Source organism: Streptomyces sp. NPDC086077 (assembly GCF_040686175.1).
GTDB lineage: Bacteria > Actinomycetota > Actinomycetes > Streptomycetales > Streptomycetaceae > Streptomyces.
The window spans coordinates 1-41,445 of record NZ_JBFBJT010000062.1; the positions used below are offsets into that span (position 1 = coordinate 1).

General features: G+C 72.3%; 37 protein-coding genes and 2 pseudogenes. 16 read left to right on the forward strand and 23 right to left on the reverse strand.

Features of this window, described 5'->3' with window-relative positions; genetic code table 11:
- Positions 1-95: pseudogene (locus AB0O67_RS19295) on the reverse strand (permease); the annotation flags it as partial.
- 82 nt (positions 96-177) lie between these two features.
- Between AB0O67_RS19295 and cobM the strand changes: the two are divergent.
- The 6 genes from cobM to cobC are packed head-to-tail and all read left to right on the forward strand — an operon-like array spanning position 178 to position 6,483.
- The gene (cobM, locus tag AB0O67_RS19300; protein ID WP_365451557.1) at positions 178-996 is read left to right on the forward strand and encodes a precorrin-4 C(11)-methyltransferase; all 819 of its coding nucleotides are present in this window, start codon (positions 178-180) and stop codon (positions 994-996) included.
- On the forward strand, positions 993-2,228 hold the full coding sequence (gene cbiE, locus AB0O67_RS19305) for a precorrin-6y C5,15-methyltransferase (decarboxylating) subunit CbiE (protein WP_365451559.1): 1,236 nt from the start codon (positions 993-995) through the stop codon (positions 2,226-2,228). Before cobM ends, cbiE begins: the two co-directional genes overlap by 4 nt.
- Complete coding sequence (cobJ, locus tag AB0O67_RS19310) at positions 2,225-3,934, forward strand: precorrin-3B C(17)-methyltransferase (protein WP_365451561.1); 1,710 nt, start codon at positions 2,225-2,227, stop codon at positions 3,932-3,934. Before cbiE ends, cobJ begins: the two co-directional genes overlap by 4 nt.
- The gene (locus tag AB0O67_RS19315) at positions 3,931-4,518 is read left to right on the forward strand and encodes a precorrin-8X methylmutase (protein WP_365451563.1); all 588 of its coding nucleotides are present in this window, start codon (positions 3,931-3,933) and stop codon (positions 4,516-4,518) included. Before cobJ ends, AB0O67_RS19315 begins: the two co-directional genes overlap by 4 nt.
- Entirely contained in the window at positions 4,515-5,438 is a 924-nt protein-coding gene (locus tag AB0O67_RS19320; RefSeq protein WP_365451565.1) for a sirohydrochlorin chelatase, read from the forward strand. Before AB0O67_RS19315 ends, AB0O67_RS19320 begins: the two co-directional genes overlap by 4 nt.
- Positions 5,428-6,483, forward strand: a complete 1,056-nt coding sequence (cobC, locus tag AB0O67_RS19325; protein ID WP_365451567.1) for an Rv2231c family pyridoxal phosphate-dependent protein CobC — start codon at positions 5,428-5,430, stop codon at positions 6,481-6,483. The genes AB0O67_RS19320 and cobC overlap by 11 nt, the downstream gene beginning before the upstream one ends.
- 206 nt (positions 6,484-6,689) lie before the next feature.
- On the opposite strand, the gene AB0O67_RS19330 is transcribed toward cobC, so the two are convergent.
- Positions 6,690-7,619: an SCO1860 family LAETG-anchored protein gene (locus AB0O67_RS19330; protein WP_365451569.1), complete on the reverse strand. Its 930-nt coding sequence runs from the start codon at positions 7,617-7,619 to the stop codon at positions 6,690-6,692.
- Positions 7,620-7,902: 283 nt separating this feature from the next.
- Between AB0O67_RS19330 and AB0O67_RS19335 the strand changes: the two genes are divergently transcribed.
- Positions 7,903-9,156 carry a serine hydrolase domain-containing protein gene (locus AB0O67_RS19335; protein WP_365451571.1) on the forward strand — a complete coding sequence of 418 codons (1,254 nt, stop codon included), beginning with the start codon at positions 7,903-7,905 and terminating at the stop codon, positions 9,154-9,156.
- Between the two features lie 46 nt (positions 9,157-9,202).
- Here the strand turns inward: AB0O67_RS19335 and AB0O67_RS19340 are convergent, their stop codons facing one another.
- The 4 genes from AB0O67_RS19340 to AB0O67_RS19355 form a co-directional block, all read right to left on the reverse strand.
- Positions 9,203-10,288 (reverse strand): amidohydrolase family protein, encoded by a 1,086-nt coding sequence (locus AB0O67_RS19340; protein WP_365451573.1) that lies wholly within the window; start codon positions 10,286-10,288, stop codon positions 9,203-9,205.
- Positions 10,289-10,369: 81 nt separating this feature from the next.
- On the reverse strand, positions 10,370-11,188 hold the full coding sequence (locus tag AB0O67_RS19345) for an amino acid ABC transporter ATP-binding protein (RefSeq protein ID WP_365451575.1): 819 nt from the start codon (positions 11,186-11,188) through the stop codon (positions 10,370-10,372).
- The gene (locus AB0O67_RS19350; protein WP_365451577.1) at positions 11,185-12,021 is read right to left on the reverse strand and encodes an amino acid ABC transporter permease; all 837 of its coding nucleotides are present in this window, start codon (positions 12,019-12,021) and stop codon (positions 11,185-11,187) included. Before AB0O67_RS19350 ends, AB0O67_RS19345 begins: the two co-directional genes overlap by 4 nt.
- Positions 12,018-12,863, reverse strand: a complete 846-nt coding sequence (locus AB0O67_RS19355; protein WP_365451579.1) for a transporter substrate-binding domain-containing protein — start codon at positions 12,861-12,863, stop codon at positions 12,018-12,020. The genes AB0O67_RS19350 and AB0O67_RS19355 overlap by 4 nt, the downstream gene beginning before the upstream one ends.
- 176 nt (positions 12,864-13,039) lie before the next feature.
- On the opposite strand from AB0O67_RS19355, the gene AB0O67_RS19360 reads away from it, so the two are divergent.
- The 6 genes from AB0O67_RS19360 to thpD all read left to right on the forward strand — a co-directional run bounded on the left by AB0O67_RS19360 (position 13,040) and on the right by thpD (position 18,802).
- The gene (locus AB0O67_RS19360) at positions 13,040-14,140 is read left to right on the forward strand and encodes an aminotransferase class V-fold PLP-dependent enzyme (RefSeq protein WP_365451625.1); all 1,101 of its coding nucleotides are present in this window, start codon (positions 13,040-13,042) and stop codon (positions 14,138-14,140) included.
- A gap of 462 nt (positions 14,141-14,602) precedes the next feature.
- On the forward strand, positions 14,603-15,139 hold the full coding sequence (locus AB0O67_RS19365) for a DinB family protein (protein WP_365451581.1): 537 nt from the start codon (positions 14,603-14,605) through the stop codon (positions 15,137-15,139).
- Positions 15,140-15,468: 329 nt separating this feature from the next.
- Positions 15,469-15,993, forward strand: a complete 525-nt coding sequence (gene ectA / locus AB0O67_RS19370; RefSeq protein WP_365451583.1) for a diaminobutyrate acetyltransferase — start codon at positions 15,469-15,471, stop codon at positions 15,991-15,993.
- A 175-nt stretch (positions 15,994-16,168) separates the two neighbouring features.
- Positions 16,169-17,452, forward strand: coding sequence for a diaminobutyrate--2-oxoglutarate transaminase (ectB, locus tag AB0O67_RS19375; protein WP_365451585.1), 1,284 nt, complete (start codon positions 16,169-16,171; stop codon positions 17,450-17,452).
- Positions 17,453-17,497: 45 nt separating this feature from the next.
- Positions 17,498-17,902: an ectoine synthase gene (locus AB0O67_RS19380; protein WP_365451587.1), complete on the forward strand. Its 405-nt coding sequence runs from the start codon at positions 17,498-17,500 to the stop codon at positions 17,900-17,902.
- Positions 17,903-17,908: 6 nt separating this feature from the next.
- A complete protein-coding gene (gene thpD, locus AB0O67_RS19385) occupies positions 17,909-18,802 on the forward strand; it encodes an ectoine hydroxylase (protein ID WP_365451589.1) in 894 nt (297 codons plus the stop codon).
- Positions 18,803-18,876: 74 nt separating this feature from the next.
- Here the strand turns inward: thpD and AB0O67_RS19390 are convergent, their stop codons facing one another.
- From AB0O67_RS19390 to AB0O67_RS19405, 4 genes are all read right to left on the reverse strand, one after another.
- Entirely contained in the window at positions 18,877-19,929 is a 1,053-nt protein-coding gene (locus AB0O67_RS19390; RefSeq protein ID WP_365451591.1) for an aminotransferase class V-fold PLP-dependent enzyme, read from the reverse strand.
- Positions 19,930-20,024: 95 nt separating this feature from the next.
- Positions 20,025-20,741: a DsbA family oxidoreductase gene (locus AB0O67_RS19395; RefSeq protein WP_365451627.1), complete on the reverse strand. Its 717-nt coding sequence runs from the start codon at positions 20,739-20,741 to the stop codon at positions 20,025-20,027.
- Between the two features lie 108 nt (positions 20,742-20,849).
- Positions 20,850-21,458, reverse strand: coding sequence for a DUF1349 domain-containing protein (locus AB0O67_RS19400; protein WP_365451593.1), 609 nt, complete (start codon positions 21,456-21,458; stop codon positions 20,850-20,852).
- A gap of 134 nt (positions 21,459-21,592) precedes the next feature.
- The gene (locus AB0O67_RS19405) at positions 21,593-23,122 is read right to left on the reverse strand and encodes an aldehyde dehydrogenase (NADP(+)) (protein WP_365451595.1); all 1,530 of its coding nucleotides are present in this window, start codon (positions 23,120-23,122) and stop codon (positions 21,593-21,595) included.
- Between the two features lie 150 nt (positions 23,123-23,272).
- On the opposite strand from AB0O67_RS19405, the gene AB0O67_RS19410 reads away from it, so the two are divergent.
- The gene (locus AB0O67_RS19410; protein ID WP_365451597.1) at positions 23,273-24,046 is read left to right on the forward strand and encodes an IclR family transcriptional regulator; all 774 of its coding nucleotides are present in this window, start codon (positions 23,273-23,275) and stop codon (positions 24,044-24,046) included.
- Positions 24,047-24,193: 147 nt separating this feature from the next.
- Positions 24,194-25,644 (forward strand): annotated as a pseudogene (locus AB0O67_RS19415) (penicillin-binding transpeptidase domain-containing protein).
- A gap of 42 nt (positions 25,645-25,686) precedes the next feature.
- On the opposite strand, the gene AB0O67_RS19420 reads toward AB0O67_RS19415, so the two are convergent.
- The 11 genes from AB0O67_RS19420 to AB0O67_RS19470 all read right to left on the reverse strand — a co-directional run bounded on the left by AB0O67_RS19420 (position 25,687) and on the right by AB0O67_RS19470 (position 38,398).
- Complete coding sequence (locus AB0O67_RS19420; RefSeq protein WP_365451599.1) at positions 25,687-27,144, reverse strand: NCS2 family permease; 1,458 nt, start codon at positions 27,142-27,144, stop codon at positions 25,687-25,689.
- A gap of 295 nt (positions 27,145-27,439) precedes the next feature.
- The gene (locus AB0O67_RS19425; RefSeq protein ID WP_365451629.1) at positions 27,440-28,801 is read right to left on the reverse strand and encodes a sugar ABC transporter substrate-binding protein; all 1,362 of its coding nucleotides are present in this window, start codon (positions 28,799-28,801) and stop codon (positions 27,440-27,442) included.
- Positions 28,802-28,834: 33 nt separating this feature from the next.
- The gene (locus AB0O67_RS19430) at positions 28,835-30,358 is read right to left on the reverse strand and encodes a family 43 glycosylhydrolase (protein WP_365451601.1); all 1,524 of its coding nucleotides are present in this window, start codon (positions 30,356-30,358) and stop codon (positions 28,835-28,837) included.
- Positions 30,355-31,233: a PmoA family protein gene (locus tag AB0O67_RS19435; RefSeq protein ID WP_365451603.1), complete on the reverse strand. Its 879-nt coding sequence runs from the start codon at positions 31,231-31,233 to the stop codon at positions 30,355-30,357. Before AB0O67_RS19435 ends, AB0O67_RS19430 begins: the two co-directional genes overlap by 4 nt.
- Entirely contained in the window at positions 31,230-32,399 is a 1,170-nt protein-coding gene (locus AB0O67_RS19440) for a Gfo/Idh/MocA family oxidoreductase (protein WP_365451605.1), read from the reverse strand. The genes AB0O67_RS19435 and AB0O67_RS19440 overlap by 4 nt, the downstream gene beginning before the upstream one ends.
- 5 nt (positions 32,400-32,404) lie before the next feature.
- Complete coding sequence (locus AB0O67_RS19445) at positions 32,405-33,307, reverse strand: carbohydrate ABC transporter permease (protein ID WP_365451607.1); 903 nt, start codon at positions 33,305-33,307, stop codon at positions 32,405-32,407.
- Complete coding sequence (locus AB0O67_RS19450; RefSeq protein ID WP_365451609.1) at positions 33,304-34,239, reverse strand: sugar ABC transporter permease; 936 nt, start codon at positions 34,237-34,239, stop codon at positions 33,304-33,306. The genes AB0O67_RS19445 and AB0O67_RS19450 overlap by 4 nt, the downstream gene beginning before the upstream one ends.
- A 93-nt stretch (positions 34,240-34,332) precedes the next feature.
- Positions 34,333-36,063 (reverse strand): L-arabinonate dehydratase, encoded by a 1,731-nt coding sequence (araD, locus tag AB0O67_RS19455; protein WP_365451611.1) that lies wholly within the window; start codon positions 36,061-36,063, stop codon positions 34,333-34,335.
- On the reverse strand, positions 36,060-36,968 hold the full coding sequence (locus AB0O67_RS19460) for a dihydrodipicolinate synthase family protein (RefSeq protein WP_365451613.1): 909 nt from the start codon (positions 36,966-36,968) through the stop codon (positions 36,060-36,062). Before AB0O67_RS19460 ends, araD begins: the two co-directional genes overlap by 4 nt.
- On the reverse strand, positions 36,965-37,633 hold the full coding sequence (locus AB0O67_RS19465) for a GntR family transcriptional regulator (protein WP_365451615.1): 669 nt from the start codon (positions 37,631-37,633) through the stop codon (positions 36,965-36,967). Before AB0O67_RS19465 ends, AB0O67_RS19460 begins: the two co-directional genes overlap by 4 nt.
- A gap of 168 nt (positions 37,634-37,801) precedes the next feature.
- Positions 37,802-38,398 (reverse strand): TIGR03086 family metal-binding protein, encoded by a 597-nt coding sequence (locus AB0O67_RS19470; RefSeq protein WP_365451617.1) that lies wholly within the window; start codon positions 38,396-38,398, stop codon positions 37,802-37,804.
- Positions 38,399-38,529: 131 nt separating this feature from the next.
- Here AB0O67_RS19470 and AB0O67_RS19475 point away from each other — a divergent pair, with 131 nt between their 5' ends.
- Positions 38,530-39,765 (forward strand): MFS transporter, encoded by a 1,236-nt coding sequence (locus AB0O67_RS19475; RefSeq protein WP_365451619.1) that lies wholly within the window; start codon positions 38,530-38,532, stop codon positions 39,763-39,765.
- Here AB0O67_RS19475 and AB0O67_RS19480 read toward each other — a convergent pair.
- Together AB0O67_RS19480 and AB0O67_RS19485 are read right to left on the reverse strand one after the other, a co-directional pair.
- Positions 39,702-40,865, reverse strand: a complete 1,164-nt coding sequence (locus tag AB0O67_RS19480) for a hypothetical protein (RefSeq protein ID WP_365451621.1) — start codon at positions 40,863-40,865, stop codon at positions 39,702-39,704. The genes AB0O67_RS19475 and AB0O67_RS19480 overlap by 64 nt on opposite strands.
- Positions 40,862-41,445 (reverse strand): dihydrodipicolinate synthase family protein (locus AB0O67_RS19485; RefSeq protein WP_365451623.1); only part of this gene is annotated, 584 nt, incomplete at its 5' end. The genes AB0O67_RS19480 and AB0O67_RS19485, both read right to left, overlap by 4 nt.

Genomic DNA, 41,445 nt, shown 5'->3' on the forward strand with positions numbered 1-41,445 from the left:
CCCAGCACGAGGTGACGGCGGTCCGTGACGCGCTGCGCCGTCCAGCCACCCGCCAGCGTCATCAGGAACGCGCCCAGCGCGACGAACACCGCCATGCGCCCTTGCTATCCGATCTGCTCGCGGTCGTGCACATCGGACCGCACGCGCGTTGACTTCCGTACGAGAGGACTCGAACCCATGGCCGAAGCCCCCACCGGCAAGGTGACCTTCGTCGGTGCCGGCCCCGGCGCCGCCGATCTGCTGACGTTCCGTGCCGCGCGCGCCATCGCGGAGGCCGACGTCGTGATCTGGGCCGCGAGCCTGGTCCAGGCGGAGGTCCTCGAACACGCCCGCGAGGGCGCGGAGATCCTCGACTCGGCGGCGATGTCGCTGGAGGACGTCGTGGCCGTGTACGAGCGGGCGCGCACCGAGGGTCTGCGGGTCGCCCGCATCCACTCCGGCGACCCGGCCCTGTGGGGCGGTACGCAGGAGCAGGTGGACCGGTGTGCCGCGCTCGGCATCGCGACCGAGATCGTGCCGGGCGTCTCCTCGTTCTCCGCCGTCGCCGCGATCGCCGGGCGGGAGCTGACGATCCCCGAGGTCGCGCAGTCCGTCGTGCTCACCCGGCTCGGTGGCGGCAAGACGCCTATGCCGCCCGGTGAGGAGGTGCGGGAGTTCGCCCGGCACGGCACCACCATGGCGATCTTCCTGTCGGCGGCCCGCAGCGGGCAGTTGGTGCGCGAGCTGCTGGAGGGCGGCTATCCGACGGCCACCCCGGTCGTCGTCGCGTACCAGGCGACTTGGCCGGAGGAGCTGGTCGTCAAGTGCACGATCGGGACGCTGGAGGAGACGGTGAAGGAGTACAAGCTCTGGAAGCACACCCTCTTCCTGGTCGGCCCGGCCCTCGACGCGCAGGGCACCCGCTCGCACCTCTACCACCCGGGCCACTTCCACGGCTTCCGCAAGGCCGACCCCGAGGCCCGCCGGGCCCTGCGCGAACGGGGTGCGAGCACGTGATCAGGGTCGTCGGCACGGGCACCGGGACGCCGTTGCCCGACGACGTGGCCGCCGGCGCCGAACTGGTCGTCGGCGGGCGGCGCCATCTGGAGGCCGTGCGCCTGCCCGAGGCGGCCGAGCGGGTCGTGCTCGGCCCGCTGGCACCGGCCCTCGACACCATCGAGGAGTACGTCGCGAAGGACCGGCCGGTCGTGGTGCTGGCGTCGGGGGATCCCGGGTTCTTCGGGATCGTGCGGGCGCTCGCCGAGCGGTTCGGGACGGAGCGGCTCCAGGTGCGGGCGGGTGTCTCCTCCGTGGCCGCCGCGTTCGCGCGGGCCGGGCTCCCCTGGGACGACGCCGTGGTGGTCTCCGCGCACGGGCGGGAGATGCGCACGGCGGTGAACGTGTGCCGGGCGCGGCCGAAGGTCGCCGTGCTGACCGGGCCGGGGTCCGGTCCGGCGGAGCTGGGTGCGGCGCTGCTGGACAGCGACCGTGTGCTCGTGGTCGCCTCCGCGCTGGGTGACCCGGCGCGCGAACGGGTGGAGCGGGTGACGCCCGCCGAGGCGGCGGACCGGGACTGGGGATCGGCGGTGAGCGTCGTGCTGTGCCTGGACGAGCGGCGGGCGCTCGGCACCGTGCGTACCGTCGCGGGCCCGGCCGGGGGACCTGCCGGATGGGCGCTGGACGAGGGCGAGTTCACGCACCGGGACTCGATGATCACCAAGTTCGAGGTGCGGGCGCTGGCGCTGGCCCGGCTCGGGCCGCGCCTCGGTGATCTGGTCTGGGACGTCGGGGCGGGGTCCGGGTCCGTGGCCGTCGAGTGCGCGCGGCTGGGCGCCGCCGTCGTCGCCGTCGAGAAGGCGGCGGACGGTGGGCGCCGGATCCGGGCCAACGCCGCGGCGCACGGCGTCGACGTACGCGTGGTGCACGGTGCCGCGCCCGGGGTGCTGGCCGGGCTGGACGACCCCGACGCGGTGTTCGTCGGGGGCGGAGGCCGTGAGCTGCCCGCCCTGGTCGCGGAGTGCGCGCGACGGGCGCGCCGGACGGTGGTCGTCGCCCTGGCCGCGCTGGACCGGGTGCCGGGGGTGCGCGAGGCGCTCACCGGGGCGGGGTTCACCTGTGACGGGGTGCTGTTGCAGTCGTCGCGGCTCGCGCCGCTGCCGGGTGAGGTGAGCCGTCTCGCGGCCACCAACCCGGTCTTCCTGCTGTGGGGCGTCCGGCCTCCGGCTCGTACCGAAGGAGTTGCTCAGTGATCGGCCTCATCTCCGCCACGGCGGCGGGAGCGGCGGCGCGGGACCGGCTGGCCGCGGCGTGGCCGGACCGGACACGGGTGTACGGGGGTCCCGTGGGGGACGCCGTGCGGGCCGCGTTCGTGGAGTGCGACCAGCTGGTCTGCTTCCTGGCCACGGGCGCCGTGGTGCGGCTCGTCGCTCCGCTGCTGGGTGACAAAACGTCCGACCCCGGGGTGGTGTGCGTCGACGAGGGCGGCCGGTTCGCGGTGTCCCTGGTGGGCGGGCACGGCGGCGGCGCCAACGAACTCGCCCGCGGGGTGGGCGGGTTGCTGGGCGCCGAACCGGTGATCACCACGGCGACGGACTCCGTCGGGCTGGCGGGCCTGGACACCCTGGGCCTGCCCGTGGAGGGTGCCGTGGCCACGGTGTCCCGGGCGCTCCTCGACGGCGAACCGGTGGCCTTGCGAGCCGAGTTGGCGTGGCCGCTGCCCGCGCTGCCGGTGTCGGCGGACGACACGGGCGCGGCAAGCGGGGCGGACGGGACCGGCGTGGTGTGTTCCGTCCGGGTCACCGACCGTGTCGTGGAGCCCGCGGTGGACGAGGTCGTCCTGCGTCCGCCGTCCCTCGTCGTCGGTGTCGGCGCGTCGAAGGGAGCCCATGTCGACGAGGTGCTCACGCTGGTCGAGGGTGCCCTGCGGGAGGCCCGCCTGTCCCCTCTCAGCATCGCCGAACTCGCCACCGTCGACGCCAAGGCCGGGGAGCCCGGGATCGTCGCCGCCGCCGAGCGGCTGGGCGTCCCCCTCGTGACCTACTCCGCGGAGCGGCTGGCGGCCGTGGAGGTCCCCAACCCGTCCGACGCCCCCCTGGCCGCCGTCGGCACCCCGTCCGTCGCGGAGGCCTCGGCGCTGCTCGGCGGGGGTGAACTCCTCGTCCCCAAGCGGAAGTCGGCGATGGCGACCTGCGCGGTCGTACGGCGGCCCGGGCGCGGCCGGCTCGCGGTGGTCGGGCTCGGGCCCGGGGCCCGCGATCTGCTCACCCCGCGCGCCGAGGCGGAGCTGCGCCGCGCGTCCGTGCTCGTCGGCCTCGACCAGTACGTCGACCAGATCCGCGATCTGCTGCGCCCCGGCACCCGGGTCCTGGAATCGGGGCTGGGCGCGGAGGAGGAGCGGGCCCGGACGGCGGTCGCGGAGGCGCGCAAGGGGCACGCCGTCGCGCTGATCGGCAGCGGGGACGCGGGCGTGTACGCCATGGCGTCCCCGGCGCTGGCCGAGGCCTCGGACGACATCGACGTGGTCGGCGTCCCCGGAGTGACCGCCGCGCTCGCGGCCGGCGCGATCCTCGGGGCGCCGCTCGGGCACGACCACGTCTCGATCAGTCTGTCCGACCTGCACACTCCGTGGGAGGTCATCGAGCGGCGGGTGCGGGCGGCCGCCGAGGCGGACATCGTCGTGACGTTCTACAACCCCCGTAGCCGGGGCCGCGACTGGCAGCTGCCCAAGGCGCTGGCGATCCTCGCGGGGCACCGCGCGCCCACGACGCCCGTCGGCGTCGTACGCAACGCCTCCCGGCCGGACGAGTCCAGCCGACTGACCACCCTCGCCGCACTCGATCCGGCGACGGTCGACATGATGACGGTCGTGACCGTGGGCAACACGGCCACCCGGGAGATCGCGGGGCGTATGGTGACGCCGCGCGGCTACCGCTGGCAGCAGGAGGAGGCGCGGTGAACCGTGTGGTGCACCCCATCGAACAGGAGTCGTTCCGGCGGCTGCGCACCCGGCTGGACACCTCGCACTTCCCGCCGCTCACACGGGCGGTGGTGGAGCGGGTGATCCACTCCGCCGCCGACCTCGACTACGCGGCCGACCTCGTCATGGCCGAGCGGGACCTTCAGGGGGCGTACCACGCGCTGCACTCCGGTGCCCCCGTCGTCGTGGACGTCGAGATGGTCGCCGCCGGCATCACCCGGCGCGACACCGTCTGCCGGCTCAAGGACGCCCGATCCGGGCCGGGGCTGACGCGTTCGGCGCACGCCGTGCGGCTGGCGTACGAGGACGTCGGCCCCGGCGCGATCTGGGTGGTCGGCTGTGCCCCGACCGCGCTGGAGGAACTGCTGACGCTGAACGCGGACCCGGCGCTGGTGATCGGGCTGCCGGTCGGTTTCGTCGGCGCCGCCGAGTCCAAGGCGGCGCTGCGGGAGAGCGGACTGCCCGCCGTGAGCAACGTGTCCGAGAAGGGCGGTTCGGCGGTCGCCGCGGCCGCCCTCAACGCCCTGCTGTATCACCCCACTTCGTACGAGGAGAAACCGTGACCACCCCGCCGCCCGCCCTGCTCATCGCCGGCCATGGCACCCGGGACGACGCCGGAGCCGAGGCGTTCCGCGACTTCGTACGGGAGCTGGGGCGCCGCCACCCCGAACTGCCCGTCGCGGGCGGCTTCATCGAGTTGTCCCCGCCGCCGCTGGGCGAGGCCGTCACCGAGCTGGTGGAGCGGGGCGCACGCCGTTTCGCCGCCGTCCCGCTGATGCTGGTGTCCGCCGGGCACGCCAAGGGTGACATCCCCGCCGCGCTGGCCCGCGAGAAGGAGCGGCATCCCGGGATCTCCTACACCTACGGCCGCCCGCTGGGCCCGCACCCGGGGCTGCTGTCGGTGCTGGAGCGGCGGCTGGACGAGGCGCTGGGCACCGAGGGGCGTACGCCCGGCGACCGTGCCGACGTGACCGTGCTGCTGGTCGGGCGCGGATCGACCGACCCGGACGCCAACGCCGAAGTGCACAAGGCGGCGCGGCTGCTGTGGGAGGGGCGCGGATACGCGGGGGTGGAGACGGCGTTCGTTTCGCTGGCCGCGCCGGACGTGCCGAGCGGCCTTGACCGGTGCGTGCGGCTCGGGGCGCGGCGGGTCGTCGTACTGCCCTACTTCCTGTTCACCGGCGTCCTCCCCGACCGGGTGCGGTCGCAGACGGAGGGCTGGGCGGCCGCCCACCCGGAGGTCGAGGTGCGCTCGGCGGACGTCATCGGCCCGGAGCCGGAACTGCTCGACCTGGTGATGGAGCGGTACGAGGAGGCCGTCAAGGGCGATCTGCGGATGAACTGCGACACCTGCGTGTACCGGATCGCGCTGCCCGGATTCGAGGACAAGGTGGGCCTGCCGCAGCAGCCGCACTTCCACCCCGACGACGACGGCCACCACCACGGGCACCATCACCACGGCGCGCACTCCCATGCCCGCTGAGGGACACGACCTGCGGCATCACGGCGACGCCGAGGTCCGCGACGACGGCGAGGCACTCGTCGACCTCGCCGTCAACGTCCGCGCGGACACGCCCCCGACCTGGCTGCGGGAGGTGATCGCCGGCTCGCTGGCCGGGCTCGCCGCCTATCCGGACGGGCGCCGCGCGCGGTCCGCGGTGGCGGCGCGGCACGGGGTCGGGGTGGAACGGGTGCTGCTGACGGCGGGGGCCGCCGAGGCGTTCGTGCTGCTGGCGCGGGCGCTGAAGGTACGCCACCCGGTCGTGGTGCACCCTCAGTTCACCGAGCCGGAGGCGGCGCTGCGGGACGCGGGGCACACCGTCGACCGGGTGCTGCTGCGCGAGGCGGACGGCTTCCGGCTGGATCCGGCGGCCGTTCCGGAGGACGCCGACCTGGTGGTGATCGGCAACCCGACCAACCCGACGTCGGTGCTGCACCCGGCCGAGGCCGTCGTCCGGCTGGCGCGTCCGGGGCGGACGCTGGTCGTGGACGAGGCGTTCATGGACGCGGTGCCCGGCGAGCGGGAGGCGCTGGCCGGCCGGACGGACGTCCCCGGGCTCGTCGTGCTGCGGAGCCTGACGAAGACGTGGGGCCTGGCCGGGCTGCGCATCGGGTACGTCCTGGCGTCCCCGGAGACCGTCGCGGACCTCGAACGCGCCCAGCCGCTGTGGCCCGTCTCCACCCCCGCGCTGGCCGCCGCGGAGGCGTGCGTGGCGCCCCAGGCCCTGGCGGAGGCGGCCCACGCCGCCCACCGTGTCGCCGCCGACCGGGCCCACCTCATGGCGGGGCTGTCGCGCATCCCCGGCCTCCGGGTCGTGACACCGGCCGAGGGCCCCTTCGTCCTCGTCCGGCTGCCCGGGGCCGCCGCCGTACGCCGACGGCTGCGCGACGTGGGCTTCGCGGTCCGGCGCGGGGACACCTTCCCCGGACTCGGCGAGGAGTGGCTGCGGCTGGCGGTACGGGACCGGGCGACGGCGGATGCGTTCCTCCGCGCCCTGGAACGGGCGGTACCGGCAGCGGACCGCTGACCGCCCGCCGACGACCGCAGGGGCGCGCACGGGCCCAACGGCGCCTTCAGCTACGTACGGCGGCGTACGCCCGTCCGCACCCTCGGATGCCGCCCGTGGGAAACGGACCGCCACGGCTCCCGCGGCGACATCCGCACGTCCCGCCTCGCGGACGCGAGGGCCTCCGGGAGCCGCCCGCCGCACGCCCCGCCCCTGGTCGCGACGTCTCAGCCGCGGTTGCGGCGGGCCAGGACGACCGCTCCCCCGCCGGCCACCAGCAGCGCGAAGGCGCCGCCCGCGATGTACGGAGTCATCGAGTTGCCGCCGGTCTCCGCGAGGCCGGCCTCCGCGGCGCCGCCCTGGGGCTCGACCTCGGCGGCGGGGTCGGTGCCCGTCTCGGCGCTCGGCGCGGGGGCCTCCTCCTCCGGCTCGGCGGGCGCCGGGGGCGTCTCGCAGGTCGCCTTGGCCAGGGTCACGGTGCCCCGCACATCGGCCACGTTGAGCTCCAGCGGATTGACGGACACGTTCAGTTCGAGGGCGGTGGCGGCCGCCGTACGGGAGGTCGTCTCACGCCGGGACAGGTCCAGGCGCACCTCGCCCACGCCCGGCACCGTCACGTTCGTCGTCCCACCGGCGGTGAGCGTCACCTTCTTGCCCAGCACGGTCACGCCGGCCACGTCGGACTCGGCGACCGGCGCCTGCCCCGCGGCGCAGGTCGCGGTCGACGTGACGGTCTCGACCTCGACGACCGACAGCCGCGGCAGACCGGGCACGTTCAGCCGGGCGTTGGCCAGCCGGGTGCTGCCCTCCGCCGTCCCGCCGGCCACGGTGGCCTTGGCCTGCGCGACGTCGGCGCGCAGCACGCTGAACGGCTTTCCGCCGTCGACGCCGTCCAACTGGGCGGTGAGCGCGGTCTTCTCGGCACTCTGCGGGGCCTGCACTTCGTTGAGGGTGACCGCGAGCGGGACGTTGACGGTCTTGTTGAGCAGGGAGACATCCAGTCCGGTGCGCAGGACGAGCGCGCTCGCGCGACCCTCCTCCGGGGTCGCGTGCGCGGAGCCCGCGCCGACCAGGACCGCGGGACCGGCGGCGAGGACGGCGGCGGCCGCGAGCGCGACCGGACGGCGAGCGGGCATACGGAAGTTGTTGCTGTTCACGGTGGTGGAACCCCCCAGAAGAGTGACGCTTGGGACTCCGCAAGGATTACGCACCGAGAGTGAACGGGCGGCAATCCTGCGTCACTTCACTCCATCGTGGGGTTTCTGTGAACGAGTTCGATTTCTCGGCACGGGTGTTCCCCTCCACGGTCCTGGTCACCCGCTCCACCGCCCCGGCCGCCCGCCCGCGCTCCGACGGGCGACGCGCCACGCGCGCTTCTATGCTGAGGTGGAAGCGGCCCAGGTTGCGGGCCCTCTCCCTCGGGGACCTGGGAGTCAGCCCATGACGCGCGCGTGCGGACGACTGCGCAGGGGTGCCGTGATCGCCGTGGCGGTGGGGACACTCGTGGTTCCGGTCTGCGGTGGGGCCGCCTTCGGGGCGGGCGCGCCTGGCGCCGCTCCGGCCGGCGCCCGGCAGCCCGCGCCGTCCCCGTCGCCCTCGGACGGCTTCCGCGCGCTCACCCCCGAGGTGAAGCGGCAGGTCGACGAGGCGGTGGAGAAGGTCATGCGCGACGCGAACGTGCCCGGCGTGACCGTCGGCATGTGGACCCCCGGCAAGGGCAGTCACGTGCGGTCGTTCGGCATCGCCGACAAGGAGACCGGCCGGCCGATGACACCGGACCTGTACACCCGGATCGGCAGCGAGACCAAGACGTTCACCGTGACGGCGCTGCTGAAGCTGGTCGACGAGGGCAGGATCGGCCTCGACGACACCATCGGCGAGTACGTCGACGGCGTGCCCAACGGCAACAGGATCACCCTGCGCGAGCTCGCCGGGATGCGCAGCGGGCTCTACAACTACACCGAGGATCCGGACTTCTTCGAAGCACTGACGTCGGACCCGGAGCGGCCCTTCACCCCGCGGGAACTGCTCGACTACGCCTTCAGACATCCGGTGCTGTTCCAGCCGGGCGAGAAGTTCTTCTACTGCAACACCAACCTGATCCTGCTCGGCCTGGTCGTGGAACAGGTCGGCGGCCGGCCGCTCCAGGACTACATCCGGGAGAACGTCACGGAGCCGGCCGGCATGGACAGCACGCTGCTGGCGACGGACGCCGCGTTCCCCGAGCCGCACGCCCAGGGGTACACGAACCAGACCGCGGACGGGAAGGTCGCCGACAGCACCGACTGGAACCCCTCCTGGGGGTGGGCGGCCGGCGCGATGATCTCCACGCTGGAGGATCTGCGCATCTGGGCGCCGACCGTCGCCACCGGGGTGCTGCCCGACGGGAGATCCCTGATCAGCCCCGCCACGCAGAAGCAGCGGCTCGACACGCCGCCCACCACCATCCCGGGCGCCGGGTACGGGCTCGGCATCTTCGACGTCCAGGGCTGGATCGGGCACAACGGCTCGCTGCCGGGTTACGAGTCCCTGACCATCTATCTGCCGTCGGCCCGGGCCACCCTCGTCGTGGTGCTCAACACGGACATCGGCCGGAACGACACGGAGCCCAGCACACTCTTCGGCGACGCGATCACGAAGATCGTCAGCCCGCAGCACGTCTTCGACCTGCCCGCGCAGCCCTCGGGCCGCTGACCGTTCGCGTGCGCGAGCCCGAGGCTACGGGGGACGCCGGCCCGTCCTAGCCGACGACCCGCCCGTCGAGCACCACCCGCCGCGGGGCCGCCAGCACCCGTACGTCCTCCCGCGGGTCCGTCCCGTACACCACCAGGTCGGCCGGTGCGCCCTCGTCGAGGCCGGGACGGCCGAGCCACTCCCTGGCCGCCCAGGTCGTCGCCGACAGGGCCTGGAGCGGCGGGATCCCGGCCGTGACCAGTTCCTCCACCTCGGCGGCCGCCAGACCGTGCGCCAGCGCGCCGCCCGCGTCCGTGCCGACGTAGACCGGGATGCCGGCGTCGTAGGCGTCGCGGACGCTGTCGTAGCGGCGTTCGTGCAGCCGGCGCATATGGGCGGACCAGGCCGGGAACCTGGACTCGCCACCGTCGGCCAGCCGGGGGAAGGTGGCGATGTTGACGAGTGTCGGGACGATCGCGACGCGGCGCTCGGCGAAGAGGGGGATCAGGTCGCCGGTGAGGCCGGTGGCGTGCTCGATGCAGTCGATGCCGGCCTCGACCAGGTCCTGGAGGGAGTCCTCGGCGAAGCAGTGGGCGGTGACACGGGCGCCCAGGCGGTGGGCCTCGGCGATGGCGGCCTCGACCGCGTCCCTGGGCCAGCAGGCCGACAGGTCGCCGAGGTCGCGGTCGATCCAGTCGCCGACCAGCTTGACCCAGCCGTCGCCCCGGCGGGCCTCCTGGGCGACGTAGGCGACCAGGTCGTCCGGCTCGATCTCGTGGGCGTAGTTGCGGATGTAGCGGCGGGTGCGGGCGATGTGGCGCCCGGCGCGGATGATCTTCGGCAGGTCCTCACGGTCGTCGATCCAGCGGGTGTCCGAGGGCGAGCCCGCGTCACGGACGAGGAGGGTACCGGCGTCGCGGTCGGTGAGCGCCTGCTTCTCGGCGACCTCCCGCGGCACGGCGCCGTGCGCGTCGAGGCCGACGTGGCAGTGGGCGTCGACCAGGCCGGGGAGCGTCCAGCCGTCGAGGGCGCGCACGTCGCGGACGCCGGCCGGGCGGTCGTACGAGATCCGCCCGTCGATCACCCACAACTCGTCGCGGACGTCCTCGGGACCGACGAGGATGCGGCCCCTCACGTGCAGCACTTCGCTCATGCACCGCACCCTAACGCCCGGCTGCATGCCGGTTTTCGGGCGCGGATCGTTCATGGTCGACCACTCGGTCCCCGGCGCCCCTCAGGGGGCCTCGTTCTTCTCGTTCTTCTCGTTCTTCTCGTTCTCCTCGTGCTCCTCGTGCTCCTCCACCTCCGCCATCGCCGGGTCGAGGAGCCGGGACAGGAAATGGCGGGTCCGTTCGTGCCGGGGCCGGGTGATGACCTGCTCGGGGCTGCCGTCCTCCACGACCACTCCCCCGTCCATGAAGATCACGCGGTCCGCCACCTCGCGGGCGAAGGTCATCTCATGGGTGACCACCATCATCGTCATGCCCTCGTTCGCCAGCATGCGCATGACCGCCAGGACGTCGCCCACCAACTCCGGGTCCAGCGCCGACGTCGGCTCGTCGAAAAGCATCACCTCCGGGGCCATCGCCAAGGCCCGGGCGATCGCCACCCGCTGCTGCTGGCCGCCCGACAACGACGACGGGTACGCCGTCGCCTTCTCCGACAGGCCGACGCGGTCCAGGTTCTCCGCGGCCACCTTTACGGCCTGGGCCTTGTCCCGGCGCAGCACCCGGCGCTGCGGCAGGGTGAGGTTCTCGGTGACCGTGAGGTGCGGGAAGAGGTTGAACTGCTGGAAGACCATGCCGATCCGGCGGCGTACGGCGTCGATGTCGACGTCCGGGTCGGTGAGCTCGGTGCCGCCCACGAAGACCTGGCCCTTGGACGGTTCCTCCAACAGGTTCACGCAGCGCAGCAGCGTCGACTTGCCGGAGCCGGAGGGGCCGATGACACAGACGACCTCGCCCTGGCCGATCTCCAGGTCGATGCCGCGCAGGACGTGGTTGTCGCCGAAGGACTTGTGCAGGTCCCGGATCTCGATCTCGGGTCGGCTCATTTCACGGCCTCCTGGGCCTTCGACTCCATACGGCGTACGACGAAACCGAGCGGGATCGTGATCAGCAGATAGCACAGGCCGGCGACCAGGATCGGCGTCGAGTTGGCGGTCTGGCTGGCCAGGTCGCGGCCGAACTTGGACAGCTCCCGCTCCTCCAGCGTGACACCGAGGAACAGCACCAGTGAGGAGTCCTTGAAGAGGAGCACCAGCTCGTTGGTGAGCGGCGGGAGGATGATCCGGAAGGCCTGCGGAAGGATGATCGAGACCATCGCGCGGGCCGGCGAGAAGCCCAGCGAACGGGCCGCTTCCATCTGCCCCTTGGGCACGGCCTGGATCCCCGCGCGGAACGTCTCCGCCATGTACGCCGCCGCCACCAGGCCGAGCGCGAGGGCGACCTTGCCGTAGGTGCCGCCGGGGATCTCGACGCCGGGGAAGGCGAGCGGGACGGCCACGCCGATGAAGATGAAGATCAGCAGGGCGGGCAGGCCGCGGAAGATCTCGATGTAGACGCCGGCGACCCAGCGGTAGGGGCCCACGGACGACAGCCGCATCAGCGCGAGGACCATGCCGAGCACCAGGCCGACGGCGAAGCCGGAGACGGTGTAGAGCACGGTGTTCTTCAGCGCCAGCGTGATGACGTCCGGGAACATCTGCCGGGCGATGTCGCCCTGCGCGAACTGGTTGGCCAGCCGCCCCCAGTCGGCGCCGACCGCCAGGGCGATCAGGGCGCCGACGAAGAGGACGTACTGCGCGCCCCGGGACAGCCCGCGCTTCTGGCGGCGTGTGAGCCCCCTCTTGCGGGGCTGGACCTCGGCCTTGGTGGCGTCGGTCATGAGGCGGTCGGCGAGGGGGAGGCGGCGGACTCCTCGTACGGGCCGATCCACTGCTCGTACAGCTTCTTGTACGTGCCGTCGGCCTTGGCGCCGGCGAGCGCCTTGTTGATGGCGGCGAGCAGCTTGGCGTTGCCCTTCTTCACCGTGATGCCGTACTGCTCACCGGTGTTGACCTGCTCGGCCACCTGGAAGGCGGACGCGTTGGCCTTGTCCTTGAGCCAGCCCTGGACGACCGGGTAGTCGATGACGACCGCCTCGACCTGGCCCGTGCGCAGGCCGTTGATGACGGCGTCGGAGGACTCGAAGGAGACCGGGTCGAGGCCCTGGTTCTTGGCGTACTCCTCGCCGGTGGTCTGCGCCTGGGCGCCGACCTTCTTGCCCTTGAGGCCGGCGAAGGACTTGATGCCGCTCTTCTTGTCGACCAGCACGGCCTGGGTGGCCTCGAAGTACGGGTCGGAGAAGTCGACGTTCTTCTTGCGCTCCTCGGTGATGGTCATGCCGGCGGCGGCCAGGTCGCACTCGCCGGAGTTGAGGAACGCGCCGGTCTTGAAGTTCTCGAACGGCGTGTCGAGGATCTGCTGCTGCACGCCGAGGTCCTTGGCGACCAGGTCGACGAGGGAGACGTCGAAGCCCTGCACCTTGCCGTCGATCTCCGACTGGAAGGGCGGGTACGGCAGGTGGGTGCAGGTCGTGAGCTGGCCGGCCTTGACGAGTTCGACCCCGCCGGCGGTCTTCGTGCCGCCGCCGTCGCCGTCCGACGAGCAGCCGGCGACCAGCACCAGCCCGGCCGTCGCGGTGGTGGCGGCCAGAATGCGGGCCCGGCGCCCGAGGACCGTGTTCACGGGGAACCTCCTGTGAGGGAACTGAATGTTCCGATTATAAGGAGAGCTTTGGGGTGCTCAAAACAAACCGATGGTCACGCAGCGGTGCCACCTGCGAACTCACCGGCGATCAGGGGCCCGACGGCCGGGCGGTTAGGCTCGACCACGTTGATCCCGTGAGCGAAGAGAGCACCGTCGTGACCCATCCCTTCCTGGACCTCGCCCCGCTGAGCGCCGCGCACTTCGCCTCCATCGAGGACCGGGTGGCCAGGCTGCTGGACACCCGGCAGGACGTCGTGATCATGCAGGGTGAGGCGCTGCTGCCGCTGGAGGGCGCGATCCGGGCGGCCGCGGGGCCGGGGACGGTGGCGCTGAACGTGATCACCGGCCCGTACGGACAGACCTTCGGCGACTGGCTGCGGGACTGCGGGGCGACGGTGCACGACCTCGCGGTGCCGTTCCACACGGCGGTCACGGCGGAGGCGATCCGGGAGGCCTTCGCCGAGCACCCGGAGATCGACTTCGTGTCGCTGGTGCACGCGGAGGCGGCGACCGGGAACACCAACCCGGTCGCGGAGATCGGTGCGGTGGTGCGGGAGCAGGGTGCCCTGTTCTACCTGGACGCCGTCGCCTCCGTGGGTGCCGAGCCGGTGCTGCCGGACGCGTGGGGTGTGGACCTGTGCGTGATCGGGGCGCAGAAGGCGATGGGCGGGCCCGCCGGGGTGTCGGCGGTGTCGGTGAGCGAGCGGGCGTGGGCCCGCATGGCGGCGAACCCGCGGGCGCCACGGCGGTCCTACCTGTCGCTGCTGGACTGGAAGGAGCGCTGGGTCGACGCCGGCCGCAAGGCTCTGCTGCACGCGCCCGCACAGCTGGAGATGCTGGCGCTGGAGGCGTGTGTCGAGCGCATCGAGACGGAGGGGCTCGAGACGGTGACGGCCCGCCACGCCTCCGCCGCGGCGGCGACGCGGGCCGGGGCCTCGGCCCTGGGCGGCGGCCTTGAGCCGTACGTCCACAAGGCCTCGGAGGCCGCGCCGGTGGCGACGACCCTGCGCACCCCGCCGGGCGTCGTGGCCTCGGAGCTGGTCGCCCGCGCCCTCGCCTCCGACCCGGCCCTCCCGTTGGCGGCGGGCGGCGGCGCCCTGGCCAAGGAGATGATCCGCGTCAACCACTACGGCCCGGACGCGACCCCGCGCGCGGTCCAGGCGAGCCTGGCAGCCCTGGGCGCGGCCCTCACGGACGAGGGCCACCCCACCGACCTGGACTCCTGCCGCCGCGCGGCGGAGGAGGCCTGGCGGTAGGAAGATCCACGGCCGGGATCCCGGCGCCAAGGCGCTTCGCCCTCGGCCACCCCGCGGCAAGGAGATCCCCGGGCGGGTGCCCGACCCGAGAGACCTCCGCGCCCGGACAGTCCGCCCGCACCCCGGCCACAGAGACCTCCACGGACCGGTGGTCGGCCGCACAGGCCTCCGCGGGGCAGGGTCCAGTCGCAAAGGTGCCGGCGGGCGGGTGGGCTTCAGGGCGTGCGGCCGGGGTCGAGCCGGGCAGGGTGGAGAGCTCGCGGCGCCGCTCGGCCCATTGACGGGCGGCCGGAGCGGGGGCCGGCGGGGCGCGGGTCCCTCGGTGGTGTCGCGCGCCGCGGGCCTTGGCCCAGTGGTTGTCCACCGGTTCCCCTGGGCGTGGCGGCGGTCTGCGGGCATGCCGTCACATGCGATGGCAGCCGGGGCCGCCCCGCTGTCGGTGCCCCCTGGCATGCTCGGCGCATGACTGCCGACACCCCCGCCACTCCCCTGACCCTTCCCGACGGTCGGCCCGTGCCCGCCATGACCGGTGACGAGCGGGCCATGCTGGAGGGGTGGCTCGACTATCACCGGGCCACGCTGGAGCTGAAGTGCCGCGGGCTGGACGACGCCCAGCTGCGGCTCGCCGCGGCCCCGCCCTCCTCGCTCACCCTGCTCGGCCTCGTGCAGCACCTCGCCGAGGTCGAGCGGAACTGGTTCCAGCGGGTGCTCGCCGGTCTCGACGTGCCGCCGGTGTACGAGGACGAGACGGGGTACGCCCTGCGCCCGCAGCGCGGTCTCGACGAGGCGCTCACCGTCTGGCACCGGGAGATCGCGCGCGGCCGGGAGATCTCCGCCGGCCGGCCACTGGACGACACCGGGCGGCTGGTGGACGGTCCGCTGGACGGCATGGACGTGTCCCTGCGCTGGGTGCTCATCCACCTCATCGAGGAGTACGCCCGGCACAACGGTCACGCCGACATCCTCCGCGAGCGTATCGACGGGGTGACCGGAACTTGAATTCACAGCAATATGCGAGCATTCTCCGGCCATCATTCCGTATTTCAATCCAGCGCAGCTTCCCGTATTCTTCTGCCCGCTTTCCTCGACCTTAAACGCAAAGATTTCGCGAACGCCAAGCGATCCGATTCGGGCAGATCTCGTGAGGGTCACATGGTTGTGACGCGTTACACATCGCGGCCGTTTCGCCCCGTATAACCCCCATGAACTCGGGCATATCGTCGCCTTCTCGCGTGAACACCCGCGCCCGCGCGATAACACAAGACACAGCCTTTCGTAACCCCCAGCGGTCATGCATTTTCAATTCGCGATGGGTAAATTGAATTTGCATGACTGCCGCACAAGCAGACCTGCACATAGACCGCCCGGCGGTGGCCGACGGCGCCGATTTCTGGCGGCTCGCCAAGGAATCCGGAACGCTCGACCTGAACTCCGCGTACAGCTATCTGCTGTGGTGCCGCGACTTCGCCGGCACCTCGGCCGTGGCCCGCACGGCCGACGGCGAGGCCGTCGGGTTCGTCACCGGCTTCCTGCGGCCGGACCGCCCGGGCACCCTGCTCGTCTGGCAGGTGGCCGTCGACTCCGCACAGCGCGGCCGCGGGCTCGCGGCACGCATGCTCGACACACTGACCGCCCGCGTCGCCGCCGAACACGGACTGAACACCGTGGAGACCACGATCACGCCGGGCAACACCGCCTCCGAGCGGCTGTTCACCTCGTACGCCGCGCGCCACGACGCCCGCGTCGAGCGCGAGGTGCTCTTCGGCACGGACCAGTTCCCGGACGGCCCCCACGACCCCGAGGTCCTCTACCGCATCGGCCCGCTGACCCACCTGCCACGGGCATCGGACTGATCCGCGCCCACAGGCGCCCGGGCAGGACCACAGGCCCCAGCTCGCACCCGGGCCCCGACCTCGCACTCGGGCCCCGACCCTCACGCGGGCCGCGCGTCCCCGCGCCCACCGAGCTCCCCACCTTGCTCTCGCCACGACCCCCGCACTCACCTGTCGCACAGAGGAGCGAATTACCGTGACCATCACCCAGCCCGACCTCAGCGTCTTCGAAACCCTGGAGTCCGAGGTGCGCAGCTACTGCCGCGGCTGGCCCACCGTCTTCGACCGTGCGCGCGGCAGCCGGATGTACGACGAGGACGGCCACGAGTACCTCGACTTCTTCGCCGGCGCCGGCTCCCTCAACTACGGGCACAACAACCCCGTGCTGAAACGGGCCCTGCTCGACTACCTGGAGCGGGACGGCGTCACCCACGGTCTCGACATGTCGACCACCGCCAAGCGCGGCTTCCTCCAGACCTTCCAGGACCTCGTCCTGCGGCCGCGGGATCTGCCGTACAAGGTCATGTTCCCGGGCCCGACGGGCACCAACGCCGTGGAGTCCGCGCTGAAGCTGGCGCGGAAGGTGAAGGGACGCGAGGCGATCGTGTCGTTCACCAACGCCTTCCACGGCATGTCCCTCGGCTCCCTCGCCGTGACCGGCAACGCCTTCAAGCGGGCCGGTGCCGGCATCCCGCTGGTGCACGGCACGCCGATGCCGTTCGACAACTACTTCGACGGCCAGGTCCCGGACTTCCTGTGGTTCGAGCGCCTGCTGGAGGACCAGGGTTCCGGCCTCAACAAACCCGCCGCCGTGATCGTCGAGACGGTGCAGGGCGAGGGCGGCATCAACGTGGCCCGTCCCGAGTGGCTGCGCGCGCTCGCCGACCTGTGCGAGCGCCAGGACATGCTGCTGATCGTCGACGACATCCAGATGGGCTGCGGCCGTACCGGCGCCTTCTTCTCCTTCGAGGAGGCCGGGGTCGTCCCCGACATCGTGACGGTTTCGAAGTCCATCAGCGGGTACGGGCTCCCCATGTCGCTGTGCCTGTTCAAGCCCGAGCTGGACGTCTGGGAGCCGGGCGAGCACAACGGCACCTTCCGCGGCAACAACCCGGCGTTCGTCACCGCGACCGCCGCGCTGGAGACGTACTGGACCGACGGCTCGGCGATGGAGAAGCAGACCCGTGCGCGGGGCGAACAGGTCGAACAGGCCATGATCGCCATCACCGAGGAGAACCTCGCAGACGTCAAGGAGTACCGGGGCCGCGGTCTGGTCTGGGGCATGGAGTTCCACGACAAGGAGCGGGCCGGGCGGATCGCCAGGCGCGCCTTCGAACTGGGGCTGCTCATCGAGACGTCCGGCCCCGAGAGCGAGGTCGTCAAGCTGCTGCCCGCGCTGACCATCACGCCCGAGGAGCTCGACGAGGGCCTGCGGGTCCTCGCCCGCGCGGTCCGGGAGACCTCCCCGGCCGCCGTCTGAGGCCCCTCACCACCATCCCATTCAACTAGGAGGCATCGCACCACCGTGATCGTCCGTTCGTTCAAGGAACTCGAAGGCACCGACCGGCACGTGAAATCGGCGTCCGGCACCTGGGAGAGCAAGCGCATCGTCCTCGCCAAGGAGAAGGTCGGCTTCTCCCTGCACGAGACGGTCCTGTACGCCGGCACCGAGACGTCGATGTGGTACGCCAACCACGTCGAGGCCGTGGTGTGCGTCGCGGGCGAGGCCGAGCTGACCGACCACGAGACCTCCCGGACGTACACCATCACGCCCGGGACCATGTACCTCCTCGACGGACACGAGCGGCACACGCTGCGCGTCAAGGAGGACTTCCGCTGCATCTGCGTGTTCAACCCGCCCGTGACCGGGCGGGAGGACCACGACGAGAACGGGGTCTACCCCCTGCTCACCGAACCCGAGGAGGTGTGACCGGACATGACCACCACCACCGTCACCGATCTCTATCCCAGCCGCGGCACCACCGAGGTGTCCACCCCCCGCAAGGACCCCGTCGTCTGGGGCGCGCCCGGTACGCCGGGACCGATCGGCGTCGCCGATCTCCAGGCTTACGAGCGTGACGGCTTCCTCACCGTCGAGGAGATCATCACCGAGGACGAGGTCGCCGTCTACCGGCAGGAGCTGGACCGGCTGGTCAACGACCCGGCGATCCGCGCCGACGAGCGGTCGATCGTCGAGCCGCAGTCCAAGGAGATCCGGTCCGTCTTCGAAGTGCACCGGATCAGCGAGGTGTTCGCCGCCCTGGTGCGCGACGAGCGGGTCGTCGGACGGGCGCGGCAGATCCTCGGCTCGGAGGTGTACGTCCACCAGTCGCGGATCAACGTCAAGCCCGGTTTCGGGGCGAGCGGCTTCTACTGGCACTCGGACTTCGAGACCTGGCACGCCGAGGACGGTCTGGCGAACATGCGCACGGTGTCGGTCTCGATCGCGCTGACCGAGAACTACGACACCAACGGCGGGCTCATGATCATGCCGGGTTCGCACAAGACGTTCCTCGGGTGCGCGGGGGCCACGCCGAAGGACAACTACAAGAAGTCGCTGCAGATGCAGGACGCGGGCACGCCCTCGGACGAGGCGCTGACCGCGATGGCCTCGGAGTACGGCATCAAGCTGTTCACCGGCAAGGCCGGTTCGGCGACCTGGTTCGACTGCAACTGCATGCACGGGTCGGGTGACAACATCACGCCGTTCCCGCGCAGCAACGTCTTCATCGTGTTCAACAGCGTGGAGAACGCGGCCGTGGAGCCGTTCGCCGCGCCGGTGCGCCGCCCGTCGTTCATCGGGGCGACGGACTTCACCCCGGTGAAGTGAGCCACCGGGCCTGAGCCGACCGCGGAGCCCGGACCCCCTTCAGCAGGGGGTCCGGGCTCCGGTCGTGCGGCGGGTCAGCCGGCCAGCACGTCGAGGATCCGGTCCACGTCGGCGGCCGTGTTGTACAGGTGGAACGAGGCCCGCAGATTGCCCGCCCGGCCGGAGACCTGCACGTCCGCGCGCGCCAGTTCCTCCGCGCGGTGCGCGAGCCCCGGCACGGAGACGATCGCGGAGCCCGGCGCGGGGACGGCCTCGTGGCCGAGTGCGCCCAGTCCCGCGCGGAAGCGGTCGGCGAGGGCGAGGTCATGGGCGTGCACGGCGTCCACGCCGAGTTCCTCGATCAGTTCGAGGGAGCGGCGCAGTCCGGCGTAGGTGAACAGGGCCGGGGTGAGGTCGAAGCGCCGCGCGGAGTGGGCGAGTTCGGTCACCGGGCCGTAGCAGCTGTCCATCGGGACCTCCCCGGCGACCCAGCCCGCCAGCACCGGCGTCAGCCCGGCGAAGTCCTCCGGTACGACGAGGAAGGCCGCCCCGTGCGGGCCGAGCAGCCACTTGTAGCAGGTCACACCGGTGAAGTCGTACGCGCTCGCGTCCAGGGGCAGCCAGCCGGCGGCCTGGGAGAAGTCGATGTACGTCCGGGCCCCGTGCGCACGGGCCGCCTCACGCAGCGCGGGCAGGTCGGCGACGCGCCCGTCGGCGGACTGCGCGGCGCTGACGGCGACCAGCGCGGTGCCCGGGCGGACGGAGTCGGCGATCCGCTCCAGCGGCACCGCCCGCACCTTGAGGTCGCCGCGCACATGGAACGGGTTGAGGACGGAGGTGAAGTCGTCCTCGGCGGTGAGGACTTCGGCACCCGCGGGCAGCGAGGCGGCGATCACGCCGGTGTGCGCCGCGACCGAGGCGCCGGCCGCCACCCGGCCGACCGGGACGCCGGCCAGCCGGGCGAAGGCGGCGCGGGCGGCTTCCACGTCGTCGAACAGCGGGTCCAGTGAACGGCCCTCGACCCGCAGCCGCACCGCCTCGTGCAGGGCGGTCACGGTGCGGGCCGGCAGCAGCCCGTTGCTCGCGGTGTTGAGGTAGGTGTTCTGCGGGGCGAACTCGGCGCGGACCAGGCTCTCGAAGGTCTCCATGGATCCACTGTGCGGCCGGAGGATCTGCCCGTCCATCGCGTATTTCTACGGGGATTCCCTAAGGAGCTCTTATGGACCCGGCCTGACCTGGGCCTTCACTGGCGAGGCGGCACCGCGCACCCGTCGGGGCCGCACGCGTCCGCCGCGCCGTCCTCGATCAGCGTCAGCGGCGGCCGCTCGCCCCAGGCCTGGCTCAGCGCCCGCTCGAACACCTCGGTGGGCTGGGCGCCGGACACCCCGTACTTCCGGTCGAGCACGAAGAACGGCACCCCGTTGGCCCCGAGCTGGGCGGCCTCCCGCTCGTCGGCGCGCACCTCGTCGGCGTAGGCCTGCGGGTCGGAGAGCACCTTGCGCACCTCTGCCTCGTCGAGCCCGGCGCCGACGGCGATCTCGACGAGCCGCTCGTCGTCGTTGAAGACGGACCGCTCCTCGGCGAAGTTCGCCCGGTACAGCCGCTGGACCAGCTCGTCCTGGCGGCCGTGCTCCTTGGCGAGGTGGAGCAGCCGGTGCATGTCGAAGGTGTTGCCGTGGTCACGGTCGCGCGTCCGGTAGTCCAGCCCCTCGGCGGCGGCCTGCGCACCCAGGTTGTCCTCACCGGCCTGCGCCTGCGCCGGGCTCATGCCGTACTTCTTCGCGAGCATCGTCAGCACGGGCTGCACGTCGTCCTTGGCCCGGCCGGGGTCCAGCTCGAAGGAACGGTGCACCACCTCGACCCCGTCGCGGTGCGGGAAGGCCGCGAGCGCCTTCTCGAAGCGGGCCTTGCCCACGTAGCACCAGGGGCAGGCGATGTCGCTCCAGATCTCGACACGCAGGGTCACGGCACTCTCCAGGTCGTACGGGCGGCGGAGGCCTTCTCCACCGGGTACGTGAACGTTCAAGAGTTCCCGTTCATTCCCGGGCGCCGGGGCCGACCCTCGTACTCAGCTTCCGTCGCGCAGCTCCCGTGGCCAGACCGGACGGAACTCGATGTGGTCGTACGTCACCACGCACCCCGCCCCCATCGGCGACTGGGTCATGAACCCGACCAACGCGGCGCCCGTCTCCTTCTCCTCGCCCAGCGTGAACAGCCTCACGAAGGTCCAGCGCTCGCCGTCCCGGGAGGCGTGGAAGGCGAAGGCGCGGCCGGTGCGGCTGACTCGCAGCCAGACGGAACTCCCTTCCACGGTGAAGGAGTTGGCGTCGTCGGAGTGCCCGCGGGTGACCACCGTGCAGATGGTCGGCACGTCCGGGGAGTACTCCAGGCAGAGCTTGGCCCACGCCCGCTCGCCGACGTGCACGTAGAGCACCCCGGCGTCGAAGGCGGCGTTGAAACCGACCGTCACACGGGCGATCAGCTGGAAGTCGCCTTCGGGTGCCCCGAGCAGCCGGGGCGCGTCGGAGGCGGGCTCCAGCGCCTCCCCGGTGGGTGGCACGAACCGGTCCTGCCGCGCCCCGGCCCACCCGGTGAGCACGCCGTCCTCGTAGGCCCAGTTGCCGTCGGGCCCGTAGCTGCGGAGGGAAAAGGGCACTTCGGGAAGCTCCATGTCCATCGCGCCATCATCCCAGGCTCGCCGACGCCGCTCGGGGGCGAGGGTCCGCTGCGGAAATGTGCGGCTCCGCCGCACGGGCGCGACAAGCCACACACGACCCGCGGCCCACCGCACCCGCCACGGCGCTCCCGGCGCTACCGCTCCAGGACCCCGTTGAACCGCCGGGGCAGCCCCAGCGGGTTCCCGTCCCGCAACTCCGGCGGCAGCAACGCCTCCGGTGCCCCCTGGTACACGACCGGCCGCAGCCACCGCTCGATCGCCGTACCGCCCACGGAGGTGGACGTCGAGGTCGTGGCCGGGTAGGGCCCGCCGTGGTGCTGGGCCGGCGCGACCGCGACTCCGGTCGGCCACCCGTTCACCAGCACGCGCCCCGCGAGCGGCGTCAGCTCCGCGAGCAGCTCCGGCCCACGCCCCTCCCCCGCGGCCTCCTCCGCCGACAGATGCACCGTCGCTGTGAGGTTGCCCGGCAGCCGGGAGAGCACGGCCGTCGCCTCGCCCGCGTCCTCGTAGCGGACCACGACCGTGACGGGCCCGAAGCATTCCTCCAGCAGCAGGTCGTGCGCGCCCTCGCGCGCCAGCTTCCGCGCCGGCACCGTCAGGAAGCCCGCGCTGACCGTGTGCTCGCCGCCCGCGCCGGGCGTCACGGGCGACTCGACGCCGTCGAGCGCGGCCCGCTCGGCGACGCCGGCGACGAAGTTGTCCCGCATCCGGTGGTCCAGCAGCACGCCGGCCTCGGTGTTGCTGACCGCGTCCGTCAGCGACTTCACGAGCCGGTCCCCCGCCGCGCCGGACGGCGCCAGCACCAGCCCGGGCTTCACGCAGAACTGCCCGACGCCCAGCGTCATCGAGCCCGCGAGCCCGCCGCCGATCTGCTCGGCGCGCTCCTCGGCCGCCGCCTCCGTGACGAGCACCGGGTTCAGGGAGCCCAGCTCGCCGTGGAAGGGGATCGGGACGGGGCGGGCGGCCGCCGCGTCGAAGAGGGCGCGCCCACCGCGTACCGAACCGGTGAACCCGGCCGCCGCGACCAGCGGATGCCCGATCAGCTCCACCCCCGCCTCGAAGCCGTGGACGAGGCCCACCACCCCGTCGGGGATGCCGTGCTCCCGGGCGGCCCGGCGCAGCACCTTGGCGACCAGCTCGGACAGCGCCGGGTGGTCGGGGTGGGCCTTGACGACGACGGGACAGCCGGCGGCGAGCGCGCTGGCGGTGTCACCGCCGGCGACGGAGAAGGCGAAGGGGAAGTTGGAGGCGGAGTAGACGGCGACGACGCCCAGCGGGACCTTGTGGCGGCGCAGGTCGGGGACGGGCGGGGTGGCCGTGTCGTCGGGGTGGTTGATGACGACGTCCAGGAAGGCGCCCTCGTCGACGATGCCGGCGAATGCCCGCAACTGGTAGCACGTGCGCGCGAGTTCGCCGGTCAGCCGGACGGGGCCCAGCGCGGTCTCGGCGTCGGCGGTCTCCACGAGCCCGTCCCGCGCCGCCTCCAGCTCGTCCGCGGCGGTGCGCAGGAAGGCCGCGCGGACGGCGCGGTCGGCGAGGGCGCCCCGGGCGGCGTGTGCGGCGCGGACGGTGGTGTCCACCTCCTGGGCTGTGGCTTCCACCGCAACCTGTTCCCGCTGCTTCCCGGTACGGGGGTCGACACTCCAGACTGGTGCTGCTGCCACCGCGGGTCCCTCCAGAAGTCTTGCCGCAGTACGTAGGTCACTCTCCACGCCACCGACCAGCGCTGTTCGATATACTGAACGCTGTCTCCGTTCGTGAATATGATGGAGACTATATCTCCGGTTTCCCGTCGAACGAAGGGGTCAAGGGCGATGTCGGCAGCCGAGACAGGCGGCGGGGCGCAGGTCAAGTCCGCGGTGCGGACGGTGGAATTGCTCGAGTACTTCGCGGGAAGTCCCGGCATGCACTCGCTGGCCGCCGTCCAGGAGGCCGTGGGCTACCCCAAGTCGAGCCTGTACATGCTGCTGCGCACCCTCGTCGAGCTCGGCTGGGTGGAGACGGACGCCACGGGCACGCGGTACGGCATCGGCGTGCGGGCGCTGCTCGTCGGCACGTCGTACATCGACGGTGACGAGGTGGTCGCGGTGGCCCGGCCGACCCTGGACCGGCTCTCGGACGACACCACCGAGACCATCCACCTGGCGCGCCTGGACGGCACCAACGTCGTCTATCTCGCCACCCGCCAGTCGCAGCACTACCTGCGCCCGTTCACCCGCGTCGGACGCCGGCTGCCCGCGCACTCCACCTCGCTGGGCAAGGTGCTGCTCAGCACCTTCTCCGACGAGCAGGTGCGCAAGCTGCTGCCGGAGACCTTGCCCGCGCTGACCGAGCACACCATCACCGACCGGGAGAAGCTCATCGAGGAGCTGCACCAGGTACGGGAGCAGGGGTACGCCGTCGACCGCGAGGAGAACACTCTCGGCCTGCGCTGCTTCGGCGTGGCCATCCCCTACCGCACCCCGGCCCGCGACGCCATCAGCTGCTCGATCCCGGTGGCCCGGCTCACCCCCGCGCACGAACAGATGGTGAAGGACGCCCTGTTCGACGCCCGCGACCGCCTGACGCTCGCCACGCGGAGGCTGTGAGCCGCGGGGCTTGCCCGGCCTCCCCCGTGCGGCCCGGGACCGTACCCAGGCGGTGATCGCCGCGTACGAGGCCGGTTTTCTGAGGAGCGGATGAGAAAACGGACGGAAGGGAACGTTCCGCCCCTGCCGCTCGTCTCCAGTAGCGGAATGAACAAGACGATCAGGCGGGCGTCGGTCTTCACGCTGCTCCTGGTGCTGGTCCTGCTGGTCCGGGCCACCTGGGTGCAGTTCTACGAGGGCCAGGCACTCGCGGACGACAAGGACAACCGGCGGAACGCGATCGAGCTGTACAGCGAGCCGCTCGGCAACATCGTCGTGGCCGGCGACTCGGTGACCGGATCGGCCCGGACGACAAGTGGCGACCTCAGATACAAGCGGACGTACAAGGACGGCGCGCTGTACGCGGCGGTGACCGGCTACAGCTCGCAGGTCTACGGCGCCACCCAGCTGGAGGGCATCTATCAGGACCTGCTGGACGGCACCGACACGCGGCTGAAGACCGTGATGGACACGGTCACCAACAAGCGCGCCGACCCCGGTGACGTGATCACGACGATCGACCCGGACGCCCAGCGAGCGGCGTTCGAGGCGCTCGGTGACAAGAAGGGCGCCGCCGTCGCGATCGACCCGAAAAGCGGCAGGATCCTGGCGGTCGTCTCCACTCCGTCGTACGACCCGTCGGAGATCACCGCGGGCAACTCGGAGGTCTGGACGCAGCTCACCGAGAACGACGAGGACAAGCCGATGACCAACCGGGCGCTGCGCCAGCCGCTGCCGCCCGGCTCCACCTTCAAGCTGGTGGTGGCGGCGGCCGCGCTGGAGGACGGGCTGTACGCGTCGGTGGACGACAGGACGAAGAGCCCCGACCCGTACCCGCTGCCGCAGTCCTCGGACAACCTCACCAACGAGAACCCGAACGCGCCCTGCGAGGACGCGTCGATCCGGGTCGCGCTCCAGTACTCCTGCAACAACGTCTTCGGCAAGATGGCCGTCGACCTGGGCCAGGACAAGGTCCGCGCGATGGCGGAGAGGTTCGGGTTCGACGACGGCGAGCAGGACGTTCCGGTGCGCGCCTACGAGAGCGTGTATCCGAAGGACATGGACGACGCGCAGACCGCGCTGTCGGGCATCGGCCAGTTCGACGTGACCGCCACGCCGCTCCAGATCGCCATGGTGTCCGCGGCCCTGGCCAACGGCGGCGAGCTGGTCGAGCCGCACATGGTGTCGAAGATCACCGACCACAGCGGCGATGTGCTGGAGGACTACGACGACAACGCCTCCAGCAGGGAGATCGTCAGCTCGGAGACCGCCGAGCAGTTGCAGTCGGGATGCAGACGGTCGTCGAGGAGGGCACGGGGTCGAACGCGCAGATCCCCGGCGCCACCGTCGGCGGCAAGACGGGTACGGCCCAGCACGGCGAGAACAACAGCAAGACGCCGTACGCCTGGTTCACCTCGTACGCCAAGTCCGACTCCTCGGACCTTGAGGTCGCCGTGGCGGTGGTGGTGGAGCAGTCGGACGCGGAGCGCTCGGAGGTCAGCGGCAACGGACTGGCCGCGCCGGTGGCCAAGGCCGTCATGGAGGCGGCGCTGCGGTAGGGCGAGGGGGGCGACCCGACGGGGTTGCCCCCTCTCACCACCTCACCTGACGCCGAGAAGCTGCTCGATCGGGTCGATCGCGAAGTACACCAGGAACAGCGCCGAGGTCCCCCACAGCAGCCAGTGGACCTCCCTGGCCTTGCCGAGCACCGTCTTGATGACGACGTAGGCGAGGAAGCCCGCGCCGATGCCGTTGGTGATGGAGTACGTGAACGGCATCACGGCGATGGTCAGGAACGCCGGGACGGCGATCTCGTAGCGGTCCCAGTCGATGTGTTTGACCTGGGTCATCATCAGGAAACCGACGGCGACCAGGGCCGGGGCGGCCGCCTGGAGCGGGACGATGGTGAGCAGCGGCGTGAGGAACAGGGCGAGGGCGAACAGGCCGCCGGTGACCAGGTTGGAGAAGCCGGTGCGTGCGCCCTCGCCGACGCCGGCCGCCGACTCGATGTAGGACGTGGCGGACGAGGAGGACGCGGCGCCGCCCGCGACGGCCGCCGCGCCGTCGATGAGCAGAACCCGGCCCAGGTTGGGGACCTTGCCGTCCTCGTCGAGCAGCCCCGCCTCGGCGCTGATCCCCACGACCGTGCCCATGGTGTCGAAGAAGTCGGACAGGATCAGCGTGAAGATCAAAAGTACGACGGTGACGACGCCGACGCCGGGCTCGCCGAACGCGCCGAAGAGGTCGAAGTCGCCGATCAGGCCGAAGTCGGGGCTGTCGACGACCTGGTCGGGCCAGGCGGGTGTGGTCAGGCCCCAGGTCTTGATGTCGGCGAGGGAGTCGACGAGTATCGCGACGACCGTCATGGTCACGATGCTGATCAGGATGGCGCCCTTGACCCGGCGGGCGAGCAGCCCGACGGTCAGCAGCACCCCGAGGCAGAAGACGAGCATCGGCCACCCCGTGAGCGTGCCGGAGCCGCCCAGCTGAACGGGCACGGTGGTGTTCGCGGCGTCCGGGATCCGGCTGACGAAGCCGGCGTCGACGAAACCGATGAACGCGATGAACAGGCCGATGCCGACGCTGATCGCCTGCTTGAGGGGCTGCGGGATGGCGTGCATGACGGCCTCACGCAGGCCGGTCACCACCAGGACGCAGATCAGCATGCCTTCGACGACGATCAGGCCCATCGCGTCGGCCCAGCTCATCAGCGGGGCGATCTGGAAGGCGACGACGGCGTTGAGGCCGAGTCCGGCGGCGAGGGCGAGGGGCAGGTTGCCGCCGACGCCCATGACGACGGTCATGACGGCGGCCACCAGGGCGGTCGCGGTGGTGAGTTGGACGGCGTCGAGCTGCTGGCCGTACTTGTCCTCGGCGCTGCCCAGGATGAGGGGATTCAGGACAAGGATGTAGGCCATCGTGAAGAACGTGGCGAGACCGCCGCGTATCTCCCGGCCGAAGGTGGATCCCCGTTCGGAGATCCTGAAGAACCGGTCGACCCCGTTCCCCGCCGCCGGCGGCTGACTTGGCCGGTCGGTCGCCTTCTTCAGTTCGGACATGGCTGAGCTCCCTGATGCCTGAATGATCGATGTGCGAACGCTGGCAGGATTGTTCCCACGCGCCACCACGTCCAGGTTTTCCGCGTGTTACGGAATCGGCCTTCCCCGCCCGTGGGAGCTCGGTGCGGTCCCGGCCCGGCCATGGGGGTCAGCGCAGGCGCCCCGCGCCCGCGTGGCGGCCGACGATCGAGTGTCGACAACCCCCGCCCCGGATCGGGGCACGGGGAACTGCGCGACCGATCGGGGACGGCCCGTGGCGCGGGGCCGTGGGCCGTCCCACTGTCGTGTCGGCGTGCTAACCCTTCTGGTTGCTCCACTCGGCCTGGGCCTCGTTCAGCTGGTCGGCCAGTGTGTTCAGGAAGTTTTGCGGGCTCAGGCCGCCCAGCAGTACCTTCTGGAAGTTCGGCTCGTTGTCCGCCTTGGAGATCGTGTTCCAGTCCGGCAGGTAGTACGGCAGTTGCACGATCGTCGTGGAGCCGTCACTCAGTGCCTGCGCGGCCAGCTTCGTCGGCTCGGCCTCCGAGATCCACGCGTCCTTCGCCGCGTCGGCGTGCGCAGGCACCTGGCCCGCCGTCCTGTTGAACTTCGAGTTCTCCGCGTGCGACGTGGCGAACTCGATGAACTTCCACGCGGCTTCCTTGTTCCTGGAGGCCTTGAACAGCCCCAACCCGTCCACCGGGTTGGACACCTGCACCCGCTTGCCCCCGGGCCCCGTCGGCTGCGGAATCCCCCGGAACTTCTCGACTCCCAGCGCCTTCACGTGGTCCTGGTACGAGCCCAGGTTGTGGTTCAGCATCCCGATCGTGCCGGAATCCCACTGCGCCACCATCTTGGTGAAGTCGTTGTTGAGGTCGGCGGCCGGGGTGACCTTCTTGTACAGCGCGGCGTACTTCTCCAGCGCCGCCACGTTCGCCGGGTCGTTCACGGTGGTCTTCGCGCCGCTCGCGTCCCAGAAGGACGTGATGCCCGACTGCCCGTACATCGCGTCCAGGGCCTGGGCGATCGAGCCCGCGCCGCCCCGGATCGTGTACCCGAACTCGTTCCTTCCCGCGGCGGTGAGCTTCTCGGCGGCCTCGTAGAAGGCGTCCCAGGTGGTCGGCTCCCGCAGGCCCGCCTTCTCGAAGAGGTCGGTGCGGTAGTACAGCACACCGTTGTTGGCGGAGGTCGGAATCGAGTAGAGCGTGTCCTCGGCACCGCCCGCCGCCCTCAGCGACGTGACCATGTCCTCGTTGAGCTTGCCGTTCAGCGACGACTTGGCGAGCCGCTCGTCCAGCGGATCCAGCGCGCCCTGCGCGGCGAACCCCGCGATCATGGCGGCGCCGACACCGCCGACGTCGGGCAGGCCGCCGCCCTGGATGGCGGTGTCGACCTTGGACTGGTACTCGGTGGAGGCGATGCCCACGTACTCGACGTCGATGTCCGGGTTCGCCTTCTCGAAGCCGGCGATGATCTCATTCCAGATGTCGGTGCGGACACCGCCGTTGTTGTCCCAGAAGACGATCTTTCCGGTGCCGCTGCCCTCGGCGCCGTTGCCGCCGCTCGCCCCGCTGCCGTCGTCGCCGCAGGCGGTGACGGTCAGCGCGAGCACGGCGCCCAGGGCGACGACGGCCGGCGTACGGCGTCTGCCGGTGCTGTCTCTGCGAATGCTGATCTTCATCTTCATCGGTCGGCTCTCTTCGTGAGGGGGACTTCAGATGGCGGTGATACGGAACTGCGTGAACACGCCGGCCCCGGCATGCCCCGGTGCCTCGCCCGGCGCGAGGGCGAAGAGACCGATGAGGGCGCCGACCCAGCGCCACGGCGTGGCGGCGAAGACCTGGCCGGAGCGGCACGGGCCGTCGCCGATGTCGTAGCCGAATCGGCAGCGCGCCCCGGCCGCGATCTCGATCCGCAGCCGCGCCCGTCCCTGGGGGACCAGCCGGGGGCGGTCGGCGTCCCGCTCCCGTTGCGCGACCGCTTCCGCGAAGCGGTGCACCAGGTGGACCGTCCCGTCGGCCTCCCGCTGCAGGCCGATCCAGCTGAACGCGTCCCCCAGCACCGCCAGTCCGGCCCGCGCTCCCGGCTGCGCGCTGTCGAGCCGCAGCTCCACCTCGACGGCGGCCGGCGTCCCGGGCAGCCGCTGGGTGAGGACGTTCGGCACCTTGCGCAGATCGTGCGCGACGGCCGAGCGGACGCAGGTCAGCCGGAGACCGTCACCGGAGTGCCGGGTGGCCCAGCCGTCGCGCCGGTTGGCGGTCCACTGCCACTGCGGGCCGTACCGTCCGCCGGGGAAGTCGTCGTCGGTGGCGGGCGCGGCGGGTGGCTGCGCCGGCAGGGCGGGGCGTGGGTGGACGGCGACGGGGGCGCCGTCGTCGCCGAGCACCGGCCAGCCGTCGGCGTCCCAGCGCATCGGCTGGAGGTGGACGACCCGGCCGTACGCGCCCCGCTGCTGGAAGTGCACGAACCAGTCCTCACCGGACGGCGTGCGCACCCAGCCGCCCTGGTGCGGCCCGTTGACGTCGGTCTCCTTCTGCTCCAGGACGACCCTCTCCTCGTAGGGCCCGAAGAAGTCGCGGGAGCGGAAGGCGCCCTGCCAGCCGGTCTCCACGCCCCCGGCGGGCGCCAGGATCCAGAACCAGCCGTCGTGCCGGTAGAGCTTGGGGCCTTCGAGGGTGAACCAGCCGGGGATGCGGTCGGCGTCCACGATCACCTCGCCGGCGTCGCGGAGAGAGGTCCCGTCGGGGTGCATACGGTGGCCGGTGAGCCGGTTCTTGACGCCGGAGCGGGACCTGGCCCAGGCGTGCACCAGGTAGGCCCCGCCGGTCTCGTCGTCCCACAGGGGGCAGGGATCGATCAGTCCCTTGCCGGGCTTCAGCAGGTGCGGCCGGGTCCAGGGGCCGCGTGTCCGGGGGGCGTTGACCTGGAAGATGCCCTGGTCGGGATCGCCCCAGAAGATCCAGAAGCGGTCGCCGTGGTGGCGCAGGGAGGGTGCCCAGACGCCGCCGTCGTGGCGGGGCGTCGCGAAGGCGCCGTCCGGTTCGAGCCGGTCCAGGGCGTGCCCGATGAGGGTCCAGTTGACCAGGTCGCGGGAGTGCAGCAGGGGCAGACCCGGGACGCGGCCGAAGCTGGAGGCGGTGAGGTAGAAGTCGTCGCCCGCGCGCACGATGTCCGGGTCGGACCAGTCGGCGTCGAGGATCGGGTTGTGGTAGAGGGTCTCGCCGGGTTCCACGCTCACGGGGTCACCGCCTTGCGGACCAGCGCCGCGGCCTCGTCGCGGGTGAGGCGGCCGTCGGCCACGACGGTGACGATCCGGCGGACGACCGTCTCCCCGGGCGGGATGGGCAGCCGGGCGTCGTGGGCCAGACAGGAGCCGACGCCCGGGTACTCGGCGGTGCGGACGAACCACGGGTCGTGGCGGGTGGCGTCCGTGGCACCGGCGAGGACGAGCGTCCAGCCTGCTCCGCCCCCGGCTCCGGGGTTCGCGGACGCCCCGCCCGTCAGGGCCACCCAGTCGGCGCGGGCGCCGTGCACGGCGGCCTCGCCGTCGGCCGCGGCGGTGAAGACCTCCGGCGCCGAGGCCTCCTTCCGCGCCCGCCAGAAGAAGCCGCCGTAAGCCGCCCCGGGGCGCCCGCTGGTGGCGGGGCTGCCGAGGGACAGCGGGCGGGAGGTGGTGTTGGTGAGGGCGAAGGCGAAGTCCAGCGCCCAGGCGGTGCCGGTGAGTTCGTTAGCGGCGACCGTGCGGCGCTCGCGCAGTAGCTCGGCCCCGGCGGCCATCCAGCGCAGGTCCGCCACGAAGGCACCGGGTTCGCGGAGCTGGAAGGCGAGGTGCCGCTGGGCGCCGTGGTTGCCGAGCTCGGTCGGGCCCTTGCCGCGGACGAAGGTGCGCCCGCCCCAGAAGTTGTACCCCTCGACGTCGGGGACGGCGACACCGACGCCGAGGTGGTGGGGGTGGTCGGCGGGCGTCAGTTCGGTGACCACCGTGCCGGCCAGGGTGGTGACGGGGTGCAGACAGGGGCGCGGGGAGAGCCGGGCCGGAAGTTCCGGCCGGGTGACGTACCGGCCGACGGGGCGGCCCGCCACCCGCAGCACCGGGGAGTCGTGGCCGGTCATCGAGGGCTCACCTCCGCACGACCGGTCCGCGGCACGTCCGGACGCGCCCAGGGGGCACCGAGTTCGGAGTAGAGGGCGAGGGTGTTCGCGGCGGCCGCGACCAGCGCGTCGACGCCGGGTACGACCCGCCGGTGCTCGCCGGGGACGGACCGCCAGGCGGCCTCGGGCAGCGAAGCCGGGTCGGGCGCCAGCCGGATCGCCTCCACGACCCGCATGAAGGCGCCCGTCGCGTCCGGCGGGACCAGCAGAGCGGCCCCGGTGGTGAGGTGTCCGACCAGGTTCTCCAACAGGTCGGTGCGGCCGTGCTCGTACTCCCGCGGGCCGTGGTCCGCCCGCTGGAGCAGCACACGGTCCTGCTTGTACCAGAAGGTGATCCGGCCCCGGCTGCCGTGCACCACGACGTACGGCTCCTGCGGCCGCTCGGCGCACAGGGTCGCGGCCACGGTGACCGGGAGTCCCTGGGCGGTGGTGACACGGACGCAGGAGGTGTCGTCGGCCTCGATGGCGTTGGCCCGCCACAGCTCGGTCTCGACCTCGGTCACGTCCTTCGCCCGGGTGGCGCCGCCCAGCACGAGGGCGGTGGCGACGGCGTGCGCGAGCGGGTTGGTGAGCGCTCCGTCGACCACGTCGGCACCGTCCAGGCGGCGCCGGCCGGCCCAGGGTGCCCGCCGGTAGTACGCGTCGTCGCGCGCCCAGGCGCCGGCCCCGCCGACGCCGGTCACCGTGCCGATCGCCCCCTCGGCGACCAGTTCGTGGATCGCGGGCAGGGCGTGCGAGCCCTGCGACTGGAAGCCGATCTGGCAGACGACGCCCGCCTCGGCGACCCCGTCCGCCATCCGGCGGAACTCCGCGTACGAGGGGGCCGGGGGCTTCTCCAACAGGATGTGCACGCCTCTGCGGGCGGCCGTCAGCGCGAGGTCGGTGTGCGTGGGGATGGGGGTGCAGACCACGGCGACCCGGGCTCCGGTGCGGTCGAGCAGCGCGCCGAAGTCGGCGGACTGGGCCGGGAGTTCGCCGCCGGACTCCTCCTCCGTGAGGGGCACCGGCTCGCAGACGCCGGCGAGGCGGACCAGACCCTGGTCCTGCAGGCGGCGGATGTTGGCGAGGTGCCAGCGGCCGTGGCCGCGGCCGCCGGCCAGTACGACGGGTACGGCTGTGTCACACACCTTCCTCACCCCTTCACCGCCCCCGCGCTGAACCCGGTGATCAGCCACCTCTGGATGAAGGCGAACACGAGCACCACCGGCACCGCGGCGATGATCCCGCCCGCGGCGAGGGCGCCCAGGTCGACGCTGTCCGCGCTCATCAGGCTGTTCAGGCCGACCGGTACGGTCTGCTTCTGCTGGTTGTTCAGGAACATCAGGGCGAACAGGAAGTGGTTCCAGGAGTGCACGAAGGCGAAGGAGCCGACCGCGATCAGCCCGGGCCGCAGCAGGGGCAGCACCACGACCCGGAAGGCGGTCATGCGGTTGCAGCCGTCGACCCACGCCGCCTCCTCCAGGGAGTACGGCACGTTCTTGATGAAGTTGCTGATGAGGATCATCGACAGCGGCAGCTGGAAGACGGTCTCCGCGAGGATGACGCTGCCGAGCGAGTTGATCATCTGAAGCCCGGCGAAGATCTCGAAGAGCGGCACCAGCAGCAGTGCCCCGGGCACGAACTGGGAGCAGAGCAGACCGAGCATGAAGGCCCGCTTGACCCGGAAGTCGAACCGGGCGAGCGCGTAGCCGCCGGCCAGGGCGACCACGGTGGTGAGCAGCAGCGTGGCGAGTCCGACGTACACGCTGTTCTGGAAGTAGGTGCCGAAGCCGCGCTCGGTCCAGACCTTCTCGAAGTGGTCGAGGGTCATCGGCCAGGGGACGAGGGAGGTGGAGCCCGCGGGGCGCAGGGCGAAGAGCAGGATCCAGTAGAACGGGACGAGGGTGAAGACCAGGTACACCGAGAGGGGCAGGTAGATCTGCCAGCGCGGGGCCTCGTCCCAGGCGCGGTGCTTGTGCCCGGCCGGACGCCGCGGCCCGGGGGCGGCGCGCCGGAAGGCGGGCGCGGCCGCGGTGACCTCCTTGAGGGTGCTCACTTGGCCTCACTTCCGAACTTGCTCAGCCGCAGATAGACGATCGAGCAGAAGAGCAGGATCACGAACGCGACCGTGGTCAGGGCCGAGGCGTAGCCGAAGTCGTGGGCGTCGACGCTGGTGTTGGCGATGTACAGCGGGAGCGTGGTGGTCACGCTGGCCGGTCCGCCGCCGGTGAGGGTGTAGAGCAGGTCGACGTTGTTGAACTCCCAGACCGCGCGCAGCAGCGTGGACAGCACGATGGCGTCCTTCAGGTGCGGCAACGTGATGTGCCAGAACTGCTTCAGCCGGCTCGCCCCGTCGACCTCGGCGGCCTCGTACAGGTCCTTCGAGACGGACTGGAGGTCGGCGAGGATGAGGATGGCGAAGAACGGCACTCCGCGCCACAGGTCGGCGACGACCGCCGCCGGGAAGACGGTGGAGGTGTCCGAGAGCCAGCTGGTGCCGTAGGAGCCGACGCCCAGGTCCGCGAGGTAACGGGTGATGCCCGTCTGGGAGTTGTAGAGCAGCACCCAGATCGCCGAGGTCAGCACGCCGGAGACGGCCCACGGGGAGAAGACCAGTGCCCGCCCCAGGGCGCGCCCCATGAACGTCTGGTTGACGATCAGGGCGAGGGCGAGCCCGAAGAGCAGCTGGAGCCCGACCTCGACGACGACCCACTTCGCGCTGAAGACCAGCGTGTCCCAGAAGACCGGGTCCTCGGTGAACGCGTGGACGAAGTTGTCGAGGCCCGCGAAGCCGTTCCGCCATGGTTTGGTCGGGTTGTACTCCTGGAGGCTGTAGTAGAAGACGCTGAGCACCGGGTAGGCGATGAAGCCGAGCATCAGCAGGGCCGCCGGGGCGATCAGCAGATACGGCAGTCCGCGCGGCGTGGCGGAGGCACGGCGCCGCCTCGGTGGCGGTGGCGGTTTCGCCACGGCTGCGGCTTGGGCCATGACTGTTCTCCGTTCTCGGTGAAGCTCGGTGAAGCGCTTTCCGATCATCGTTCGAGATCTCGACCGCATGGTGTCGCGGCCGGGGGTGGTGGTTCAGCCCGCGTACGGGTCCCGCACCGTGCCCGGCCGCGCGAGGAACGCGAAGTCGCAGCCGGTGTCCGCCTGGGTGATCTGTTCGCTGTAGAGCGCCCCGTAGCCGCGCTCGTACCGCGCGGGCGGCGGCGTCCACGCCGCCCTGCGGCGTTCCAGCTCGGCGTCGTCCACGTCGAGCCGGAGGGTTCGTGCCGCGACGTCGAGGGTGATGGAGTCGCCGGTCCTGACCAGGGCGAGCGGGCCGCCGACGTGCGACTCGGGCGCCACGTGCAGCACGCACGCGCCGTAACTCGTGCCGCTCATCCGGGCGTCGGAGATCCGCACCATGTCGCGGACGCCCTGCTTCAGCAGATGGTCGGGGAGGGGCAGCATGCCGTACTCCGGCATGCCGGGGCCGCCCTTGGGACCGGCGCCCCGCAGCACCAGCACGCTGTCCGCCGTGATGTTGAGGGACGGGTCGTCGATGGTCCGCTGCATGGTCCGGTAGTCGTCGAAGACGACCGCGGGGCCGGAGTGCTGGAGCAGGTGCGGCGCGGCGGCGATGTGCTTGATGACGGCGCCGTCCGGGCAGAGGTTGCCGCGGAGCACGGCGACCCCGCCCTCGGGCGCGACCGGGTTGTCGCGGGGCCGGATGACGTCGTCGTCGTGCACCTGAGCGCCGGAGATCTGTTCGCGCAAGGTTTCGTGGGAGACCGTGGGCCGGTCCAGGTGGAGCAGGTCCGGGATGCGGGAGAGGAACCCGGGCAGCCCGCCGGCGAAGTGGAAGTCCTCCATGAGGTACTTCCGGCCGCCGGGCCGGACGTCGGCGAGCACCGGCACCGTGCGGGCGATGCGGTCGAAGTCGTCGAGGGTGAGCCCGACCCCCGCCCGGCCCGCCATGGCGATGAGGTGGATGACGGCGTTGGTGGAGCCGCCGAGGCCCAGGACGGTGGTGACGGCGTCCTCGAAGGCGTCGCGGGTGAGGATGTCGTTAAGGGTGCGGCCCCGGAGGACCAGTTCGACGATCCTCAGGCCGGCCGCGGCGGCCATCCGGTCGTGCCCGGAGTCGACGGCGGGGATGCTGGACGCGCCGGGCACGGTCACGCCGAGCGCCTCCGCGGCGGCGGTGAGGGTGGACGCCGTGCCCATCGTCATGCAGTGACCGGGCGAGCGGGCCAGGCCGCTCTCCAGCTCGGCCAGCTCGCAGTCGCCGATGAGGCCGGCCCGCCTGTCGTCCCAGTACTTCCACATGTCGGTGCCGGAGCCGAGCACCTCGCCCCGCCAGTGGCCGGGCAGCATCGGCCCGGCGGGCACGAAGACGGTCGGCAGGTCGACGCTCGCGGCCCCCATGAGGAGGGCGGGTGTGGTCTTGTCGCAGCCGCCCATCAGGACCGCACCGTCGACCGGGTACGACCGCAGCAGTTCCTCGGTCTCCATGGCGAGGAGGTTGCGGTAGAGCATCGGGGTCGGCTTCTGGAAGGTCTCGCTGAGCGTGGCGACCGGGAACTCCAGCGGGAAGCCGCCCGCCTGCCAGACCCCCCGCTTGACCGCCTGGGCGCGATCACGGAGGTGCACATGACAGGGATTGATGTCGGACCAGGTGTTGAGGATCGCGACGACGGGCTTGCCCAGGTGCTCCTCGGGCAGATAGCCGAGCTGGCGGGTCCGGGCGCGGTGGCTGAAGGACCGCAGGCCCTCCGTGCCGTACCACTGGTGGCTTCTGAGCTCCTCCGGGCGCTTCCTGGCGGTCATGCCGACCATCCGGCGGCGATGGCGGCGACCTCGGCGCGCTCGTTGCCGGGCAGCTGCCTGCTCGGCGGGCGGACCTCGCGGCGGCACAGCCCGAGGGAGGCGAGGGCCTCCTTGACGACGGTGACGTTGTCCGCGGAACCGTTCGCGGCACGCAGTTCCTCGAAGCGGCGGATCTGCTCCCAGACCTTCATGGCGGCCGGGTAGTCGCCGCAGCGCAGCGCCTCGATCATGTTCAGCGAGACGGCCGGGGCGACGTTCACCAGGCCGGAGGTGAAACCGGTGGCGCCCGCGGAGAAGTAGGACGGGGCGTACGGCTCGGCGAGGCCGGCCACCCAGACGAACCGGTCCAGCCCCGCGTCCCGGGCGAAGGCGGCGAAGCGGGCGGCGTCCGGGACGGCGTACTTGACGCCGACGACGTTGGGGCAGGCGTCGGCGAGTTCGGCGAGGCGTGCACCGGGCAGCCGCGCGTCGCGCAGGTAGGGGACGACGCCCAGCTCGGGGACGGCCTCGGCGATCGCGCGGTGGTAGTCGACCCAGCCGCGCTGCGAGACGTACGGGTGGACGGGCTGGTGGACCATCACCATCCGGGCGCCGTGCTCCCGGGCGTGCCGGGCGGAGGCGACGGCGGTGGGCACGTCGTGGCCGACGCCGGCCAGGACCACCGCGCGGTCGCCGGCCTCGGCGAGGGTCAGCTCGGTGACGAGGCGGCGCTCCGCAGGGGTGAGGGCGTAGAACTCGCCGGTGTTGCCATTGGGCGTGAGGGTCCTGACACCGGCGTCGAGCAGCCGACGCAGCAGGGCCCGGTGGGTGTCCGGGTCGACGGATCCGTCCTCGGCGAACGGCGTCACCGGAATCGCCACCACGTCGGCCAGGGCCTCCCGCTGGGTCTCGAAGGTCGTGGTCATGCCGGGCCGCCCTCTCCCCGGACCCCGGCCTCCGCCGCGGGGAAGGCCCGCTCGACGAAGGACGCGATATGGGCGTGCAGGGCGCGCGCGGCACCGTCGGCGTCCCCGTCCAGGGCCAGCCGCAGGATCTCGCGGTGCTCGGCGGCCTCGCGTTCCCACGACGGGTCGGCGGCCCAGGCGACGGCGGAGACGAGGGCGGCCTGGTCGCGGACCTCGTCGAGCATCCGGCCGAGCAGGGGGTTTCCGCAGGACACATAGAGGGCGCGGTGGAACTCCCGGTTGGCCAGGGACCGTTCGGCGGTGTCGGTGGCCTCGTCGGCGAGGGTCAGCGCGGCCCGCGCGGCGTCGAGGGCGGCCCCGCGCCGGACGGACCGCCGCAGCGCCTCCGGCTCCAGCAGCAGCCGCACGTCGTAGACCTCGCGCGCCATGTCCGCGTCCACCATGCGCACGGTGACGCCCTTGTACTGGTTCATCACCACCAGTCCGGTCCCGGCGAGCGTCTTGAGCGCCTCGCGCACCGGGGTCTTCGACACCCCGAACTGCGCGGCGAGGTCGGTCTCCACCAGGGCCTGGCCGGGTGTCAGCCGGCCGGTGAGGATGCGGCGTTTGATCTCCTCCAGCACGTATTGCGTGCGGGAGGGGATCGGCGTGGGCACAGAGGTCATGCGCGCCTCTCGGATCTCGCGTCGCGTACCGGGATCGTGTATCGGATCTCGCGTATCGCGTCTCATATATGACGTACGAAGTACGACGCGTTGAAGGTAGGAGCGCCTCTGTGGTTCGTCAATGCATCTGACAAAAGAAGGGGGGACAGGGGAGGCCGGTGCTCGGTGTCACCGGCCGGGGCGCCACCCCGGATCCCGGCCGCTCAGTCCCACGGCCCGGTCGAGCAGCGGCGCGTCCTGCGGGACGGTGACGACGGGACCGAACAGGCTCCCGTCACGGACCGTCTCCTCGGCCGCCGCGAGCAGGAAGCCGTACGACGAGCGCAGCGCCGCCGGGTCGGGCTCGTAGGGCCGGCCGGTGGCGCGGGCCAGGTCCCAGGCGTGGATCAGCAGTTCGTCGGCCGCGATCACGCCCGCGAGATCGCCGGGCAGGTCCACGCCGCCCGCCCGGGTCATGCCGGTCCAGGCGGCCGGGTCGCGCCAGGCGTCGGCGAGTTCGTCGAGGGCCTTGGGCAGCTCCTCGCGCCAGCCGGGGCCGATGTCCGGCACGGCCGTGTCCGGGGCGGTGTCGGTCGTCGGGCCGAGCGCCTTGCGCCCGGCGTCCCGGAAGGCGACGGAAAGCCCCACCAGGTGCCCCAGCAGGTTGCGCACCGCCATCTTCGGGCACGGCGTCGGGTCGGCGAGCTGCTCGTCGGTCACCCCGGCGGCGAGCTCCGCGACGATCCTGGTCTGCGGGCCGAGGTCGAAAGGGGTCGGGTCGGTCATCGGGTGCTCCTCGAGGGTGGTGTCCTGGGAGGTAGACCTATGCCGGCGCCCGAAATCATCGGTCCCCGGTCCGGTTTCCCAGGCACTTGCCCGATCCGGGCCGAGGGGCCTTGGCCCGACGATGACCAGGCATGACCGGTACGCACGGCAACACCGACGGGAGCGGCGGGATCCGGCGCCTCCTGGGCGACCGCAACGCCGCCCTCTACCTCACCGGCGTGGTGATCTCCGGCCTGGGCACCTCCGCCCTGTGGCTGGCATCCGGGGTCTGGGTGAAGGAGCTGACCGGCTCGGACGGCCTCGCCGCGCTGAGCCTGCTCGCCATGTGGGCCCCCACCCTCGCCGGCCCCCTCCTGGGCTCCCTGGCCGACCGCGTCCGCCGCAAGCCCCTGCTGCTCGGCACGAACCTGCTGATGGCGGCGCTCCTGCCCGCGCTGCTCACGGTGGACGCCCCGGCGGACGTGTGGCTGCTGTTCGCGGTCCTGTTCGTGTACGGCGTGGCAGGCGTCGTCCAGGACGCCGCCGAGTCGGCGCTCGTCGCCGCCGCGCTCGACCCCGCCCTGCTCGGCGACTTCAACGGCCTGCGCCTGAGCCTCGCCGAGGGCACGAAGCTGATCGCCCCGCCGGCCGGCGCGGGCGTCTACGCGGCGTACGGCGGGGCGAGCGTGGCGCTGCTGGACGCGGCCACGTTCGTGCTCGCGACGGGCCTGTACGCCGCGCTGCGCGTCCGCGAGAACCCGCCCACCCCGGGTCGGCGCGCCCCCGTGGCCGAGGGCACCCGGCACCTGTGGGCGCACCCGCGCCTGCGCCCCCTCGTCCTCGCCGGCGGCACGACCATGCTCCTCGCGGGTTTCAACGGCGCCCTGGTGTACGCCGTCGTGGAGCGCCTCGGGCACCCCCCGGCGTACGCGGGCGTCCTCGCAGCCCTCCAGGGGCTCGGGTCGGTCGCGGCCGGCCTCGCCTCGGGCCCCGCTCTGCGCCACCTCGGTGAGCGCCGGTTCGTGGTGGCAGGGATCGCGCTCACCGGCGTCGCGGTGGCACTGCGGGCGGTGCCGTACGACCCGGCGGCCTGGGCGGGCAGCGTGGCGATCGGCGCCGGGCTGCCCTGTGTGCTGATCGCCGCCCTGACCGGCGTACAGCGGGACGCCCCGGACGCCTTGCTGGGCCGCGCGGCCGCCACGGCAAGCACCCTGCTGTTCGCCCCGAACGTGCTGGGGCTCGCGGCGGGAGCGGTCCTGGTCGAAGTGCTCCCCCACCAGCCGCTGCTCGTACTGCTGGGTCTGGCCCTGCTCCTGACGCCGCTTCAGCTGCTCCTCAGTGCCTCCCGTACCGCCGCGAGGTCGCCGTCCGACGCCAACCCGGCGTGATAGAGCCGCAGTTCCGTGGCCCCGAGGGCACGCGCGCGTGCGGCGTCCCCGGCCAGGGCGCCGGGGCGCCCGCCCATCCCGGAGACCACGGTGAAGTTGGCGGCGAGCACGGCGCCCTCGGGGGCCGACTCGGCGAACGGCGTCAGCGGGCCCGCCCCGCTCGTGCACGGCACGACCACGCCGTCCGCGACGGACAGGATGTGCGCCGGGTCGACGCCCGCGTTGGCACCGCAGTGGTACGACACCGGATCCGCGTGCAGGAGGACCTGGAAGCCCTCGGGTGCGGCGGCGCGGACCGCCGCGACCGCCGTCTCCTGGAGGGTGCGTGCCGTGTCGTCGCGCCACGCGCGCGTTGCGGCCGCCAGGGTCTCGCCGAGCAGCTTCCCGACGCCCGCCCAGCCCCCGTCCGACGGCGCGCCCTGCCACACCGGCTGCAGCGCGGTCCGTACGGCGTCGGCCAGCCGGTCGGGGTCGAGGCCCTGCGCGGCGTAGCCCGCCCGGCAGGCGGGGCAGAAGCACAGAGACATCAGGTACTGGCCGGCGTCCCCCAGGGTGACGCCCGCGATCTTGTCGTGGGCGTGCAGATGGGCGAGGCCGTACCAGCCGAGGGACTCCAGCTCGGTGCCGCGCGCGCCCGGCCGTACGGCGGCCTCCGCGGCCAGCTCCACGAGGTAGGCGCGCGTGGCGGGCTGTGCGACGCACGGCGCCCAGGGATAGCGGTCGCCGTAGGCGTTGACGACGGAGGTGTCCGGATGCTCGGCACCCAGCCGGGAGTTGTGCGCGAGGACCACCCAGGTGTGCACCTGAAGGCCGGCGTCCGCGAGGGCGGCGGCCGCCTCGCCGTACGCGTCGCCGGGCGCCCAGTCGCCCGCCGGGTAGGGGCGCAGGGGGCGGCCCTCCCAGGTGGCGCCGGGCGGATAGAGCACGGCGGCGTGCTCGGCGGTGACGACCCGGTGGCGGGGGTGGCGGGGGGTGAGGGCGCGCGTGGAGTGGTAGGCGGCGGCGAGCGTCACCTGGTCCACGCCGAGCTCGGCGATCCGGGCCGGGGCCCCCGGGTCTCCGTTGACGTCCCAGGGGTAGAGGAACGCCGACGCCTTCACAGGCCCTCCTCCAGCAGCGCGTAGCCACGCTCGATCACCTGGGCGAGCTGCTTGACGTGGTCCTCGCCCGGTTCGTGCAGCGGGGGCCGCACCTCACCCACGTCGAGCCCGCGCAGCCGCACGCCCGCCTTCACGAGGGAGACGGCGTAGCCGCGGCCCTGGGCTCGCAGTTCGACGAACGGCCGGTAGAAGCCGTCGAGCAGGCGGTGGACGGTGTCGTCGTCACCCGAGGCCAGCGCCGCGTGGAAGGCGAGGGCGATCTCCGGGGCGAAGCAGAAGACGGCCGAGGAGTAGAGCGGTACGCCGACGGCGCGGTAGGCGAGCTGGGTCTGCTCGGCGGTCGGCAGGCCGTTGAAGTAGAGGAAGTCGCCGGGGACCTCGGTGCGTACGGCGCTCACGATCCGCTGCATCAGATCCAGGTCGCCGAGGCCGTCCTTCAGGCCGATGATCCCGTCCGTGCGGGCGAGGTCGACGACGGTCTCGGGGCTGAAGACGGCGTTGTCGCGCTGGTAGACGACGACCGGCAGGGCGGTGGCCGACGCGAGCTCCCGGTAGTGCCGCAGCAGGCCCTCCTGCCCGG

Excerpts from the sequence above, each read along its gene's own strand:
- cobM (WP_365451557.1), top strand. The coding sequence starts at position 178 with ATGGCCGAAGCCCCCACCGGCAAGGTGACCTTCGTCGGTGCCGGCCCC.
- cobC (WP_365451567.1), top strand. The coding sequence starts at position 5,428 with ATGCCCGCTGAGGGACACGACCTGCGGCATCACGGCGACGCCGAGGTC.
- AB0O67_RS19335 (WP_365451571.1), top strand. The coding sequence starts at position 7,903 with ATGACGCGCGCGTGCGGACGACTGCGCAGGGGTGCCGTGATCGCCGTG.
- AB0O67_RS19340 (WP_365451573.1), bottom strand. The coding sequence starts at position 10,288 with ATGAGCGAAGTGCTGCACGTGAGGGGCCGCATCCTCGTCGGTCCCGAG.
- AB0O67_RS19345 (WP_365451575.1), bottom strand. The coding sequence starts at position 11,188 with ATGAGCCGACCCGAGATCGAGATCCGGGACCTGCACAAGTCCTTCGGC.
- AB0O67_RS19350 (WP_365451577.1), bottom strand. The coding sequence starts at position 12,021 with ATGACCGACGCCACCAAGGCCGAGGTCCAGCCCCGCAAGAGGGGGCTC.
- AB0O67_RS19365 (WP_365451581.1), top strand. The coding sequence starts at position 14,603 with ATGACTGCCGACACCCCCGCCACTCCCCTGACCCTTCCCGACGGTCGG.
- ectA (WP_365451583.1), top strand. The coding sequence starts at position 15,469 with ATGACTGCCGCACAAGCAGACCTGCACATAGACCGCCCGGCGGTGGCC.
- thpD (WP_365451589.1), top strand. The coding sequence starts at position 17,909 with ATGACCACCACCACCGTCACCGATCTCTATCCCAGCCGCGGCACCACC.
- AB0O67_RS19390 (WP_365451591.1), bottom strand. The coding sequence starts at position 19,929 with ATGGAGACCTTCGAGAGCCTGGTCCGCGCCGAGTTCGCCCCGCAGAAC.
- AB0O67_RS19400 (WP_365451593.1), bottom strand. The coding sequence starts at position 21,458 with ATGGACATGGAGCTTCCCGAAGTGCCCTTTTCCCTCCGCAGCTACGGG.
- AB0O67_RS19410 (WP_365451597.1), top strand. The coding sequence starts at position 23,273 with ATGTCGGCAGCCGAGACAGGCGGCGGGGCGCAGGTCAAGTCCGCGGTG.
- AB0O67_RS19420 (WP_365451599.1), bottom strand. The coding sequence starts at position 27,144 with ATGTCCGAACTGAAGAAGGCGACCGACCGGCCAAGTCAGCCGCCGGCG.
- AB0O67_RS19425 (WP_365451629.1), bottom strand. The coding sequence starts at position 28,801 with ATGAAGATCAGCATTCGCAGAGACAGCACCGGCAGACGCCGTACGCCG.
- AB0O67_RS19435 (WP_365451603.1), bottom strand. The coding sequence starts at position 31,233 with ATGACCGGCCACGACTCCCCGGTGCTGCGGGTGGCGGGCCGCCCCGTC.
- AB0O67_RS19450 (WP_365451609.1), bottom strand. The coding sequence starts at position 34,239 with ATGGCCCAAGCCGCAGCCGTGGCGAAACCGCCACCGCCACCGAGGCGG.
- araD (WP_365451611.1), bottom strand. The coding sequence starts at position 36,063 with ATGACCGCCAGGAAGCGCCCGGAGGAGCTCAGAAGCCACCAGTGGTAC.
- AB0O67_RS19460 (WP_365451613.1), bottom strand. The coding sequence starts at position 36,968 with ATGACCACGACCTTCGAGACCCAGCGGGAGGCCCTGGCCGACGTGGTG.
- AB0O67_RS19465 (WP_365451615.1), bottom strand. The coding sequence starts at position 37,633 with ATGACCTCTGTGCCCACGCCGATCCCCTCCCGCACGCAATACGTGCTG.
- AB0O67_RS19470 (WP_365451617.1), bottom strand. The coding sequence starts at position 38,398 with ATGACCGACCCGACCCCTTTCGACCTCGGCCCGCAGACCAGGATCGTC.
- AB0O67_RS19475 (WP_365451619.1), top strand. The coding sequence starts at position 38,530 with ATGACCGGTACGCACGGCAACACCGACGGGAGCGGCGGGATCCGGCGC.